At 43.9% G+C, this 55240-nt stretch carries 63 protein-coding genes and 2 tRNA genes (1 of these 65 cut by a window edge); 38 read left to right on the top strand and 27 right to left on the bottom strand.

The genetic code is table 11. The features are described 5' to 3' along the window. Together PHS53_04455 and lepB are read right to left on the bottom strand one after the other, a co-directional pair. On the bottom strand, positions 1–1161 hold the 5' portion of the coding sequence (locus tag PHS53_04455; protein MDD5357370.1) for a His/Gly/Thr/Pro-type tRNA ligase C-terminal domain-containing protein. It extends 99 nt beyond the left edge of the window; 1161 of the gene's 1260 nt are visible here — the first part of the coding sequence; the start codon lies at positions 1159–1161; the stop codon falls past the left edge of the window. Between the two features lie 36 nt (positions 1162–1197). Next, entirely contained in the window at positions 1198–1839 is a 642-nt protein-coding gene (lepB, locus tag PHS53_04450; GenBank protein ID MDD5357369.1) for a signal peptidase I, read from the bottom strand. Between the two features lie 146 nt (positions 1840–1985). Here lepB and pth point away from each other — a divergent pair, with 146 nt between their 5' ends. Further along, the gene (pth, locus tag PHS53_04445) at positions 1986–2582 is read left to right on the top strand and encodes an aminoacyl-tRNA hydrolase (GenBank protein MDD5357368.1); all 597 of its coding nucleotides are present in this window, start codon (positions 1986–1988) and stop codon (positions 2580–2582) included. Positions 2583–2595: 13 nt separating this feature from the next. On the opposite strand, the gene PHS53_04440 is transcribed toward pth, so the two are convergent. Beyond that, positions 2596–3018 (bottom strand): hypothetical protein, encoded by a 423-nt coding sequence (locus PHS53_04440; GenBank protein ID MDD5357367.1) that lies wholly within the window; start codon positions 3016–3018, stop codon positions 2596–2598. A 116-nt stretch (positions 3019–3134) separates the two neighbouring features. Further along, positions 3135–4325, bottom strand: a complete 1191-nt coding sequence (locus PHS53_04435) for a S1 RNA-binding domain-containing protein (GenBank protein MDD5357366.1) — start codon at positions 4323–4325, stop codon at positions 3135–3137. A gap of 688 nt (positions 4326–5013) precedes the next feature. Between PHS53_04435 and PHS53_04430 the strand changes: the two genes are divergently transcribed. From PHS53_04430 to gyrA, 3 genes are all read left to right on the top strand, one after another. Next, positions 5014–5664: an MBL fold metallo-hydrolase gene (locus tag PHS53_04430; GenBank protein ID MDD5357365.1), complete on the top strand. Its 651-nt coding sequence runs from the start codon at positions 5014–5016 to the stop codon at positions 5662–5664. Between the two features lie 63 nt (positions 5665–5727). Further along, positions 5728–5985 (top strand): hypothetical protein, encoded by a 258-nt coding sequence (locus tag PHS53_04425; GenBank protein ID MDD5357364.1) that lies wholly within the window; start codon positions 5728–5730, stop codon positions 5983–5985. A gap of 188 nt (positions 5986–6173) precedes the next feature. Next, positions 6174–8636: a DNA gyrase subunit A gene (gene gyrA, locus PHS53_04420; protein ID MDD5357363.1), complete on the top strand. Its 2463-nt coding sequence runs from the start codon at positions 6174–6176 to the stop codon at positions 8634–8636. 11 nt (positions 8637–8647) lie between these two features. On the opposite strand, the gene PHS53_04415 is transcribed toward gyrA, so the two are convergent. Beyond that, the gene (locus PHS53_04415; protein MDD5357362.1) at positions 8648–8878 is read right to left on the bottom strand and encodes a PGPGW domain-containing protein; all 231 of its coding nucleotides are present in this window, start codon (positions 8876–8878) and stop codon (positions 8648–8650) included. A gap of 233 nt (positions 8879–9111) precedes the next feature. Next, positions 9112–9183 (bottom strand) — tRNA-Asn (locus tag PHS53_04410). A 110-nt stretch (positions 9184–9293) separates the two neighbouring features. On the opposite strand from PHS53_04410, the gene PHS53_04405 reads away from it, so the two are divergent. Genes PHS53_04405 through PHS53_04395 form a run of 3 tightly spaced genes read left to right on the top strand, consistent with a single transcriptional unit; the run spans position 9294 to position 10274 of the window. Next, the gene (locus PHS53_04405; GenBank protein ID MDD5357361.1) at positions 9294–9620 is read left to right on the top strand and encodes a hypothetical protein; all 327 of its coding nucleotides are present in this window, start codon (positions 9294–9296) and stop codon (positions 9618–9620) included. A 3-nt stretch (positions 9621–9623) separates the two neighbouring features. Beyond that, positions 9624–9971: a hypothetical protein gene (locus tag PHS53_04400; protein ID MDD5357360.1), complete on the top strand. Its 348-nt coding sequence runs from the start codon at positions 9624–9626 to the stop codon at positions 9969–9971. A gap of 30 nt (positions 9972–10001) precedes the next feature. Further along, positions 10002–10274 carry a hypothetical protein gene (locus PHS53_04395; GenBank protein ID MDD5357359.1) on the top strand — a complete coding sequence of 91 codons (273 nt, stop codon included), beginning with the start codon at positions 10002–10004 and terminating at the stop codon, positions 10272–10274. Positions 10275–10356: 82 nt separating this feature from the next. Here the strand turns inward: PHS53_04395 and PHS53_04390 are convergent, their stop codons facing one another. Then, on the bottom strand, positions 10357–11328 hold the full coding sequence (locus PHS53_04390; protein MDD5357358.1) for a hypothetical protein: 972 nt from the start codon (positions 11326–11328) through the stop codon (positions 10357–10359). 211 nt (positions 11329–11539) lie between these two features. On the opposite strand from PHS53_04390, the gene PHS53_04385 reads away from it, so the two are divergent. From PHS53_04385 to PHS53_04365, 5 genes are all read left to right on the top strand, one after another. Continuing rightward, entirely contained in the window at positions 11540–12373 is an 834-nt protein-coding gene (locus PHS53_04385) for a neutral zinc metallopeptidase (protein ID MDD5357357.1), read from the top strand. Between the two features lie 303 nt (positions 12374–12676). Further along, entirely contained in the window at positions 12677–13228 is a 552-nt protein-coding gene (locus PHS53_04380) for a hypothetical protein (GenBank protein MDD5357356.1), read from the top strand. 81 nt (positions 13229–13309) lie between these two features. Next, positions 13310–13720, top strand: a complete 411-nt coding sequence (locus tag PHS53_04375) for a DUF1761 domain-containing protein (protein ID MDD5357355.1) — start codon at positions 13310–13312, stop codon at positions 13718–13720. Then, a complete protein-coding gene (locus PHS53_04370) occupies positions 13711–14451 on the top strand; it encodes an alpha/beta fold hydrolase (protein ID MDD5357354.1) in 741 nt (246 codons plus the stop codon). Before PHS53_04375 ends, PHS53_04370 begins: the two co-directional genes overlap by 10 nt. Before the next feature lie 69 nt (positions 14452–14520). Beyond that, entirely contained in the window at positions 14521–15033 is a 513-nt protein-coding gene (locus tag PHS53_04365) for a VOC family protein (protein MDD5357353.1), read from the top strand. 75 nt (positions 15034–15108) lie between these two features. On the opposite strand, the gene PHS53_04360 is transcribed toward PHS53_04365, so the two are convergent. Together PHS53_04360 and PHS53_04355 are read right to left on the bottom strand one after the other, a co-directional pair. Then, the gene (locus PHS53_04360; GenBank protein MDD5357352.1) at positions 15109–15996 is read right to left on the bottom strand and encodes a hypothetical protein; all 888 of its coding nucleotides are present in this window, start codon (positions 15994–15996) and stop codon (positions 15109–15111) included. A gap of 136 nt (positions 15997–16132) precedes the next feature. Then, positions 16133–17314: a hypothetical protein gene (locus tag PHS53_04355; GenBank protein ID MDD5357351.1), complete on the bottom strand. Its 1182-nt coding sequence runs from the start codon at positions 17312–17314 to the stop codon at positions 16133–16135. A 220-nt stretch (positions 17315–17534) separates the two neighbouring features. On the opposite strand from PHS53_04355, the gene PHS53_04350 reads away from it, so the two are divergent. Both PHS53_04350 and PHS53_04345 read left to right on the top strand, forming a co-directional pair. Next, positions 17535–17750 (top strand): hypothetical protein, encoded by a 216-nt coding sequence (locus tag PHS53_04350; protein ID MDD5357350.1) that lies wholly within the window; start codon positions 17535–17537, stop codon positions 17748–17750. Positions 17751–17778: 28 nt separating this feature from the next. Beyond that, positions 17779–17931: a hypothetical protein gene (locus PHS53_04345; GenBank protein ID MDD5357349.1), complete on the top strand. Its 153-nt coding sequence runs from the start codon at positions 17779–17781 to the stop codon at positions 17929–17931. Positions 17932–17986: 55 nt separating this feature from the next. Here the strand turns inward: PHS53_04345 and PHS53_04340 are convergent, their stop codons facing one another. The 12 genes from PHS53_04340 to PHS53_04285 all read right to left on the bottom strand — a co-directional run bounded on the left by PHS53_04340 (position 17987) and on the right by PHS53_04285 (position 27693). Then, positions 17987–19066 carry a hypothetical protein gene (locus tag PHS53_04340; protein ID MDD5357348.1) on the bottom strand — a complete coding sequence of 360 codons (1080 nt, stop codon included), beginning with the start codon at positions 19064–19066 and terminating at the stop codon, positions 17987–17989. A gap of 144 nt (positions 19067–19210) precedes the next feature. After that, positions 19211–20269 carry a fibronectin type III domain-containing protein gene (locus tag PHS53_04335; protein MDD5357347.1) on the bottom strand — a complete coding sequence of 353 codons (1059 nt, stop codon included), beginning with the start codon at positions 20267–20269 and terminating at the stop codon, positions 19211–19213. 132 nt (positions 20270–20401) lie between these two features. After that, on the bottom strand, positions 20402–21157 hold the full coding sequence (locus PHS53_04330) for a hypothetical protein (protein ID MDD5357346.1): 756 nt from the start codon (positions 21155–21157) through the stop codon (positions 20402–20404). Positions 21158–21167: 10 nt separating this feature from the next. Next, on the bottom strand, positions 21168–21659 hold the full coding sequence (locus PHS53_04325) for an RNA polymerase sigma factor (GenBank protein ID MDD5357345.1): 492 nt from the start codon (positions 21657–21659) through the stop codon (positions 21168–21170). A 142-nt stretch (positions 21660–21801) separates the two neighbouring features. Further along, positions 21802–22458, bottom strand: a complete 657-nt coding sequence (locus PHS53_04320) for a peptidoglycan-binding protein (protein ID MDD5357344.1) — start codon at positions 22456–22458, stop codon at positions 21802–21804. A 218-nt stretch (positions 22459–22676) separates the two neighbouring features. Further along, positions 22677–22922 (bottom strand): hypothetical protein, encoded by a 246-nt coding sequence (locus tag PHS53_04315; GenBank protein ID MDD5357343.1) that lies wholly within the window; start codon positions 22920–22922, stop codon positions 22677–22679. Between the two features lie 115 nt (positions 22923–23037). Then, positions 23038–23289, bottom strand: a complete 252-nt coding sequence (locus PHS53_04310; protein MDD5357342.1) for a GlsB/YeaQ/YmgE family stress response membrane protein — start codon at positions 23287–23289, stop codon at positions 23038–23040. Between the two features lie 48 nt (positions 23290–23337). Next, positions 23338–23697 (bottom strand): YggT family protein, encoded by a 360-nt coding sequence (locus tag PHS53_04305; GenBank protein ID MDD5357341.1) that lies wholly within the window; start codon positions 23695–23697, stop codon positions 23338–23340. A 39-nt stretch (positions 23698–23736) separates the two neighbouring features. Further along, positions 23737–24324 (bottom strand): hypothetical protein, encoded by a 588-nt coding sequence (locus PHS53_04300; GenBank protein ID MDD5357340.1) that lies wholly within the window; start codon positions 24322–24324, stop codon positions 23737–23739. Between the two features lie 86 nt (positions 24325–24410). Next, positions 24411–25826 (bottom strand): PAS domain S-box protein, encoded by a 1416-nt coding sequence (locus tag PHS53_04295; protein MDD5357339.1) that lies wholly within the window; start codon positions 25824–25826, stop codon positions 24411–24413. A 293-nt stretch (positions 25827–26119) separates the two neighbouring features. Continuing rightward, on the bottom strand, positions 26120–26941 hold the full coding sequence (locus tag PHS53_04290) for a hypothetical protein (protein ID MDD5357338.1): 822 nt from the start codon (positions 26939–26941) through the stop codon (positions 26120–26122). A gap of 83 nt (positions 26942–27024) precedes the next feature. Continuing rightward, positions 27025–27693, bottom strand: coding sequence for a response regulator transcription factor (locus PHS53_04285; protein MDD5357337.1), 669 nt, complete (start codon positions 27691–27693; stop codon positions 27025–27027). Between the two features lie 213 nt (positions 27694–27906). Between PHS53_04285 and PHS53_04280 the strand changes: the two genes are divergently transcribed. Beyond that, on the top strand, positions 27907–28401 hold the full coding sequence (locus PHS53_04280) for an RNA polymerase sigma factor (GenBank protein MDD5357336.1): 495 nt from the start codon (positions 27907–27909) through the stop codon (positions 28399–28401). 3 nt (positions 28402–28404) lie between these two features. Here the strand turns inward: PHS53_04280 and yihA are convergent, their stop codons facing one another. Then, on the bottom strand, positions 28405–29049 hold the full coding sequence (gene yihA, locus PHS53_04275) for a ribosome biogenesis GTP-binding protein YihA/YsxC (GenBank protein ID MDD5357335.1): 645 nt from the start codon (positions 29047–29049) through the stop codon (positions 28405–28407). A gap of 31 nt (positions 29050–29080) precedes the next feature. Between yihA and PHS53_04270 the strand changes: the two genes are divergently transcribed. Both PHS53_04270 and PHS53_04265 read left to right on the top strand, forming a co-directional pair. Continuing rightward, positions 29081–30358, top strand: coding sequence for a hypothetical protein (locus PHS53_04270; GenBank protein MDD5357334.1), 1278 nt, complete (start codon positions 29081–29083; stop codon positions 30356–30358). 98 nt (positions 30359–30456) lie between these two features. Continuing rightward, the gene (locus tag PHS53_04265; protein ID MDD5357333.1) at positions 30457–31419 is read left to right on the top strand and encodes a D-alanyl-D-alanine carboxypeptidase family protein; all 963 of its coding nucleotides are present in this window, start codon (positions 30457–30459) and stop codon (positions 31417–31419) included. A gap of 39 nt (positions 31420–31458) precedes the next feature. Here the strand turns inward: PHS53_04265 and metK are convergent, their stop codons facing one another. Next, positions 31459–32439, bottom strand: coding sequence for a methionine adenosyltransferase (gene metK / locus PHS53_04260; protein MDD5357332.1), 981 nt, complete (start codon positions 32437–32439; stop codon positions 31459–31461). A gap of 255 nt (positions 32440–32694) precedes the next feature. On the opposite strand from metK, the gene PHS53_04255 reads away from it, so the two are divergent. Together PHS53_04255 and PHS53_04250 are read left to right on the top strand one after the other, a co-directional pair. Next, positions 32695–33075, top strand: coding sequence for an HPF/RaiA family ribosome-associated protein (locus PHS53_04255; GenBank protein ID MDD5357331.1), 381 nt, complete (start codon positions 32695–32697; stop codon positions 33073–33075). 3 nt (positions 33076–33078) lie between these two features. Then, on the top strand, positions 33079–33816 hold the full coding sequence (locus PHS53_04250) for a peptidylprolyl isomerase (GenBank protein MDD5357330.1): 738 nt from the start codon (positions 33079–33081) through the stop codon (positions 33814–33816). A 188-nt stretch (positions 33817–34004) separates the two neighbouring features. Here the strand turns inward: PHS53_04250 and PHS53_04245 are convergent, their stop codons facing one another. The 4 genes from PHS53_04245 to PHS53_04230 form a co-directional block, all read right to left on the bottom strand. Further along, on the bottom strand, positions 34005–34862 hold the full coding sequence (locus tag PHS53_04245; GenBank protein ID MDD5357329.1) for a methionyl-tRNA formyltransferase: 858 nt from the start codon (positions 34860–34862) through the stop codon (positions 34005–34007). Continuing rightward, entirely contained in the window at positions 34855–35406 is a 552-nt protein-coding gene (def, locus tag PHS53_04240; protein ID MDD5357328.1) for a peptide deformylase, read from the bottom strand. The genes PHS53_04245 and def overlap by 8 nt, the downstream gene beginning before the upstream one ends. Positions 35407–35445: 39 nt before the next feature. Beyond that, positions 35446–37350 (bottom strand): hypothetical protein, encoded by a 1905-nt coding sequence (locus PHS53_04235; protein MDD5357327.1) that lies wholly within the window; start codon positions 37348–37350, stop codon positions 35446–35448. Between the two features lie 178 nt (positions 37351–37528). Next, positions 37529–39064 carry a UDP-N-acetylglucosamine 1-carboxyvinyltransferase gene (locus PHS53_04230; GenBank protein MDD5357326.1) on the bottom strand — a complete coding sequence of 512 codons (1536 nt, stop codon included), beginning with the start codon at positions 39062–39064 and terminating at the stop codon, positions 37529–37531. Between the two features lie 146 nt (positions 39065–39210). On the opposite strand from PHS53_04230, the gene PHS53_04225 reads away from it, so the two are divergent. The 19 genes from PHS53_04225 to PHS53_04135 form a co-directional block, all read left to right on the top strand. Next, positions 39211–40221, top strand: coding sequence for a rod shape-determining protein (locus PHS53_04225; protein MDD5357325.1), 1011 nt, complete (start codon positions 39211–39213; stop codon positions 40219–40221). A 4-nt stretch (positions 40222–40225) separates the two neighbouring features. After that, complete coding sequence (locus PHS53_04220) at positions 40226–40915, top strand: hypothetical protein (GenBank protein ID MDD5357324.1); 690 nt, start codon at positions 40226–40228, stop codon at positions 40913–40915. Positions 40916–40922: 7 nt separating this feature from the next. Next, a complete protein-coding gene (locus PHS53_04215) occupies positions 40923–42281 on the top strand; it encodes a phosphomannomutase/phosphoglucomutase (GenBank protein ID MDD5357323.1) in 1359 nt (452 codons plus the stop codon). 106 nt (positions 42282–42387) lie between these two features. Continuing rightward, positions 42388–42603, top strand: coding sequence for a DUF378 domain-containing protein (locus PHS53_04210; GenBank protein MDD5357322.1), 216 nt, complete (start codon positions 42388–42390; stop codon positions 42601–42603). Positions 42604–42706: 103 nt separating this feature from the next. After that, on the top strand, positions 42707–42880 hold the full coding sequence (locus PHS53_04205; protein ID MDD5357321.1) for a hypothetical protein: 174 nt from the start codon (positions 42707–42709) through the stop codon (positions 42878–42880). Positions 42881–42884: 4 nt separating this feature from the next. Beyond that, positions 42885–43901 carry a hypothetical protein gene (locus PHS53_04200; GenBank protein ID MDD5357320.1) on the top strand — a complete coding sequence of 339 codons (1017 nt, stop codon included), beginning with the start codon at positions 42885–42887 and terminating at the stop codon, positions 43899–43901. Between the two features lie 119 nt (positions 43902–44020). Continuing rightward, a complete protein-coding gene (gene frr, locus PHS53_04195; protein MDD5357319.1) occupies positions 44021–44572 on the top strand; it encodes a ribosome recycling factor in 552 nt (183 codons plus the stop codon). A gap of 12 nt (positions 44573–44584) precedes the next feature. Continuing rightward, complete coding sequence (gene rseP, locus PHS53_04190; protein MDD5357318.1) at positions 44585–45676, top strand: RIP metalloprotease RseP; 1092 nt, start codon at positions 44585–44587, stop codon at positions 45674–45676. A 51-nt stretch (positions 45677–45727) separates the two neighbouring features. Continuing rightward, complete coding sequence (locus tag PHS53_04185; GenBank protein MDD5357317.1) at positions 45728–46465, top strand: hypothetical protein; 738 nt, start codon at positions 45728–45730, stop codon at positions 46463–46465. A 75-nt stretch (positions 46466–46540) separates the two neighbouring features. Continuing rightward, positions 46541–47791 (top strand): His/Gly/Thr/Pro-type tRNA ligase C-terminal domain-containing protein, encoded by a 1251-nt coding sequence (locus PHS53_04180; protein MDD5357316.1) that lies wholly within the window; start codon positions 46541–46543, stop codon positions 47789–47791. 105 nt (positions 47792–47896) lie between these two features. Continuing rightward, the gene (locus PHS53_04175; protein MDD5357315.1) at positions 47897–48958 is read left to right on the top strand and encodes a rod shape-determining protein; all 1062 of its coding nucleotides are present in this window, start codon (positions 47897–47899) and stop codon (positions 48956–48958) included. Beyond that, positions 48958–49788: a rod shape-determining protein MreC gene (locus PHS53_04170; protein ID MDD5357314.1), complete on the top strand. Its 831-nt coding sequence runs from the start codon at positions 48958–48960 to the stop codon at positions 49786–49788. The genes PHS53_04175 and PHS53_04170 overlap by 1 nt, the downstream gene beginning before the upstream one ends. Before the next feature lie 296 nt (positions 49789–50084). Continuing rightward, positions 50085–51794, top strand: a complete 1710-nt coding sequence (locus PHS53_04165) for a penicillin-binding transpeptidase domain-containing protein (protein ID MDD5357313.1) — start codon at positions 50085–50087, stop codon at positions 51792–51794. Positions 51795–51866: 72 nt separating this feature from the next. Then, complete coding sequence (gene greA, locus PHS53_04160; protein ID MDD5357312.1) at positions 51867–52334, top strand: transcription elongation factor GreA; 468 nt, start codon at positions 51867–51869, stop codon at positions 52332–52334. A gap of 24 nt (positions 52335–52358) precedes the next feature. Then, positions 52359–53828, top strand: coding sequence for a lysine--tRNA ligase (gene lysS / locus PHS53_04155; protein ID MDD5357311.1), 1470 nt, complete (start codon positions 52359–52361; stop codon positions 53826–53828). A gap of 51 nt (positions 53829–53879) precedes the next feature. Further along, entirely contained in the window at positions 53880–54038 is a 159-nt protein-coding gene (gene rpmG, locus PHS53_04150; GenBank protein ID MDD5357310.1) for a 50S ribosomal protein L33, read from the top strand. Positions 54039–54096: 58 nt separating this feature from the next. After that, positions 54097–54167 (top strand) — tRNA-Trp (locus PHS53_04145). A 16-nt stretch (positions 54168–54183) separates the two neighbouring features. Next, positions 54184–54564, top strand: coding sequence for an AraC family ligand binding domain-containing protein (locus tag PHS53_04140; GenBank protein ID MDD5357309.1), 381 nt, complete (start codon positions 54184–54186; stop codon positions 54562–54564). Beyond that, positions 54561–55240 (top strand): methyltransferase (locus PHS53_04135; protein ID MDD5357308.1); only part of this gene is annotated, 680 nt, incomplete at its 3' end. The genes PHS53_04140 and PHS53_04135, both read left to right, overlap by 4 nt.

Below are 55240 nucleotides of genomic sequence, written 5' to 3'. Positions count from 1 at the left end.
TTCTTTTTGACCCATGATTATTGCGTAGGGGATTTTTAAATTTTCTGCAGACGTAATTTGACCCACGAGTTTATCTTTACTCAAGGATTGGTAAAGGGGAATTTTTGCCTGTCGCAGAATCTCAAGGACTTTCAAACTTTTCAGTTTTGCTTCAAAACCAAGCTGGACGAAATAAAATTTCGGCCGCTTCATGAGCTTGCCCTTCACTTTTTTGAGTCGTTCTGGCTGGAGGGCTTTGTAGGCGAGAGAAACGCCGACCGCGGGAATTTCTTTTTTCAGTCCGATTTTCTTGGTGATGCTGTCGTATCTCATGCCGATAGCGATCGGGTCTTTTGCATCTCCACTTCGTATTTCAAACACACTCTGTCCGTAGCCTTTTTTGCCGATGAGATGATTGTTGATGGTGTAGGGGATATCGAGCTTCTCAAGATATTCCAAAACTTCTTTGAAATGAACTCGGCTGTTTTCGGAGAGGAAACTTAAAGACTGCGGAGCATCCTCGGCAAGCTCTCTGCATTTCTCGTGATCGCAGGAAAGAAGCTGGAAAGCGTCTTTTTTGAAAATCTGCCGGCATTCTGCGGGCAAAAGCGAAAGATTTTTTCTGTAATAATTTGCAAGTTCTCGGATAAATCGAGCTGTCGAATCTTTGTCTCCCACGCTGTTTATTTCAAGAGTAAGATTTTGGTATCCTTCTTCAGAGAGAATAGTAAGGGCGGTTTTTATGATGATTGCCTCTGCCATGCTTTTTCCCGTACCCAAAATTTCCAAGCCATAATTTTTCAGCGTACTTTTCTTTGTGCGAGCTGGCACAGCAATCGGGCCTTTATAATAGAACATGACAGGCTGGGGCAATTCCGCCATATTCATTTCCATATAGGTTCGGAGTACTGAAATTTTCTCTTCAAGACAAAGAGATGCAGAGAGTTCGCACTCGGATTCTTTTGCGGAGGGTTCGATCTCGCGGAAAAGCTTTGCGACAAGAGTGTCGTGCTTGTTAATCCGCGGAGTGGCGATTGGTACGAAGCCGTAGTAAAGAGCGATCTCGTCTGCTTTCTCGAGAAAAGTATAGCGAGGTTCATTTCGCTTTCGCTCTTGCCGGCTCATTTCTCGCACTTCCGCTTCTTTTTTGTCTGCTGCTCTCTTTTTTTGAAGAGTGGGCATTGTGTACAAAAGTTAGCTAATAAAAGGCTTCCGAGTTTAATTTTTGTAGTCGTGAAATTCTCCGGGGAAGAGTGTTGCTTCACTGAAAGGAAAGAGGCGAAGGAGTGGTCGGCCCAAAATATCTTTTTCTTGCAGAGCTTCAGCGGTTCCGTCCTTGCTCCAGATGCGAGCGTCTTTGCTGTGGGGGCGATTGTCTCCCATGACGAAAAATTCTTTGTCGCCAAGGGTGAGAGAAAGCTTTTGGTCTGGAAAATTCTTCTCTACAATGTACGGCTCGTTCAAAGTGAAACCTTCGGGATGCGCTTTGTTCTTTATAATGACAGCATTTCCGTCTATTGTGACTGTCTCTCCGGGAAGGCCGATGATTCTTTTAATAAAATAGGGTTTTACCTTCTCGTATCCATATTCATATTTGAGAATCACCACATCTCCTCGTTTTGGCGCTTCAAATCGGTAGGTAAGTTCGTCTACAATGAGGTAATCTCGGTCTTTAAATGTTGGATCCATTGATTCGCCGTTCACGATGAAGGGTTGGGCGACGTACATTCGTACAGGAATGACAATAATAAGAGCGAGGAGGATGAATCTGATGAGTTCTGGGATCGAATTCCATGCCCGATGCAAAAAAGATTTTTGTTTCTCATCTTTTTTATCAACGACAGGGTTGTCAGTGTCCATAGATTTTTCTTACCTAAAATTGTATTACGAATGCCTCCTTGACACAAGGGGATTTCGTGTGTTTTAGTGCATTTTTGCGACATTTTTTACTTTGCCGAGCACTTCAGGTACAATGAAAACAACTTTTTATTATTTACTGCGCATTTATGCCTTACATTTTTGTCGGTTTAGGAAATCCTGGAGAAGAATACGAGAATACTCGGCACAATACGGGGCGGATTATGCTTGAATTTTTCCGAAAGTCGCAAAATTTGCCAGAGTGGGAGCAGAATAAAAAAATAAACGCGCTTGTGTCCGAAGGAAAAGTAGGAAAAGAGAAAGTAATGCTCGTCGAACCCGATACTTTTATGAATAAATCTGGGAATGCTCTGAAATCACTGGTAAAATCAAAGAAAGCGGCCGAAAAACTTCTCGTTATTCAAGATGATTTGGATTTGCCGGTGGGGAGAATCAAAATTTCGTTCAACCGGGGGAGCGGAGGGCACCGAGGAATCGAGTCTATTATACGAGCAGTAGGCACCGAAGGCTTTATTCGTCTGCGAGTGGGCATTTCCCCAGAGACAGCGGGCGGAAAAATTAAAAAACCAAGCGGAGAAAAGGCAGTGAATGATTTTATCCTAGGAAAATTCAAACCAGCTGACGAAGCAGAATTTAAAAAGCTTGGGAAAAAGGCAAGCGAAGCGCTGGAAATGCTTTTGAAAGAGGGAAGAGAGAAAGCAACTGGCTTTGCGAATAGTCTATAAATAAAACACCGAGTCATGACGACTCGGTTGTTTCTTTCCCTACAAATTCTTCTCCAGCAACGTGAATGCCGGCGTTCTTAGCTTTCGTGAGGAGAGCCGGCCACTCGCCCCTTACGGAGCTTCTTTCGATCACAAGGCCAAGGTCGAGGCTTATGTGACAGAAAGAAGACCTTGATTTCTCGAAGACCACCGACGGGTACGACCTCCAGACCGAGCCCTGCCTTATCTTCAGTATGGGGACTTTGTAGTCTCCCATGTTTACGATCGCTACGCAGCGAATGCTTACGATCCGGTCACGGCCGGACATGAAATCGGGGAATTTCCCTCCCCACTGTGGCTGGAGCAATGCTTCCCGAGCCGCCAATCGTATTCCTGCTATTGATGTCGGGTCCGGCCTTTCTCCCGTTTGAGAGGGAGGCGGTGAAGAGCTTTCCATGCGGGTTATCCTTTCTCGCTTGGGTGAACTGACGCTTTTCCTACTATAGTCTCCTTCGATATAGAAAGTCAAAGAAAAAACTGCCCTAGGGCAGTTTTTTCTTTTTCGATCGAATTTTACTTTTTATCTACAAACGACAACGCCATCTTCTGCTCTTTCGGATCAAACAGATTGATCTTGAATGAGTAGGTCTTGCCGAGCTCGAGTTTCTCTCGAAGCTTCGCTTCGCCTCCAAATTCGGAGACGTGCACAAGACCTGCAACCCCTTCTTCTATAGAAGCGAGCGCGCCGTGCTTGTTGAATTTGATGACAACGCCTTTCACAACATCATCTTTCTTGTATTTCTTCGAAGCTTCGATCCAAGGATTTGGTTTCAAAGCTTTAACAGAGAGGGAAATTTTGCCGTCTTTAATTTCAATGATCTTTGTTCGGACACGGTCGTTTATCTTGAAGTACTGCTTTGGATCCTCGACAAGCGCCCAGTCAATTTCTGAAATATGCACGAGTCCTTCAAGTCCTTCCTCAACTTTCACGAAGATTCCGAAATCAACGATGCCGGTAACAGTGCCTTCCACCTCATCTCCGACTTTGTATTTCTCGATAATCTTTCCTTTATCTTTTTCTTCATGATTCTTTTCAGAGAAGATGAGCTTGTTCTCTTTCGGAGTAGCGGCGATGATCGCAACAGCAATTTTCTGACCGACAAGCTTTCGAAGCTCTTCAAGGATCTTGTCCTTGTCTCCTTCAGATACGCGAGGGTAGTGCTCCGCTTTCAATTGTGAAGCAGGCAAAAATCCCTGAATGCCTTGCCATTCGAGAATAAGTCCTCCTTTGTTCGCTTCTTTGACAGGAAGCTCGAGAATTGTTTTGTCTCGGATCGCTTCCTCTGCCTGTGTCCAAATGAGCGCCGTTCGAGCCTCCTTGAGAGAGAGTTCGATGTAACCGAGAGGATTTTCGGTATCAACAACTTTTGCCGTGATCGAATCTCCGACATTTATCTTTTTGATAATGTCGCGAGCGGTCAAATATTCTCTTCCGAAAATAATTCCTGTGCCGTACGGAGGCAGGTCAATATAGACGCCTGTCTTATCAAGCGCCAAAACAGTACCTTCGACGAGATCTCCAGCGACCGGAGGATTTTTCGTCTCATTCAAAAACTTGGACATGATGCTGTCCTTTTTCTTTTCGACTGGATGAGCGTCGCCCGCCTTTGCATCCTTTACCTCAACTGCGTCATCTGCTTTTGGAGCAGATTTCTTCTTCGTGTCCATCCCGATGGCGGACATGAGAGTGTTCTTTAATGCCATGAATTATGAATTAAAAGGTCAGAATGCTCATTTCGTAACTGTCGAGCAAACCGGGTTAACTTTTAACGTAATTAGTAATGCCTTGAATCCATCTATAGATGATGAACAGGCAGGGGTTAGTATACGGAAAAGCATGAAAAAGTCAAAGTTTTAATACATAAAAACGAGAAAGGCCATTCTTTCTTTATCGCGATCTCTGATAAAAAAATCAGAGAGCGCTTAGGAATGAATGGCCTGTTTGTGTCCGGCAACAATTTGGCAGTCTGCTTAAAGGGGGAATAGACGAAGTTCGTTCCCTCTTATCTCACAGGCTATCGTTGTCGGATGGTGTGCTGGCGAGTGTTACCCCAATGGCCGTCATTGGCCGTTATGTCAGAGGCGACCGCAATCGCCCCATGGGAGAAACTCCCGGACTTTGTGGGCAACTATTGATCCCCACCAGCACTGGAAATATTAAAAAGAACTTAATGTGATGCGGCGACTCCCATCGACTGATTGAGAACCGCTGTTACGCTTCCTGTTGATGACAGAAGCCGCCGCACCCCTTCTCAGTGTCAACCCCAGTAGTTGACGCTGTGGTACTATCTTACCATATACAGTTTTTTTGTCAAGTTAAATTGAGTCTTATTTCATGGCCTGTTTCAAGAACTTTTTAGACATTCTTTAAGGCCGTGGTATACTCATTTTCATGATAATCACGTACCAAGGCCTCGAATTTTTCAAAATTCAGCAAGGAGATATTACGCTCGCAATCAACCCTATTTCCAAGGATTCCAAACACAAAGGAGCTCGCTTTGGCGCCGATGCTGTGCTTGTGACGACCAATCACCCAGACATGAACGGTGTTGAGCAGATGGAATTTGGCGACAAAAAACCGCTTGTGATCTCTGGTCCCGGAGAATACGAAACAAAAGGAGTTTTCATAAAAGGTTTCGCTTCACCTTCGCACTATTCGATTTCGGGAGGAAAAGAAATTATTAATACTGTCTATCTCGTTTCGTTTGATTCCATGAATATGCTTTTTCTCGGGGCACTCGACACAGTAGATATTCCGAAAGAAATCACGGAGGCGATCGAAGACATTGATATTCTCTTTATACCGATCGGCGGAGAAGGAGTTTTGGATTCTGCTGGCGCGCACAAGCTTGCTGTGAACCTTGAGCCGAAACTTATTATCCCGATGCATTACGGAATGGTGGGGAAAGCAAATGCGTTCAAAGCATTTTTGAAAGAAGAAGGAGAAGAAAACGCTAAGCCCGAAGAAAAATTAACGCTCAAGAAAAAAGATTTGGAAGGGAAGGAAGGGGAGATCGCGGTTTTAACAGCGCCGAGCGCGTAGCGGGTAGCGTTTAGTAAATTCAAACGCATTTTCCTCGACGCTTGACGCTATACGCTGTCAAACATGGATTGGATTGAAAAAATACGAAATAAACCTGAACGACAGAGAAGAATTATTCTCTGGGTGAGTTCTACTGTGTTGACGCTTATTTTTGTTTTGGCGTGGTGGATTTTGCCTCGGGGAGGAAATACTCCGGCGCCTGATAATCAAGCGGCATCTCTCGCAACTCCTCCGTTTGAACAGTTAAAAAGTGCGACTGGAAAAGCATTAGAAAACATTGGCAACCAATATTCTTCGCTGAAAAAAACGCTTGGTTTTTAGCTCGGGCCCCAGCCCCAAAAGGTCACACGGGCTCGCGCTTCGCCCCATGAGGGATGTGCCTATTCGGCACGCGCTCTCGCCCTGGGTTGGGGCGGGGTTAATGCTCGCAAGCCGCAATAAATTTTTGTGTTTTTAGACACAAAAATTTATTGCGGGCGAGCATTAAAAATGCTATAATTATCCCCATAATGCCTGAAGAAAAAGAGCCAAAAGACCCTGCAAAAGCGCATCAAAACGTTGTCTCGCGAGGCATCGTGACCGAGATGAAAGACTCGTATCTCGACTACGCGATGTCGGTGATCACTTCTCGTGCTCTTCCTGATGTGCGTGATGGACTCAAGCCTGTGCACCGCAGAATTCTTTTTGCGATGCATGAGAAAGGGCTAACTGCTTCCGCAAAATTTAAAAAATCCGCAACGGTAGTCGGAGAGGTGCTCGGTAGTTACCACCCACATGGAGATGCGTCCGTATATGAAGCGATGGTGAAAATGGCGCAGACTTTTTCCTTCCGTTATCCGCTCATTATCGGCCAGGGAAACTTCGGTTCGATCGACGGAGACGGTGCTGCAGCATACCGATATACCGAAGCAAAAATGTCCCGCATTTCAAGCGAGCTTCTTCGAGATATTGAAAAGGAAACTGTCGAGTGGCGGCCAAACTACGATGGTTCAAAGAAAGAGCCGGCCGTACTTCCAGCTGCAGTTCCAAATCTATTATTGAATGGAACACTTGGCATCGCCGTTGGTATGGCAACAAACATCGCTCCGCATAATCTTCGCGAGGTTGTTGATGCAACTGTGCACCTCATTGAGAATTCTGACGCGACGACTGAGGATTTGCTTCAATTTGTAAAAGGGCCGGACTTTCCAACGGGCGGACTTATCTTCGGCTGGAAAGATATTCAGCATGCCTATGCAAACGGAAAAGGTCCGATTGTCTGCCGAGGCGAAGCGGAAATTGTAGAGACCAAACAGGGCGCATTTCAAATCATCATTACTTCAATTCCATATCGGGTGAACAAGGCCGAACTGATTATCAAAATTGCGGATTTGGTTCGCGAGAAAAAGCTCGAGGGAGTGAAGGGCCTTCGCGATGAATCTGCAAAAGATATTCGCATTGTCGTTGATATCAAGCAGGGTGCTTATCCGGAAAAAGTTTTGAACTTTATTTACAAGCATACCCAGCTCGAAGATACTTTCCATTTCAATACCGTCGCGCTTGTCCACGGTGTTCCGCAGACACTTTCTCTCAAGGCAATTCTTGAGGAATTTATTACACACCGAAAACTCATCGTCCGCCGAAGAACGGAATTTGATTTACGACAAGCTGAAGCACGCGAGCATATTCTCCTCGGACTTTCAAAGGCGCTCGATCATATCGATGCGATCATCAAGCTCATCAAAAAGTCTGCCGATACTCCGACCGCGCACGCGAATTTGATGAAAGAGTATAAGTTTTCCGAAATTCAGGCCACCGCTATTTTGGACATGAAACTTCAGCGTCTTGCCGGACTTGAACGAAAGAAGATCGAAGACGAGCTCAAAGCTGTCCAGGAGACTATTAAAGATTTGAAAGATATTTTAAAGAGTGCAAGCCGAATTCTCACTATCATCAAAAATGAGCTCAAAGAAATTTCCGCAAAATATGGAGATGACCGCCGAACCAAGCTCATTAAACACGATCCAAAATCATTCTCTGCGGAAGATTTGATCCCAGATACGGAAAGCATGCTTGTGTTGACTGCTGGCGGATATGTAAAGCGAACTTCGCCCGATGAATATCGAAAACAGAAACGCGGAGGGGTTGGCGTTGTGGATCTTGATACCAAAGAAGAAGATTTTATTACGACATTTCTCACAACGTCTACTCATAATGACCTTCTTTTCTTTACCGATAAAGGAAAGGCCTACCAGATAAAGATGTACGAAATTCCTGAGGGCAAACGCGCGACAAAAGGAAAAGCGATCATCAATTTCCTTTCACTTGCTCCGGATGAAAAGGTGACTTCTGTTTTGCCGATGTCGAAGGATATTAAGAAACAGGAAAATCTTTCGATTCTTATGGTTACGAAAGAGGGAACTGGAAAGAAAGTAACCGCGGAAAATTTTGTTGAAGTTCGACGAAGCGGTCTTATCGCTATCAAACTTGATGAAAAGGATGAGCTCATTTCAGCTTCATTTGTTGATAAGAATCAAACCGCGATTATTACTACGTCAAAAGGCCAATCGATTCGATTTAAAGAATCTGATGTGCGCGTGATGGGAAGAAATGCGGCGGGAGTACGGGTAATGAAGCTTTCAAAAGGCGATGCTGTGATTGCTGCAGAAGTTATTACAGCCGAAGCGAAAGATACGATGCTTCTTGGTATTACTGCAAATGGCTACGGAAAAAGAACTCCGCTTAAGGAATATAAAATTCAAAAACGAGGAGGGTCGGGAATTAAGACTGCAAAAATTACGCCCAAAACTGGTGCGCTCATTGCCTCTCGCGTAACCACTCCAGAAGAAACAGAAATTGTAGCCATTTCGAAGAAAAGCCAAGTTATTCGAACCGATATTGAAGGAATCCCATCTCTTGGAAGACAGACGCAAGGAGTGCGCATTATGAAATTACGCGAAGGGGATGCTATAGCCTCACTAGTAACCCTCTAGTTCGGCTTTTGTTACGGGAGATTTTCTGTCTCTTCTGTCTTTCCAAATTTTTTCTTAAGCCATTCTTTTATCTTTTTATAAAAGAGAAGGTCAATTCCGATAAGCTCGAGACCAATAGGAATGAGCCAGGAGCCCGGAGTAAGGGGAGTGAAGAGCGCGAGAAGCCCGACGATGATGAGAATAATCCCAATCGTTTTTTTCACGCGCGGGTCTTTTAATTTTTCACGAAGGTAGAGTGGCATCGCTCTATTGTATCTTAATATCACGTTTATTCTCAATTAAAGCAAAATAACACCCAAGGGTGTTATTTGTGCTGAAGGCTCCGGGGACAGGAATATCGGTCGTTACACGACCAGTGGCCCGATTGGATTTTTTCTACAAAAAAATGCTCAATTGGGCTTCGATCCCTGCCGAAAGCAACTTTGGTTGCTTTCTTCCCCGGGCAAGCAAAAAACCGCTTGCGCGGTTTTTCTTGCTCCGGGGACAGGGATCGAACCTGTGACCAATCGCTTAACAGGCGACTGCTCTACCGCTGAGCTACCCCGGAATAAATTTCTCCGAAAGAACTTTTGTATGATAGCAGAAAACACTCTCGAGGCAAAGTTGTGGCCAGGATGATCCTTGCTACTAATAATTCTGTGATATAGTGAAAAAGTCATGAAAAAGATTACAACTCAAGAATATGCTTTGGCTTTTGCTCTCGTAATAATGATGTTTTCAATTTTTCTAGGATCATCCTTAAAATCGTCTAAACCTTCTCATTTCTCTTTGACAGATGTCTTAGCTACGCATTCTTCTTGGGAAAAAGTAGTGATTATTCTTTTAATTTTGTGCATTGTATTCGATTTCTATCTCACACGGAGGAATGTACAAAAAAGGGTGTATGATTTGAAGATTAAGCCGAGAGAAATTGCTTTGAAAAAAATTTTTGATATCATTTCTCCTATCGCCATTCTTCTTATTGTTTTGATTCTGCTTATATAACACATGACCATTTCCAGAAAAAAATTTGTTATCATCTTCCTAATCTGCGCATTCGCCTTTATGTTTATTTCAAACACGCTTTTTGGTGGAGATGCGCGGGTCTTCCCTCAACCGCCCCAGTCTTGGTTGGGGACGGCTTCACCGGTCGCGTGGAAGAGTGTTGGATACAAAATTCTTTTGCCTGTCAAAATGGTTTTGATAGGGCCCATGCTTTTTACCGGGAGCTTCTTGCGAGAGGATCCGCCGCCTCCATTCGTTGCCGCTGTATTTGCTTTCTACTGGTCTATCCTTGCTTTAATTCTTTATTACTTCATTGGTGTAATAAAGAGTAAGAAAAAAGTTTCAAATTGACTTTTCCTGCGAGCGTCATACTCTTAATATATGATGTTTGAAGATTCCAAAAAACAACTTCACATAATAGAGACTCATGAAGACGAAGTGAAAGCGGATGAGTTTTTTCAACTCCAAGGACTTTCTGACAAAGAAAGGGATATTGCTTTGCTCGCATTAAAATCAATAGGGAAAGGAGAGCAAGATTTAGCGGCGGGCAGTCTCGGCAGCCATGTTGGCCTGGAACATGTCGCAGGAGTAAGGCCTGAGAGACTGAAAGTTATTTCATTGGCTGTGCAAGCGTGGCTTCGCAAAGAGAATTAAATTGTTTTTAATTCTTGCTTTAAAATCAGTGCAGCAAAAATCCGCCCTATGGCGGATTTTTGCTGCTAGCTTTCGCTAGGTCCTAGTGATGGTTTGTGTAGCTTACACATTGACCCTGATTCTTGAAGCTTGGGTTTGTGAAAGTTTTCCATCCGCCATTCTTACATGCGTCCTTCTCTGCTGGAGTAGGCGTTGGGGTAGGGGTAGGTGTTGGAGGGAAGATGGTTGTTGGATCACCGGTGAGATTTGTATTCTCTGCGGTTACCACTTTACCATTCTCCAACGTGACTGTTGCTACTACTCTTGTAGCAGGGACACTTTGTCCATACTGCGTCTCTCTTACATTCGTCCAATACCCGTCTGTAGCGTAATCAAACGTTCCGGATACATCAAACGGAGAAGAGATCTGCGAACCGGTGAGTGTGTTGCCCACTTTCGCCGTAGCAGTGTTTGTCTGAAGAAGCGTGCTTCCAGCATACAATTTCACTACCACTGACTGAACATGCGCGAATGTCGCATCAGTCAATCCGAATCCTGCAGTGTAACCTTTGAGCTGGCCAAGACCGGTGTCATAATTTACGACGCCGAAATCTTCAGCGGCTAAAGATCCAGGCAAAGCTGTTGCCGTACCACTTGTTGTCATGAAGGTACCTGCTCGCGAACCTCCTTGGTAATTATCAGACCATGTGCCTGACATTGTTCCGTTTGAAGCAATGGTTCCTGATACATGCATTGTCGTCTGGGGCGTCACAGCATCCGCTGTCGCAGTATAGTTTGCGTAGAAGTTAATCGTGTCGCCGGAAACTGTTCCGGAAGTGATTACCCAAGTGTATACATTTGCTCCAACTGGACTTCCTCCGTTTCCAGTCAGATTTCCCGTATTGTCTTGGGTCAGCGTCATATCATGGGCGTAGTCAGTTCCTAGATAGTTGAAAGCTACTACATAATTTCCTGTCGCGTTCCAATTCGGTGCTGCCGCCCCTACAGGCAAGGCAAACGCTAGGGGAGCTAGAAGCGTACCGATTAGGGCGATTTTGGCAATAGTTTTTTTCATGATTATTTTTTTGTGATTAGTCTTGTAATGTTTTATTACTAATGAATAAGGATAATCGACCTCGCTATGGGCTTACACTATAGTCGTCGTATAAGATGCGGAAACATTACCGTTTATAGAACTGTGCGCTAGATTCATGGTTTAGCAAGTACTCACGCAGCCATTGCAATGGAACCCTTTCTGTTACGTCATTGCAATATACAAATACGCTATGGCATTCTGGAACAAAATAAACAGCCAAGGAAATATCGATGATCGGGATCGGCGCGGGGTGCGACCGGGTGTCATTGTGGGCGGAGGTTTGGGATTAACAGGTCTGGTTATTGTCTTACTTATGAATTTTCTCGGCGGAGGAAGCGTGGGCGATGTCCTTACGCAATTACAAGATGTTCAGACGGAGACTTCGCAATCCTATGATGCAAAAGATTTTGAAGGCGCGGATAGTTATGAAGTATTTGCATCGAAGGTTCTCGGTTCTGCCAATGATATGTGGTCAAAAGTATTTGCAGAAAGCGATATGGCCTATGACGAACCAAAACTGGTGCTCTTTCGCACCGCCACAGACTCCGGCTGTGGCGGTGCCGATGCCCGCGTAGGTCCTCACTATTGCCCGCTTGATCAAACCATTTATCTCGACGAGACATTCTTTGATGAACTGACGACACGGCTTGGCGCGGAAGGTGGCGATGTGGCCGAAGCTTATGTTATCGCTCATGAAGTCGGCCACCACGTACAGTATCAGCTCTATGATCTTCCGGATAATTTGTCTAATGAGGAATCAATACAGCTTGAGTTGCAAGCTGATTGTTTCGCCGGGCTTTGGGCCTATTCTCTGAAAGATTTGGGCGTTTTTGAACCCGGAGAAATACATGAGGCGATAGATGCGGCAGGAGCCGTCGGAGACGATCGCATCCAATCAGAAGTAACAGGAAGGGTAAATCCGGAATCGTGGACCCACGGCTCGTCAGCTCAGCGTATCGCTGCATTCAATAAAGGGTATGAATCCGGTTTAGTGAAAGAATGCGGGGTATATCCGCTTCTTTAAAGAGGAATGAACCATGCTATAATAAATGAAAGGTCCTTTATCAATTTTAATCACTTATTTTTCATGTCATTACTCACTATCGCAGAAGTTGTTTTTTTCCTTGTTTTCGGTGTCAGCCATTTTTATCCTTTTAAATATTCTCAGGTAATCTCTGCCATCGCAGCTATCGTGGTCGGGGTTCTCTTGCTTGTTCGATTTTAGTATTTGAGAAACAAAAAAACTCGCTTAAAAAAAGAGTTTTTTTGTTGCCAACTTTTCTGGGGTGATTAGTAAAAGCCCTTATTTTTTGATACGATTTTATGTATGGAAACGTATCCAAAGGTGTATTACGAAAGCAAAAAGAGAACCCTCTTTCTCGCTTCCTATTTTCTCATTCCGTATCTTTTATCAATTTTGTATTATGCGTATTTGAGTGCTTCCGATACGGTTTTCGCCCTCTTTTTACTGAAGGGAGTGTTTCTCACAATTGTCTTCTTTTCTATTTTTCTGTATTTCTATCCCGCATCTACACTCGAGCTTTACCAGACTCATTTTGTGCATAAAAAAGGCAAATTCTTTCTCACCGCGACGTGGCCGGAAGTAGAGACAATTGCTTTCCAGGGTTCTGCGGGGAGTTTAGCGACTGCTTTACCATCCGCATTTCGCATATACACAAAGAAAGGGAAGACGAAATTGATCGAGACAAAAACTTTGAAGATCTCGGGTCCGCAAGATGCAAAAATTGATCTCGTAGCATTTGTGAGAGAATTACAGACTCTCTCCGGCAAGAAAGTTTTATTGAAAGGAATGTACACGAACCAATTCAGCAAAGCGTCTTTTGAAGATTATGCGAAGGGTGCTGGGATGATAAAATGACCTCATTGAGGGGGCAAAGAAAGCGTGTTTTTGTTATAATTATTTTGTAAGTTTTTAGTAATGTAATTTTTTATAAAAAGTATGGTAATCAATTATTGGGCGGTGTTGGTTTCTGCAGTAGCAAGCATGGTCGTAGGATCAATTTGGTACGGACCACTGTTTGGCAAAAAGTATATGCAAGCAATGGGTATGGATTCATGGAGTCCGGAACAGCGGGAGAAAATGAAGAAATCCATGACGCTTTCGTATGTCGGCCAATTTGTTGCAAGTCTCGTAATGTTTTTTGTTTTGGCTTGGTATATCGGTACCAGTATTCATACTGGTTTGTACGGCGGTGTGGAGAATGCATTTGGAGTATGGATTGGTTTTGTTGTTCCGCTTAAATTGGGCGATGTGCTTTGGGGCGGAAAAAAATCTTTATTTTGGATCGGAATTGGCGGAATGCTCGTAACACTCTTGGTTGCTGGCGCGATTATCGGCGTATGGCAATAATAAAGACTAAAAGTTTTGAACTGGGAATTTATCTCAAAGGCAATCCTGCTTCAGAAAAACTTGCCATAATTATTCCAGGCAGGTTGGATAGCAAAGATTATATTCACAACACCATTCTTGTTGATTATTTGGCGGGCCGAGGATATCTTGCGCTCTCTTTTGACCCGCCTGGGGTGTGGGAAAGTCCCGGGGGAATTGAGCTTTATACCACGACGAATTATTTGAAGGCGGTTGACGAGCTTTTCGAACATTTTGGAAATAAACCGACGTTACTTGCCGGGCACAGTAGAGGTGGAACTGTCGCTATGTTAGCTGGGGCGAAAAATCCGCACGTGACCCATATTGTCGCAATCATGTCATACTACGGGGCACCGAGTGCTCCGAGCAAAGAGGATGAAGCTTTGGGAAAGAAAGTCAGTTTCCGAGATATCCCACCCGGCGAGTATGAGACGAAAGAAAAGAAAAAATTTGAATTGCCAATCAATTACTTTATTGACGGCCAGCAGTATGATGCGTTGCCAGCATTAAAAACATGCACCAAGCCGAAATTATTTTTCTACGGCATATGGGATGAAGACACTCTTCCCGAAGATGTGAAGAAGGCTTATGAAGAATCTGCGGAACCGAAAATGCTACACGCTTTGGATTCGAATCATGATTATCGGTATCGTCCGGAGGCTATACAAGAGGTGAATAAAGTAGTTGAAGAGTTTCTCGATAGGTATAAATAAAAAGAGTGAAAGCAAGTTCCCTGTATTACGTCTTACTGTATTATTCATTAACTATTTAATTTTAAAAACATGCAAAAAATAACCCCCTGTCTGTGGTTTGACAAAAATGCTGAAGAAGCGGTCAACTTTTACGTTTCTATTTTTAAAAATTCGCCTTTCGCAAAAGGGGAATCAAAAATCGGGAACATAGCTTGGTATGGGAAAGAGGGGTTTGAAGTTCATCACATGCCTGCAGGGACTGTTTTGACGATTGAATACACCCTCGCAGATAATAATTTTTTGGCTTTAAATGGCGGGCCGGTATTTCATTTCGATGCTGGGATTTCTTTTATCATAGATTGTGGGTCGCAAGAAGAAGTAGATTATTACTGGGAAAAACTTTCTCTGGGGGGAGACCCAAAGTCACAGCAATGCGGATGGCTTAAAGATAAATTCGGGTTGTCGTGGCAAGTGGTTCCGAAAATTTTAGGAGAACTTCTGGCGGATAAAGACAAAGCAAAAGCGGGGCGCGTTATGACAGCTATGCTTCAGATGCAAAAAATCGTTATTAAAGATTTAGAAACGGCATACGAGGGGAAGTAATGTTTTGGTAATAAAAAGCGCCGCAGGGGTTCCTACCCCGCGGCGTTTCAACTTCCATTTCATCGGTGTCGCTTGTTAACGTAGCGTCATCACCTGGCGCATCCGCAAAGTTCTGGCATCGAGGACCAGGCAATCTGAACCGGGCATTCTGGTCTGGCAGAGCGCGTCCAAACCAAAGGGCTTGACGACATTCTCAGGGTCAAATGGTTCAACCCCAATCGCTCGAAGTGCGGGGAAATGATGTGCCGCTTCAATCCATTCCCAGATAGGAACACCCTTTGGTTCTTCGAGCGGTTCCCTCATCCCGTTCACCAGCTCAAGGTACCAAACCAGATGGCCGGCCTTTGCTTCGAGGATATCCGCAGCGGTGAACCCGAGCTTGTTCCAGTGGCCAGTGTCCACCTGAAAGCCAAGCCAGTCCTCAAAACCACGAATGGCTTCACGAAGATTTCGGAACTTGTTCGGGACCGTTGGGTCTTCGAAATTGTTCAGGATCTCAATCGCGAGTCTCGTCTGGTTTTCCTGACCAAAATCCCGTAACCTTCCCATCCAACAACACAGGTTTTCCTGCCGGAACTCGCAACCCTTGACCACGTGGCGAACGTAGGCCGGCCCAAGAGCCAACGACGGGCCGAGGCCACAGGTCGAAAGGTCAACCGAATATGGCATCTGGAGACGCAGTTCATTAAGCACCTCGTCGCTTTCAAGCGGGTTCAGCGGATCCTTCCCACTGCCCTTATTGAACAGGCAAGCGATGCCTTTCATCCTTGTGTCCGCGAATACCTCGGAAATTGCGGCCGGCGGATATTCGGGCGGGATGAGGGCCGGTACGATGACCATGCCCCCATACCCCAAGCGCTTACTGTGCTCCAGATTCGCCCGAAGAGTATCCGGGCTAAACTTACCACCGTAGGCAAGCCAATGCGAAAAAATCTCATCTGATGGTAGCGTGATGCTAGTCATGTCGTCCTCCTCACTTTTTTCAACATCAGGAATCGGGCTTGGAAAACAGTTTTCCGAAGCTTTCCTGATTACTTTTGTGCCGAAGCGAATAGTACAACTTTTAAAGAAAAAGTAAACTCATGATTCGTGAGGCCGCCTATTTTGCAATCGTCCAAGTTGTTCCGTGAATAGGGAATTGTCCCGATACTGCTGTTGCATTTGTATCAATCGATGTAACATCGATTTTGAGTTGTGTTCCGATATAAGGAGTAACATTGCTCGTGAGGATTGCTTTAATAGTGAAGAGACGCATTTGGCCCGGTGCAAAAGTTGCATCTGTCGGAGCAAAAGCTGAGCCATCAGTTTTAAAAGGACTTAAACCTTCTGCGCCACCAGCGATACCCCGCGAGCCCCCTTTATCGTCCACAGTTGAAAGTCCGATGATTGATTGAGTCGGAGCAGTGCCATTTTGTTGTACCCAAAATCCTCTAAGAATTGCAAGCTCTTTTCCCACATTGGTAATTTGAAGATAAGAGATCGGTACAGTTTTGCCTGCGTGTACCACTCCACCAGAAAGAAGCGGGACAAGCGATACTACGAGCGTTGTGGATGCATGACTTGCCACAACTGGAGGTGGCGGTGTTGGAGTTGGTGTTGAACCAGGCGCTTCTACACCGCAAGAGATTCCGGTCGTTACGCTAAAGCCGTTCGTTGAAGAACATCCCGCGGGCAGAGGAGTAACAGGTTGGGGAGTACACTGAACGCCTGTTGTGACGCTGTAACCTGCCGACGACGTGCAACCCTCTGGCAATTTCACACTGCATGATTCGCCCGTTAGGATGCTAAAGAGTGCGCCGGGGAAACAGCCACTGATAGGAGAAATTGTTGAGGAACAAGGTGCTCCGGTCAGGGTGTTGAATAAAGCACCCTGTCCGCAAGGAATATTTGTATTTGAAGAAGTACCGCATCCGTACAACGCGTTTAGTTTTGTCCGCGTTGAAGGACCGACAAAGCCTGTGCCGCGCGAGAGGCGGTTCGGTGTGAGAATTTGTGACGCGTATTTCTCTTGAAATCTGGATACTGCCAGAGCGACTGCGCTATTGTATGTGGCGATAGGAGAACTGGTGTTCCAAAGGCCTTCGTTCGTAAGAATTTCTTTGAGTGCTCCCGCCTCTTGCAGACTCAATGGCTTGCTTATTCCGAGATCTCGCGTGAAAGTAAAACAGAAATTCGCTGGTGTTTGGGCGAGAGTCATGGACGGAATACAGGCCGTAAAGAGGAGAGATGCAGTGAGAATCACCTCTGCGAACGAACTAAATAATGAGGAACTTTTTTTCATAAATGAGGCGTGAATTATTTGCGGATAAAAAGCGTGGCAACCTTATACCCATTTTCTATTAAATACACCCGAAGTCAACAAGAATGGGACAAAAAACACCCCATATGCTATTGAAGACGCGTAAAACAATGAAAGATTACTCTTTTGTATGTAACAAATCATCCATCCGCTCGTCATAATAAGCGAGTCGAATTATCATTAGCTAATTCTTTGAAATAAAATGTCAACAATAATTAATACTCCAGGAAATTCTAGCGAAGACTCAGGACTTGGAATCATTCTCGGTGTTCTCATCGCGATCATAGTGATCGTGCTTTTCTTTGTCTACGGCCTTCCGGCTTTGCGAGGCAGTCAGACTGCACAACCCTCAAATGGTATAAACGTAAATGTCTCATTGCCTACAAATGCACCAGCTTCTACCGGTACAACATATTAGTACCAGTAGGAGATTCATACAAATACTTATGAAATCATCAGGACACAAGATATCAGTAAATAAGGATAGAAAATACAAGAAAGAGGGCAATGGGGCAAAAGATATGAGGGGAGAAAGTCATTATAAGATGTCAGACCGTATGAGAAAGATGATCGAAGATGTGAGGAAATTGAGGATGTGAAAATGAAAAAAATGCTCTCGACATCGAGAGCATTTTTTTCATTTCTGGTTTTTTCTTATTTCGTTTTGAATGTCATTCGATCTCCCCGAACAGTACCCTCGCTGTTTTGCGCTGCGATTCGGAAGTAATACGTAGTCGCTCCCGGGAGTCCGGAAATGTCGGCCGTTACCGGCACTGCATTTGTACCTGCAGTTATCGTCGCGCTATCTGTTGTTTGGATAAGTACAGAACCTAATAGAGAATCAGTGCTGTATTCAAACCAATACGTGGTATCTAAACCACTTGGATTCACTGTGCCTTGGAGCGTCGCTCTGCTGGATGTAACACCTGTAGCGGCTCGAGTTGTCGCTGTCGGTTCAGACGGGCTTGCCGGTCCAAGAGTCTTGAAGTTCACGATCGCGCCGTTTACTGTGCCGAATTGGTTCTGGGCATTGATGCGGAAGTAGTAAGTGGTAAGGGGGAGAAGATCGGTAAGTGATATTGAAGCGGAAACTTTTGCTGTGCCGTCTCCCGCATTCACGAAGGCGCTTGTGTTGCCGAGGTTTGCGGTCTTTCCATACTCAAACCAATACTGCGTCGAGGCTCTGTTTGGAGTAACTTCTCCATTAAGATTTGCGGTATTTCTTGATATTCCTGTTGCAACGAGTGTCTTAGTTCCAGGAGCGCTTCCAACTGGCGGAGGATTTCCGTGCGTAGTTTGGAACGAATAAGTTGTACCAGTGACGGTACCGAATTCATTTTGGGCTACGAGGCGGTAGTAATAAGTCGTATCTTTTGTTAGGCCGGTAATGTAATTGGGAGCTGTAATCGCAACGTATCCGGAGCCTAGCACTTGGTTTGTTGTTTTATTTCCCAGATTCGATGTGAGACCGTATTCAAACCAGAAACTGGTGAAGGAACCGTTGGGAACTACTGTACCTGTCACAATTGCTGTCGTATCTGTAGGGAACACTGTTGTGCTTGTGGTTACTGCCGGATTTCCCGGTTGATTTGAAACCGGAGATTCAGTGCTAGTCGTTAGGGGAGTTGGCGAGCCATTGAGTGGCGTTGTGCTGGTATTCTGGCTTCCCACATAAATCAAACCGCCGATCACGAGAACTGCAATAACTCCTATAATTATAGATGTAGCTTTCATAATATTTGCGTTAGCTTATATGCACTTGAAGACGTATTTACGGCTAAGAAATTACAGTTTTTCTTATCACTGAACAAAATAAATACCGCCTTCCGGCGGTATTTATTTTGTTCGTCTTAACTTGTGCCCACTAGTTTCAATTAGTTAGATTGAAGGCGTAGTGAAGCTAGATTCGCTTGATGACGTGACATTACCGGAAGCATCTCGTGATCGTACAAAGTAGTGATACGTTGTGGATGCGGTGAGGCCAGTTAATACCATGTCATGATTTTCTACCAGAAGCCCTGATGAGACCTTTGGGGTGGTCGATGCGTCAGTAACTGGTGTCGCTGTCGAATAAAAGACAACGCTTGTTGCCGATTCATTTGTTGTCCACGTAACCTCTGCTGTTGTCGAAGCAGTGGCGGTAGCCGATACACTTGAGACAACCGGAGCTGTTACATCGGGGGCTTCCCGTGTGGTGAAGGAATGTTCACCGGACGTAGCAGTATTTCCCGAAGCATCAGTTGCCGTTACTACATAGTAGTAAGTAGTTCCTGCTGTGAGACCTGCAACTTCCAGATGATGGAAGCGGGTCAAACCTGCAGAGCTTACTGACGGTGTTGTTGAAGTCGCTACAACCGGCGAAGTAGTGCTGTAGTACACCTTAGCGCTCGCTGCTTCATTGGTGAAGAAGAGCACTCTGCCCGTATTTGTAGCCATGCTGAATGCGAATGGTCCGACGATTGTTGGAGCAGTCGCATCAGGCGTTGGCGTCGGTGTTGGACTAGGTGTTGTTGTTGGGCTTGGTGAAGGTGTTGGACTAGGCGATGTTGTTGGCGAAGGCGTAGGGGTTGGTTCATGGTCGCCTGCAAGTTTCTTTAGGATGCCTGGGGCATGAAGAAGCCCGCGAGGAATCTTTCCTGATTTGCCCGCGCCATTTTCAAGAAGTTCTCTTATGCGATCAAGTCCATGATTACCCTCTTCTTTATCCTCGTCTTCACCATCTTCATCTTCATCATCTGCGTCTGCGTGTACTGAAGCGTGCGAGTCCGCTTTGATTGAAGCTTCATTATCTTCGCTTTTTATTTGTGAAGAAAGATGGAGTCCAAAGAAGCCATGACTATTAGCATTTTCCGCACCAACGAACGCTGGTGTAAAGGTGCTTAACGCCAGAAACAGGGTGGTGACAAATGCTAACGTTTTAAGGGTTATTTTTTTCATTTTTGTCGTTGAATAAGTTAATGCTTGTAATGTTCGGCCTTTACTCATATTGTGGCGAACCGGAAAGGGGATTGTTACCAGAAAATACAGCCAAAATGCCCCGATTGTATCGGGGCATTTTGGCTGTATTTTCTATTCTTTTTCGTTCTTCTCTCCGTGAGATTCTCCAGGGTTCAATCTCAATTCCTCAAGGATTTTCTGGTGCTTTTCAACGACTTTTTGAATAGTGTTATTTCGGTTTTCCTCTGCATTTTCTTGGGCTCCGTTGTTCCTTGGAGATGGAGATGATTTTAGCTTCTCATTATTTTCTTCCCCATTACTATTGCCAAAGTTTTTTGGCGTTGCTGTTGGAATTATGAGAGATACTTTATTATCATCTTTATTTTTCTTTTCCTTATCCAAAGCGCTCTCGGCTTTAAAAGCCCGATCTGTCTGTTCTGATACGTCTTTTCTCACTTCCTCCTTTATCGATCCTTCAAGTTTTTTTGAATCAGAAAGTTTCTCCGCTTCATTTAAACGCTCTTCCATGAGGTTAGTTTCAAAGAGGGCTTCCGAAGTAAGGGAAGTTTTATGGAAAAACCGCGCTACTTTTTCGTTCACCTTTGTTTTAACGGGGTAGAGGATGTCGCCTGGGATGGATTGATTTGCGGCGAATGCAACTCCGCCTCCAAAGAGCACAAGAATAAGAACAGAGGCGAGCACAAATTCAAAGTGTTTCTTTGAAAAATGAAACCAAGCAAAATAAGGCGACGAGACCGGCGCCGGCACGAAAAGCGCGCTTTTCGAATCAATTTCTTTGAAAAGCGATGCTTTCAAAGAAGCTTTTTCAGAGGGGGAGAGTTTCACTTCCCGCATTCTCTCTATTATTTTTTGCATTTTTTGGTCCATATTTCAAATATTATTTACTTATTTCGCGCAAACGGCCAAGCGCTCGGTGAACTCTTACAGAAATGGTATTTTCTCTTTCATTCAGAACTTCAGCGATTTCTTTTGGAGAGAGGTCTTCCACGAAACGTAGAATGAGAATTTCTTGATCCTCGTTCTCGAGCTTGCCGAGCATTTTCATAAGCTGTTCTTTTTCAGCAAATGCGCTCGTATCGGCTTTCTTATCTTCGGGTTCGAATCCCTGCTCTAGGAGATTGTCGAGCGATGAAGTTTTTTTCTTTCGATACCAGTCAATCACGGTATTTCGGGCTAATCGGTAGAGAAATGGCCTGCCCAAGACGATAGTGTGATCTTGCATATATACCCACGCTTTTAGGCATATATCCTGGAGCATATCCTTGGCGAGCTCGCGATCTCCTGTTTTAAAGAAACAGTAGCGAAATAGCGCGTCGGCATAAGCCTCATAGAGATCCCCGAATTCTTTTCTCAATTTTTCTTTCTCCATAGCTTCTGGCGGATAAGAGGTCAATTTCTTACTGTTCTGTCCTTTTTACAGTATCGCATCTTGCGGATTTAAACAACAAATTGTTGAGAAATAACAAGAGGAAAAGCCACGTTTCTGTGGCTTTTCTCTCCTGTAATTTCCCTTAGTTTGTAGTTCGGAAAGTTGCAGGTAATGTGATATTTTCGTTACCAAAGGCATCTCGTACGTAGACAACGAAGTAGTAGGTTGTATTTGAATCGAGTCCGCTCAAGTTTGCACTGTGGGATGCCCTCAAATCATTGTTTACCAAAAGACTTGAGCCTCCAACACTCACTCCTCTTGTCGCACTCGCTTCTACCATGGCGATAGGATGAGTGTCGTAGTAAAGTATCGCGGAAGTATTATTTCTCGTATTCCAACTTATGCTTGTTGTGGTTCGTCCCACGTCTACACTTAATGGTCCGATGACTGGAGCTTCGCTTCCCACATTGCCATTCATCTGTACATTAAGAACTGCTAATGTGAGAGGTCCGACACGGCCGACTCCTGGAATACCATTTCGAATCTGGAAATTAGTAACTGCAGCTTTTGTAAGCGGTCCGAAGTAGCCTGTAACGAGGCCTTGCGGATAGACGCCTGGAAGTCCTGCTAGGAAGGCTTGAAGCGCTGAAACATCCGCTCCCGACATTCCGAGCTGTAGTTGGCGATTCAGTGTTGCAGCACTCGCGCCTCCCGGCGAAACCAAAAGAAGTGCCGCTACTACAGCCGTTCCCATAAAGAGACCGGATGCAATTTTTGAGAAACGTTTATTGTTAGCCATACTATTATATTAATTAAGTTGATAAGAAAGGCTCGACCTTTCCATTACTATTCTCTATAAAGAAGTCGTTTCAAACGAGAGCCCATTACAAGCGTTTTTTCAGAAATGTGCTCTTTTCAAACGGCTGAAATTTTTGAAAAATCACGCCCGTAAAAAATAAAATCATCTCGTAGGAGATGATTTTATTTTTTCATTTTACTTCCGAATGTGTGAGAAAGTTAGGAGACAGTTACTCTGTCGCCAACAAGGCCGTCAGCTGGATTTACAAGAAGCATAACTCCGCTATGTTCATCGATGTTCGGTGCCATCTGTATTGCTGTCCAAGGATCTGCTGCAGTAACAGTGCTAACTTCGCCGGCCTGGTTCACATACGCATATGTTGCTGCGGACGCGAAAACTGGAAAGGCTACAGCAAGCACGGTCATCGCAGTCGCTCCAGCCTTGAGAAGATTTATTTTTTTCATGATATTTACTTGCGATTATTTGTTAATGGATCTAATAGGTCGACCTCCTACGTATTATCTCTGCCATAGATGACGTCCGGCAGAGGCCGATATTACAGTGTTTTCTCTGCTTGCCTTATGTCCGACGTACTGCTTTTACAATTGCAATAAGCACGACTGCGCCGATAATGGCGACTATAAAGCTATACAAATTGAAGCCGCTTACTCCGCCTTGGCCCAAGAAACTCATGATCCATCCGCCAAGTACCGCACCGATAATGCCTACAACGATGTTAAGTACCGCGCCTTGCTCTGCGTTTGTTTTCATAATCATTGAAGCGATCCAACCAACTAATGCACCGAAGATAATCCAAAGAATGATTCCCATATATTTTTTAATTAAAGATTAGTAAATACTCACGCGACCTTTTTCTTATTATGCTTTTTCCTCTCTCTCAAGTTTGTCAGCTGCTTCGGGAGTTGATACGGTTTTCCCGATGAGAAAGAGTTTGATGATGCCCCAAGCGATAACCCAATATACGAACATGGCGAGAAGCGTAGTCCACTCAAAAATACTTCCCTCGACGTACGTAATACGGAATACATTAAGAAATGGAGCTGCAAAAATGTACGTCAGGCCATAAATGAAACTACTGAATCCCGCGTTTGGGTTTGCTCCGAGGAGTTTTAAAACAAATCGGAATAATAATATTACTTCAATGAAACCCAGAATGTACCAGACTACTTGAGTGCCTCGGTATAATGGTTTAGTTGTCGGAGAATTATATGAATCCATGATTTTGAGAATTAGGTTAATAACACTTATCGACCGTCCTTACGCCTTCTTTTTCAATTCAACGATATCTCTTTCCAATCTTCCCATGTTGAGTTCCAATCTTGTTGCCTTTCCGGTAACCCCGGCTTCAAAATCATTTATATGATCCGAAAGTCTTTTGGCAACAAGCATCATTTCAGACACATCTTCCATTGCGAGAAGAATAATAGGAGGGAAGAGTTTTGATTGTGCTCCTTCTCGGTAAATACGTCGGGCGTTCAAAATCATCACTTTATGCCCGACAAGAGGAAAATCGTGGCTTACTTCAAAGCCTTTGAAAAAGCTGTTTCGGGGTAGGATTTCCTCAAGAAGTTTCCGCAAGGCAGGAATGTTCCACTGGCCATTTCCAAGCTCATACACAAGCTTTTTTTCGGTGTCCCGTGCTTCGACCTGGAACGTTCTGTAGAAAGATTCATTCGCAGCCATGACGCAGAGATTTTTATCGAGAATCAAAAACGGCTCGTGCATAATGTCCACAACCGTCTTTATATATGTCCAACTCTCTTCCCACATTTGATCCAGAGGATCAGCACTTACAACTCTTACGCTTCGCCCCCTCTTCCCCTTCTTTTTTTTAGTTTTTTTCATATTCTCTGAGCCGTTCGGGAAAGTGAACCATTACAACAAAAAAGCCCCTATGAAAAAGGGGAAAAGTGCCTATAGAAAGCCACAAATCAGGCTTTTTTGATCAAAGGGAGAGTAACGGTAAAAGTGCTGCCTTTACTCAGGGTGCTTGAGGCGTGGATAGTGCCTCTGTGAATTTCGGTGATCCATTTTGCAATGGCGAGACCAAGCCCTGTTCTTTTTCCTTCAGGATCACGCACTTTCCCCGCGCGGTAAAATCGCTCAAAGATACGGCCCAGATCTTCTTTCGATATGCCTATTCCGCTATCCCGAACCGTTATGACGACCTTATTTTGCTCTTTTCTCGCGTCGACTCTCACGAATCCTTTTTTCTTATTGTAAGTAATAGCATTTTTGATGAGATTTAAAAAAAGTTTTTGCAAGTATATCTTGTCGCCCCTCACGAAGAGCGGAGGTATCGGGGTGAATTGTAAAGAGACGTCTTCTTGGTGAGCAAGCACTTTGGCGCGCTTCACAGTATCTCTTAAGAGTTTTGAAAGATCCACCTCGTGAGCAAGAATCATTCTTTCGACCCCCACTTGAGGAGATGTCAGCATGGTGAGGTCTCCCAAAAGATGCGAGAGGTGTTCGACTTCGTGGTTGATGGCTTGAAGGGCACTCTTGGGAGATTTCAGTTTCCCGCTTTTTCCTGTGCGAAGCGCGAGATCAGCATTTCCCCGGATAATAGCGAGCGGAGTGCGGACCTCATGAATGGTGTCAGCAACAAATTCTGTTTTGAGCTTTTCTTCCTCAAGTTTTACCTTGATAGCCAGGGTTTCTTTCTGGCTACGCAAGAGTTCTTCCTTTTCCTTATGCTTCGTGATGTCAATAATGACACCTTGAGCTGCTGGCTTGCCTTGATAGGTAAAAGGTGTCGAAGCTATCTCAACACTTTTTACTTCACCGGTAAGAGTAACAATTTTATATTCAATGAAGGGGAGATTTCTTTTTTCTTCGAAGGTAGCTTTCATTCTCTGTCGAAGTTGCTCGTAATAGTCAGGATGAAAAAAATTAATAACCGGCTTGCCGATAAGATCCTCAGGTTTTTTACCTCCGTACAGAGCTATGGCCGCGCTATTAAGAAAGCGAAATACCCCGTCGCTATGAACGAAGAGCGCGTCAGGGGAAAGTTCAACAATTTTTTTATATTGCTCCTCATTTTCTTCGATGATTTTGTTTGCGTCAGTGAGAACTGAAATATTGACCCACGAACCGAGAATTTCTGCGGGTTTATTTTTTTTATCCCGAAGGAGAACAGCGTGATCCCTGAACCAATGATATTTTCCATCTTTATGAAGCCAGCGATATGCAACATCCATTGAAGAAATCTGTCCCGAGCGGAGCTCGTTCAGTTTTTTGATAACCCGTTCTTTATCTTCCGAATATAAACGTTTTGCCCAAAAAACAGGATCCTTCGTGAAATTTTCGTACTTAAAACCTGTACTTTTTACTATATCTGAACTCATCGAAACGATACTCCATTTATGGTTCTTAATGTCCGGGATGCACTTATAGAGAACCACAGGTATTTGCAGTTTAAATACGGGAGAATCATTTACCAACGTTTTTATTGTTTTTTTATTGTTTTTTTCGCGAGCCATATTCCCCGATTAGCATTAAAATTTTAGTCTCGATCTGTGAATTTTCAAATTGAACTTATCTATAAATGGTGCCAGAAAAAATGAAGAGGGCATAGCTTCATTATTCTTTCCCGTCTTGGTCTGACGGTTTTGAAAAACGAGACCTGCCCCCTTTTTAACTAGACATCCGCCGAAAGGACGATAAAACTATAGACATGTCCCAAAGGCGGACCCCCGTAATACTCGCACTTCTCCTTGGCAACCTCGGCTCTTATTTTGCCGTTACCCTTGCTAGCCCAGGCGACCATGTCGTCCGCACTATAGGGGGTCGAGTGCTTCCATGTGGTACCTACGTTATCCTCCGGGAGTGGGTGAACGAGGCACACTCGGCGATCACATTGCGGGACAAAACCTTTAGGAGTACATAGAAATGCTCCCAAAAGCCCCATGACCTTTTCTGCCTCTTCGATTGATAGGAGCTGAACCCATTGTCCGGCATAAAATAATCCGGAATTGAGGCACTCCAGTCCATCGGGAGACCAACGGTCTTGGAATTCGCCCTCCCTTACATCAAATGCGTTTGTGTGTGCGGGAACCCCGTGTTCCCTCATGGCACGTCTCGCATTCTCGCACGCAACGCTGCTGACGTCCCTGAAAATGATTTCAAAGCCCATTTTTATGGCTTTGAGAGCCAGCTCTACCTCACGAAACTTGCCGACAGCAGTCCACTGCATGTAACGACAATCCCGGAAGCTTCGCGTCCTATGGAATTTCTCTAAAAGAGGCAGCATGTTTCTGACACAGAAGTCACCGATTTTCCAGCTTTCTGCCTGGTGGACTTCTTTAGTCAAGAGACCCTGATCCACGATCGCCTGAGGGGCGAGCGCAAACTCCTCTTCTAGCCACTTGTCCCAGTTCTGCGCAAGTTCTTGCACTTGTCTTTGCTGGGCCGAAAGAACTTGTTCGAACTCCATTCGGTATGGGTCTGTTCTCTGGTCCATTTTTAGTCTCCTTTGGGTTTGTACAGCTGTCCTTAAGATACCACGAAATATCAAAAGTACAAGGGAGACGGGAATGTTACCCCTTATCCTTTCAATGTGAAGCCAACGCCTCGAATTGTTTGAATAAAAGGGATTTTTCGTTTTGAATCGATTTTTGCACGCAGATAGTTCATATGGACGTTCAATTCATTGTTCTTTTCTTGAAATTCAGGCCCCCAGGCGTCATCCAAAAGCTGCCGTCTCGTCAACGCCTCTCCTTGATGTGAAAGGAGCGCAAAAAGCAGGCGGTATTCTTTGAGGGTAAGAGGTATGACTTTGCCTGCGCGGGTAACTTCATGTTTCTTGCTGTCGAGAATGATGTCAGAAACTTTGAGTATTGTTGATTCGGTTGTTTTTCGTCGGCGGAGTATCGCTCGGATTCTCGCAAAAAGTTCGTTCATGCCGAATGGCTTCACGAGATAGTCGTCTGCGCCCAAGTCGAGTCCCGCAACCCGGTCTTCAACCATGCTTCGTGCAGTGAGCATCATGATGGGAGTATGTACCGAATGGAAGCGAAGCTCGTAGCAAATTTCCATGCCGTCCATCCGGGGGAGCATGATGTCGAGAATGATGAGTTCGTATTTTCCGTTGAGCGCTTTTTCGTAGCCGGTCTTTCCATCGAGTGCGGTGTCGACAGCGTAGCGCTCTCCTTTGAGTGCCTTTTTTAATAGATCCGATAATTTTTTATCATCTTCAACGATTAAAATGGTCATAAAGGCATAATAACACGCTTTACTTTTTTTGTTAAGTTTGGATTAAGAAATAAGGGGAGTAAAAATTTCCTGTCTTTTCAAGGGGAAAAGAGGGAAGCGGGGTTGACGCCTCTCCCGATGTAATTTCTATTGTTAAATTAAGGTTAAATATGCTTGACTTCATCTGCCATACCAACTAACATTAACTTTATGTTAAATAACACCCTAACCGTTATGACGATCGAGCAAAAAATTACTCAAGCGTACAATAACTATCAGAAGGGTCTGAGCAGGTACTCTTTTTCAAAGATTAGTAATCGTGCAACCGGAGAAGACTTGGTTCAGGATACATTTATGAAAACCTGGACGTATCTTGTGAAAGGAGGACGAGTTGATTCAATGAAAGCATTTCTTTATCACGTGCTCAATAACTTGATCGTCGATCAGTATCGAAAGAAAAAAACTTCTTCACTCGATGTCCTTCTCGAAAAAGGATATGAACCAAAGGCGCCGGATGGTGACCGTCTCATCAACACTCTTGATGGAAAATCAGCGTCGCTACTTATAGAAAAGCTTCCAGAGACGTATCAAAAGGTGATGCGAATGCGATATATTCAGGACCTATCGCTTGCGGAAATGGCATCAGAGACAGGCCAGTCAAAAAATGCTATAGCAGTACAGCTTCACCGAGGGCTTGAGAAGCTGAAACTCCTCTATAATCGAAGCTAGATTCTACTCGGAAAGCGCTTTTAAAATCTCCTCGCGCCCTTCTTTTGTTTTTGCAGAACAGGGAATTATCTCAATTCCAGGCATTAGGTTCGAAATAGCTTTTAGTTTCTTACTTCGCTCTTTTTGGTTTAAGAGATCAATTTTATTGGCGACTACGACAAGATCGCGATTGTGTTCACGTAGAAGCCGGAGCATTTCCATGTCCATATCGCTTGGACCGGCTTTGGCATCCAGGACAAGCACTATTTTTCTTTCGAATACTTCGACATCAAAAAGATACCACTGGATCATTCTTCCCAGTTGGTTTCGCATTTCGACGGACTTTTTTGCATAGCCGTAGCCGGGCAAGTCTACAAAGTAAAATTCTTTATTAACGAGGAAAAAATTGATCTCGAGCGTTTTACCGGGCGTTTTTCCGGATTTTACGAGATTTTTCCGATTCAGGACAAAATTCATAAGGCTCGACTTTCCCACGTTCGAACGGCCTATGAAGGGGATTTGAAGCCGGAGTTCCCCGAGGATCTTATCAGTCCCCCGAATGCCTTTTTTAAACTCTGCACTCGTAATTTTCATTTTTGTATAGTACACCCAGGCACTCACTTTGTAAAAAGTGAGTGCCTGGGTAACCGAAAGCGTGTTTTTTGTCATTTTCTGTCATTGTTGTTATTAAAATGAATATATGCATTTTCTTGTATTTTTCTCCTTCGGATGTAGTATTCATACTAGTAAAGAAGTGGGAATTCATCCCAAAGCTGATACAGCTCATGTATCTTTGAAAACTGAAAGCGAGGTTCCCATGCAGGGCGTCGAAGTTGCCCATCTCAATGCCGCGATCAAGGCAGGGCTCAAGGCCACATACGATTTTTGGAATTCCACTGTCGAAGAAGCACTTCGTCCCGTTTCGAAATACGGGAAGAAAGATACTCTCGGCATGGATGCTGGTCCGGAAATCACGATTTGCGAAGCTTTGGCTCAGTATGATTCTGGCGGAGTGGTGGTGACAGAAGAAATTGGTTCGCGCGAGGAAAAACATCGCGAAGACCTGTTTCGTGTCGGTAACCCGAACACATTTCGAACTGTTTGGGTGAGCGATCCGACCGATCGTTCGAATCAGCTCAAGCTATTCTTGAACGGAGGTCCCAAAGACAGAAGGATCGGAGATATTTTGAACGAGGCAGATAGTATAAAGCGCTGGGAAAATGACTTCGGTTCGCCCGCTGTCATTACTGGAGCATGTTCTGCCATCAGTTGCATCCGCCGTGGCGTCCCCATTTTCAGCGTCATTGTTAATTACATCACTCGCCATCTCGTGGTGTCTTGCGCCGCTGGGAACCGGATACTCGTACTTCCTCCGGAACGTCCGGAGCTTGTTGACCTGCAGTATGTACGGGAAAGAGGCGAGCTTCTCGATTTTCCTGGTATCGACGGCGATACCGAAAGCATGAGGAGATTCGTCACTTTCCTCGGAGATGTTGGCAAGGTCGGCTACAAGGAGAATTTCGATGACAGCGGACTTATGGGCGCGGAGGAGATGAAGAAGCATTTGCACTACGCCTTACCGGGCGGACCTGCTCGTGTTCTCTATCTTTCTTCGCTCCAGCCCAAAGACAAGCGCATCGGCTTTATACTCGCGAACGGAGAGAAAATCGGTGAATGGGCTCACTGGCTCTCATTTCTCCAGTTCGCGAAAAGCCAGACCGATGAAAGCCAGCCGGCACTTCGGCTTTACGAAGTTTATCAGGATCGGCCGTGGACGAAGGAGGGGATTCTGATGTCCACTCCCCCGAACTACAGCATCTTCAGGGAACACGATTCTGAAATGCATATGGACATCGGCCAGCTTCTTACTATGTCGAACCCGAGCCAGTTCCGCTCGACGCTCATTATGTCGCCCTACGATAATCGCTGGGCGGTTCGGTCCGGAAGCCAGTCAGGATACCGAGGCATCAGGTTCTAGCTTCGTTCTCAAAAAGAGACAGATTGCCAAGTCGAAAGATTTGGCAATTTTTATTGCAACCTTTTAACTATATTTTTCGGATATGCTAGAATGGCGAAGTGAACAAATTTCTTTCTAAATTAGGGCAAAAAATAAAGCGAAATTGGGTTTTGCTCGCTATTCTTTTGATTTTACTTGGCGGAATCGGTTATGGCGGATTTCGTTTTTCCAAACTCAATGATCAGAAAATCGCCCTTGAGGAGAAAGTAAAAGGACTTGAAGTTGAACTCAAAGATACGCAGGAAACTCTCTCGCAAATTAAAGGTGAAAAAGAGGATTTGTCGACCACGCTAAGCGGAGTAAAAAAAGAAAATAAAGCCTATTCGGAAAAGGTGGAAGATCTCTCCGGCACGGTAGATAAATTGAGTGGGACAGTTGAAGTACTTCATAAAGTTATCGAGACTGACCCCCAGCTCCTTATTAAATATTCAAAAGTATATTTTCTGAATGATAACTATATACCAACTGGGCTCGCGACTATTACGTCGAAATATATTTTTAATAAAGAGTATCCGCTTCAGATTCACGATAAAGTTCAGCCTTTTTTGGAGGATATGCTGAAAGACGCGAATGCGGATAAAATGCCGCTTTTAGTTGCGTCCGGGTATCGTTCATTTCAAGTGCAATCACAGATAAAATCGAGATATGCGGTTATCTATGGAGCGGGGACTGCGAATTCATTTTCTGCTGATCAGGGATATTCAGAACATCAGCTCGGCACTACGGTGGACCTCACCATTCCGAGCATAGGAGGCGGACTTACTGGATTCGAAACGACGCAATCGTATCAGTGGCTTCTCAAAAATGCTTATAAATACGGCTTTATCCTCTCCTATCCGCCAAATAATAAATATTACATATACGAACCATGGCATTGGAGATTTGTCGGATTAGATCTAGCACTTCGTCTTCATGACGAAGGAAAACATTTCTATGATCTAGACCAGCGAGATATCAACCACTATCTCCTCTATATTTTCAATACGAAGTTGACTCCTGATGCAGGCACAACTGTGCAGTAGGAAATACATTTCACGTTAAAGTGAAAGGGGGAACAGTAACTAACGGTCCCACCTGAACCCATTTCCAAAATGCCCGTACTCGGCGGTTTTGCGGAATTGAGGTTTACGAAGCTGTAAATATTTTATAATTGCTGATGGGCGCAGATCATATCCTTTCACTTCTTCTTGTCTGCCGTCAATATCCACTACGGCCATAAGCGGTTCTGCAACGCCGATAGCGTAGGCAATATGGACGAAGACTTCTTTCGCATGGTGCTTCTTTAAATAATCAACAGCAATTTTACGAGCCATATAAGCGGCGCTTCGGTCTACTTTCGTTGAATCTTTTCCTGAAAATGCTCCGCCTCCAACAGGAATATTCGGGCCGTAATTATCTACTGCCAATTTTCTTCCAGTGAGTCCCGTGTCGGCGTGGAATCCTCCGATAGTCCACTTGCCATTTGGATTTTGAAGCCAAATGCTTTTGATATTCTTTACGTGCTTTGGCAAATATTTCTTGAAGCTCATTACTGTCTGCTCGAGCTTTACGTCCTTCATATTTCCACTCGTACAAAGCGAGGTGAGAATCTTTTCAATTTTCCCGTCTTTGACTGTAACCTGTGCTTTGCCGTCATGCGCTCCCATAGCTTTGCAGAGTTTTCGTGAAAGTACTACTTCTAGCGGAAGCATTTCAGGAGTTTCACTTGTTGCATAGCCAACCATGATTCCCTGGTCTCCCGCACCGTCATTATCCACGCCGTGGCTTATTTCTGGGCTTTGCTCAACGACATTCACCACTACGCCGATGTCTTCGTTATAACCGCAATCTTTGTAGACATTTTTAGCAATTTCGCGGATATTTACATATGCTTTGGTCGTTAATTCTCCGCACACGGTAATAACGCCGTGTCCTCCAAGCGTTTCAATCGCGACACGAGATTTTGGGTCTTGTGTAAGGCAAGCGTCGAGAATTGCATCTGATATCTGATCGCACACTTTGTCTGGGTGAGCCTTTGTCACTGATTCGGCAGTTTTCAACATGGTAATTTAAAAATTAATTTTTAATAAAAAATCTCCCACTAAGGAGAGTAAATTAGCCAGCTGGCGTATCTTCCCCCCGAAGGGTCGGAGGGAGCACTAACTCGATTACTCGAAAGTTGCTGGATGGATCATAAAGCCGATTCTTTCCCCATCACTCTTGATAATTTCTTATGTAATTGTATTTCTAGTGTAGCGTCTTTTTTAAAAGTAGGCAAGTTATTTTGTGTTGCGGTCCGAGTGTGATAAAATCATGTCATGAGAACAAATATCAAGTATACGCGTGTCGCAAATACGCCCGATATCGAAAGACATATCGCGAGCTGTATGCAGACCATTGAAAAATTGATTGATGAAAAAGATGACAGTGCTCTTGCTCAAGTCGAGTTAGCCAAGACTTCCGCCCAAAAAACAGGTGATATCTATAGAGCGGAGATAAATATGCACATTGCGGGAGCCGATTTCTTCGCTTTTTCGGAAAAGTCAGATTTCATGAGCGCTCTTGATACTGTCCGGGACGAAATCCTCCGAAAAATGAAGACTCGCAAAGACAAGCGGGTGAGTTTTATGAGGAGAGGAGGCAGAAAAATCAAAGATTATTTGAAGGGGATTACAAGCATAATTAGAAAAAGACAATAAAAAATGAGCGAAAAATTTAGTCCAATTGGGATAGCGGTTTTTCTTGTGTTATTTGTTGGAATAGGTTTTCTTTTGTATCGAGGAATTAGTAAGAATACTAATCGGACACCAAGTGTAACAGCGACGGGAACTCCGTCGGTAAGCGAATCCGCCTCTCCTATCACTTCTAAAAAAACATCAAACACTATGGTAACTCTTAAAACAAGCATGGGTGATATTGTTCTTGAACTTTTCGCGGACAAGGCGCCAAAAACAGTAGATAATTTTATTTCTCTCGCGAGGAAAGGATTTTATGATGGGACAAAATTTCATCGAGTCATCAGAGATTTTATGATCCAAGGAGGTGATCCTCTTTCAAAGGGTGATGATACATCTCGTTACGGCACTGGCGGTCCGGGGTATACATTTCCTGATGAGATAAATGCAGAATCTCTCGGTCTTTCCGCTGACGCGATCGCACAACTTGTGGCCGTGGGGTATAAATTCCAAACTGGCATCACTTCAGCGCATCTCACGCAAGGTATTATTGCCATGGCTAATTCTGGCCCGAGTACCAATGGGAGTCAGTTCTTTATCGTAACCGCGAAAGCAACACCCTGGCTTGATGGACACCATACTCCGTTTGGAAAAGTTGTTTCCGGATTGGATATTGTGCTAGCAATAAGCAAAGTAAAAACCGGCCCGAATGATTTGCCGGTAACTCCTGTGGTCGTGAATCAGGTTGTGGTGGGGGCGAAGTAAGATAAGATTTATTCTTTTCTCAAAACAGCCCCACTGGTTCTTTGATTGCGGAATAGTCGGTTTTCTTCACGGAAAATGTGAAAACTCGCCCGCCTGTGGGGCGAGGCTCAGACAGTTCAATTTTCCTAAAAACCTCCTTTCCGCTGCACAAAGCCCAGTGAGTTTTGAAAAAGAACAAATCTTATCTTTTACTTGTTTTGAAATCCTGCTAGAAAATCTTTGTAGCTCATTTCTTTTTTTCCTTCTGGAATGACTCGCGTAATTTCTAATACGTCATTTTTTAGTGAAGCTTCTTTTATAACGACACGTATTCTTTTAGCGTTTTTTTCAGTGAAAAAATAGGTTCCCGGCCAGCCGTAATATGCTCTGAATTTTCGATAATTTTGTATGGGATCGCTCGCAAGGTCTAGAAGCCCATCTTCTTTTTTTATCTTTTTGCAGAGCATTGCTTTTGCATCATTTTGCTTTTCATAGGAAACGGTACCGTCGGCGATCTTTCCCACCGCCTTCACCAAAAGTTTTTTTGCAATCTCGTTTAAACGATTTCGAAGTTCTGGTGCCGTTTCTTTCTCACCAATCTGCACCTCTTCTTTTTCAATTACGTCTCCCGCATCCAGCGCAAAAACCATCTTCTGTATCACGACTCCTGTCACATCGTCACCATTTAGAATTGCCGATTCTACTGGGGTTGCTCCGCGATATTTTGGGAGAAGCGAATAGTGGACATTCACCATTCCCAAACGAGGCAGTTCCAAAAGTGTCTTAGGTAAGATTTTTCCATATGCAACTACAATACCGAGGTCAATGTCATATTTTTTAAATTCCTCGAGAAATTGCGTATCAATTTTTTCTGGCTGAAGAGTGGGGATATTTTTTTGTTCCGCCCAAATTTTAGGGGCAGGTTTTTGAACAAGCATTTTTCTTCCTTGCGGTTCATCTTTTCCCGTGACAATAACTTTTGGGAGAAGGCCTGCACTTTCAAGCTCTTCGAGAATGGGAATAACAAGCTCCGGCGTGCCGAAAAATGCAATATTGAGTTTAGGCATTGGAAGTCTCTTTTTTAAGCCGAGAGGGAATTTTTTCGGGAGGAAGTTCGTGGAGATCCTCCGCATTGTCTATAAAAAGGACTCCGTCTAGATGGTCCGTTTCATGCTGGAAGATTTGAGCAATCAAGCCACTTCCTCCTCGTTCAAATTTTTCACCTTTCTCGTCGTATGCTGAAACAGTTGCCTTTGTCGAGCGAACTTTTTTGCCGTACAGCCATCGGACAGAAAGACAGCCTTCCTCTAATAATTTTTGTTCTTTTGAAAGTTTGGTGACCTTTGGATTGATATACACCAGATTTATTTTTCCTTTTTTACCTTTCTCTTCCGGGTACAGAATGTCATATATTTTTTCCGTGATGATGAAAATACGAAGGGATACTCCGATCTGGGGTGCTGCAAGAGCCACGCCGTCATCCTGGGACGCGAGCGCTTCTTTCATATCTTTGATGACCTTTTTTATTTTGAGGCTCTTAATGTCCTTGAGAGGCACTTCTTTCGCCTTTTCTCGTAGTACCGGAGCATCCCGCTGAACTATCTCTTTCATTGCTTCATTTAAACACGAAATAAGGCATTTTTCCAGTTTCTAGAGAATGCTTTCCGGATTGATTTTCACAGAAAAATAGGCGGGAAGCAGGGACAATTTCTTCGCTAAATCTTCTTTGGACCATTCGCTTTCGGGAATTTTAAGGATTCCTTTCAAGGTGTAGGTGCCTCTCGCTTCCGGAATGAAAGCAGGGAATATCTCAAGTTCGTGTCCTTTTAAATATATTTCTTTTATCTTTTTCATTTCCGCCTCCACTTCTCCTCTTCCTCCAGAAAGCGAAATTTCGATGAGCACCGAAAAAGGCGGATAATTGAATTGTTCTCGTCCTGTGATTTCCGACTGGTAAAAATCAAGGATGTTTCCTTCCTGTGCGAGGGAGAGGATCTTTTCATCCGGATTTCTTGTTTGTATGATGCATTGTCCATCGGTAAGCGAGCGCATTTTTGAGACGAGATGCATGATTTTTTCATTGATACGGAAATTTGGCAGAGCGAAGAGGGAATCGAGCGAAAGAATTGCCACTCCGTCGAGCTTGTCTTCCAGGGCGGAAAAAACGGCTTCTGTTCCAAGAAGCACTCCCCATTCTGAATGAAGAAAGCGAGAAAGTATTTTTTTTACTTGCACTGATGTTTTTGCTTTCTCTTTGTCTATCACAAAGATGGATTCTCTAGGAATTTTTTCGGCGAGCTCTTCCTCTATCCGGTCAATGCCAATTCCTGACGGGTCAAGCCTCCAGCTTCCGCAGGTGAGGCAAAGTTCATCTGCTGGGCGGGTTTTCTTGCATCTGTGGCACAGAAAGAAGTTTGTTTTTTCATCTTTGCCTTTATAAAAAGCGATTGGAGCATGGCACGTAAGGCACAAAGCGAAATTTCTGCAATCCCGGCAGATGATCGAGGACGCGTATCCCTTTTTTGTCGCATAAAGAAAAATATGTTTTTTGTAGGTCTTGGCATTTTCTATCATCGCAAAGACGGCATCTCCCACAGTGTGAAATTTTTTATCTCCTTTCGATTCTTCCAATTTCATATTCACGAGGAGGGTCCGCTCGTCTTTTCCAGATTTCCATTGGATTGGCTGGATCGCCGTGTATTCGCCTTTTTCCTTTTTCCACAATGTTTCGATTCGAAGAAGAGTGTCTCCGAGTACGAGCCGGGCTCCGAGTATTTTCGCGTACATTTCTGCGAAAACGCGGATATCGAGATAAGGCCTACGCTGTGTTTTGAAAGTTCCCGAAGATTCCTCATCTATGATGATGGTGCCGATGTCGAAGCGCCGAAGTGAAAGACAGGCTCCTGTTCCGACGACGAGTATGGGGTGCGGCGTTTCAGCTGCTTCCTTCCAAACTCTTAAAAATTCTTTTTTTGAGAGGCTTCCGGAGACGAAAAAAGAATGCATCTCTATTCCCCTTGAAAGATTTTTGAAATAGGTTTTCGCTTCCTCGATGGTGGGAAGACAGCAATACACCGAGCGGGATTTCGCGAATTCTTCTCGTATAATGCTTCGATACTGAAGAAGTCTTTCTTCTCTTCCTGTTTGAATAACGGAAGGCCGGATGTCTCCCGCGGTTTTATCTCCAGCATGTTTTTCTTCAATTTTCTCGATTTCTCCTATGCTGTCGAGGAGTACTTTAGGAATAAGTGCCGACAGCACGCTCCCCGTCGTAGTTGCGTAATACTGTGCGCACATTTTCGCGCTTTGAAGATATTTTTCGCTGAAAAAAGAAGGAGAGAGTACGCGCTCCACTTTTCGCATTCCAAAAGGCAGAGATTTTATCTCCGATTTCATGATTCCGATATTTTGAGCTTCTACCACCAGTCCGGGTATTTTTCTCGCGCGGACAGAAATTTCCACAAGAGCGCCCTCTTTCACCGGAAGGGCGGTAAAGTACGACAGGACTTCTTTTGAAATGCCTCTGCCGATAGGAATGACTTGAATGATTTTCATCCCGTAGTGAAAAATGGCATCGCTCCTCCGGAGCGTGGTACCGCCATTTTAATATTATCTTTGATAATTATAAATATCATATATGATATTTATCACACTTTACTCCTATGCCATTTTCTACTACGGGATTCATCGCCTTGGATGTATCATCCCAGAGAAAGCTTTCCTTTTCAACCCGTTAAAAGCTCTGAAGAATGCTGATGTTAGCGCCAATCTTATTGAGCCGGTTTGCGAGATCTTCATAACCGCGATTGATGCTATATACATTTCGGAGTATTGATATGCCTTCGGCCGCGAGCATTCCAATGAGAAGAATTGCCGCTGGACGAAGGGCTGGAGGGCAGATAACCTCTGCTGCTTTTAGTTTTGTAGGGCCGTTGATATAACAGCGATGAGGATCGGCGAGAATGGTGTCAGCTCCAAGCTTGTCGAGGTCTTTGTAATAAATTGCGCGTTTTTCATAGCTCCAATCGTGTATAAATGTCTGGCCTTCCGCTTGGGTCGCGATAACCGCGAAGAAGGGGAGATTGTCCATATTAATTCCCGGATACGGCTGGGCGTGAATTTTATCTTCGAGCGCTCGCAACTTGGATGGATATGTCTCAATGTCGGCAAGGTTTGTTCTCTCGTTCTCGGCCTTGTATCGGCGGAGAATTTTATAACGAAAGCCCATTTTTTCCAGTTTCAAAAGTTCAAGCTCAAGAAAATCGATCGGACATCGCATGACTTGGATCTTTGATTTCGTGACAATTGCAGCGGAGAGAAGAAACATTGATTCGATCGGATCTTCGCTCACTGCATAGATGATCGGCTTGTCTATAGATGCAACGCCGTGAACAACAAGTGTAGATGAGCCGATTCCGTCGATCTTTACTCCGAGCGCTTCGAGGAAGAAGCAAACGTCCTGGACTTGATAGTTGGCAGAAGCAAATTTTATTGTTGTCTTGCCGGGAATTAAGCTCGCTGCCATGATGGCATTTTCTGTCACGGTATCTCCGGCTTCGTATAAAACGATATTTCCCGGTTTTACTTTCTCAGTTTTGATCTCGTAATAGGTCGAGTGTGTGTCTATCTCCACTCCCATCTTTTCGAGAGCATAAAAATGAGGTTTGACGGTGCGAGAGCCAAGACGGCATCCGCCTGGTTGGGGGAGACGGAATTTCTTGAAGAAGTGAACAAGGGGGCCGATGAGCATGATAACGCTTCGGGTTTTCATCCCGGCTTCGGTGTCGAGTTTTTTGATATCAAATCTTGCGGGCGGTTTTATTTCAAGATCGTTGCCATCCCATTTAATTCCCACGCCGATTGATTGAAGCACTTCGATCATTCTGTACGCCTCTTCGATCTTTGGCATGTTGCGGAGAATTGTTTTATTTTTGTTGAGAAGGGATGCAGAAAGAAGTCCCATCGCTGAATTTTTTGACGATTTGGTTACTATGGAGCCTGAAAGCTTTCTTCCTCCTTCAATACGGAGATTCAAGGAGCCTGTAGAAAGATTAAGGATTTCTTTCTTGAGTGCTCGGCTTATTTTTGAAAGAGTTTCTGTAGAAAGATTTTGTTCGCCATTTTCAATGCGAGCAACAGCACTTTGTGTCGTACCAAGCATTTTCCCAAGCTCTGACTGGGTGATTCCCCGGTCATCACGGAGCCTCGCGATGAGATTTCCTATCTGAACGAGCTTTTGGTCGCCCTCTGGTTCTTTGGTTATGGCCATGATTATTCAACATACCATATACGCTATAATTTTACAATGTGTAAAACTTTGCCCAGGCACTCACTTTTAAAAAGAAGCCGCGAAAAGTAAAGGCGAGTGCGCGGGTAAATTTGTAAAATTTACTTGAAAAGCTTACTATAAGCCCCATGGGATTTTTCGCTCCAAAACTTGGGATTGATTTGGGTACTGCAAATACGCTTGTTTTCGTGCCTGGAAAAGGCGTTGTGTTGAACGAGCCCTCTGTTGTCGCCGTTTCAGAAGACAATCGCATTCTTGCTGTCGGTCTTGAAGCAAAGCATATGGTTGGAAGAACTCCTGACAGCATTACCGCATATCGTCCTATGAAAGACGGAGTTATCGCAGACTATAGAGTAACGGAGGCAATGCTCCGCTATTATATGAAGAAAGCGCTTGGCAAATGGAATGTTTTTAAGCCCGAGGTTATGGTCTCTGTTCCCGCTGGAGTTACTTCTACTGAACGCCGAGCTGTCATTGAAGCCGCAATAAAAGCCGGAGCGAAAAATGTCTACGTAGTGAAGGAGCCAATTCTCGCTGCGATCGGCGCCGGTATTCCCATTCACGAAGCTCGCGGGCATATGGTGGTTGATATTGGAGGAGGAACGACTGACGTTGCTGTTATCTCTTTGGGAGGAATTGTTTCTTCGATATCTGTGAAATGTGCTGGCAATAGAATTGATTCTGCAATTGCTGATTATATTAAAAAAACGTTCAATCTTTCGATTGGGGACAAGACTGCGGAGGATATTAAAATTCAGATTGGCTCGGCGGTACCTCTCGATGAAGAGCTTACCATGATGATAAAAGGGCGAGATTTTGTGACCGGCCTTCCGCGTTCCGCAGAAATGAAGACTAATGAGATCGTGAAAGCGATTTCTCGCGAGCTTCGCGACATGGTGAAAGCCATGAAGGATGTACTTCAAGAGACTCCACCGGAGCTCGCCGCGGATATTATAGACACTGGAATCATTCTCACGGGAGGCTCTTCGCTTCTTCGTAACATTGCCGAGCTTGTGTATCGTCGCACGGGTGTTAAAGCGCATGTGGCAGAAGACGCGCTCTATTGTGTGGCGAAGGGAACGGGGATTGCACTGGAGCATTTGGAAACTTACAAAAAGAGCATCTTAGCGAAAAAATAAGTAGATGTTAGAAATTAATCCTAAGAATCTTCACCACGCCTATTGCATTGTAGGTGAGCGGGAGGAAGTAACTTCCGAGCTTTTGGAATTTTTTGAGAGGCAATTGAAGGTAAAGACGATTGGAAATCCCGATTTCTGGCGCGGGGAGTTTGATTCGCTTTCAATCGACGATGCACGGCAGATTGCGGAAATTCAAAGCAAAAAAGCGTATGGTATCGGAAATAAGAAGATTTTTCTCATCCTTGCGAATAAAATTACCCGCGAGGCCCAAAACGCACTCCTGAAAGTTCTCGAAGAACCAACCCTTGACACACACTTTTTTCTCGTGATTTCGAGCACTGAAGGGCTTTTGTCAACTCTCAAATCTCGGCTTTTTATCATAAATACCAATGGTGAGAACAAGTGGGAGGCAGATGCGAAAGAATTCCTCTCTAGCGCAAAGCCAAAACGGCTTACTTCAGTGAAAAAGATGACGGATGAAATTTCAGATGAGAAAAAAACAAAAGCCGACGCGATTTCATTTTTGAACGCTGTTGAAGCAGTTTTAAAAGAAAAAGTTGGAACGCTAAAATCAAAAGAGGATGCGAAGGCGTTTGAAGAATTAATCAAATTTCGCTCATACCTCGGCGATCAAGCCCCATCGGTCAAAATGATTCTTGAACACTTGGCACTAATTCTGCCAGTGGTAAAATAAAACGCTAATGGAAATAAAAGATTCAATTTTCAAAGCGTACGATATTCGAGGCATCTATCCGACAGAGCTCAATGAGGAAATTGTATATGCGATTGGACAGGCTTTTGCGGAAATCGAAAAACCGAAAACAGTTGTTGTTGGAAGAGATGTCCGGATAAGCGGGCCATCTATGCAAAAAGCTCTCATCCAAGGGCTTCTAGATTCTGGAGTAGATGTTGTGGATATCGGACTTATTTCAACTGAAGAAATTTATTTTGCGACCGCATATTACAAATACGATGCGGGAATTTCTGTTACTGCTTCCCATAATCCTCGCGAGTACACGGGAATGAAAATGGTGCGGAAGGGAGCAGAACCTATTGCCGGAGAAGAAATTACCGTACAGCTAAAAGATAAGACAAAAGAACTTCTTGGGAAGAAAGCCTCGGCAAAAAAGAAAGGGAAGATAAGCACGAAAGATGTCCACGAAGATTTTAGGAAATTCGTTCTCGGGTTTATTGATGTAAAGAAAATAAAGCCGTTTAAAGTCGTCGCAAATCCGAACTTCGGTTTTCAAGGAGAGCTCGTGAAGCTTGTTTGTCGGGATTTGCCGATTACTTGGAGTTTTTTGAACGGCGAACCCGATGGCAATTTCCCGAAAGGCAGGCCTGACCCATTTCTCCTGGAGAACCGTACGGAATTCATTGAAAAAATAAAAAAAGAAAAACCGGATTTTGGAGTTACGTGGGACGCTGATGCTGATAGGGTATTTTTTGCTACAGGAAACGGAATCTTTCTCGAGGCTCATTATACAAATGTGTTTCTTATAGAGGAGATGTTGCGTAAAAACCCAAAAGCGACGATTGTGTATGAACCGCGCTGTATCTGGGCGCTTCTCGATATAATAAAAGAGTGTGGTGGTATTCCCGTAAGATGCCGGGTTGGTCACAGCTTTATAAAAAAAGCGATGCGAGCGTCAAACGCTGTTTTTTGTGGAGAATTGACCGGGCATACTTATTTTAAGGATTTCTTTTTTGCTGATTCAGGAATTATCCCTTTTCTTCTTATGATTGAATTTCTTTCCCAAGACGGAAAAAGTTTGGAAGAATGTATTATCCCGATCATTTCAAAATATCCGATCTCTGGAGAGATCAATCTGACCCTTAAAGATGCAAAAAATGCTCTTTCTTTCATACAAAAAAACTATGCGAACAAGGGAGAGGTGGAAGAATTCGATAATTTGATCGTTGAGAAAAAAGGAGAATGGCGGTTCAATATTCGAATGTCTAATACCGAACCACTGCTTAGAATCAATATCGAGGCTAAAAATAAGGTTATTGTGGAAGAAAGACGCTCTGAACTTCTCGCACTTCTCAAAGATCTTTAGTTTGTGATTGTGGATATCTTGCTGTTTCTCTTGAGTTTTCGTTTTCTTATGGTGGTATAATAAAGCCATAAAAGTCGAACTATTAAAAACCTAATTTTTACAAAAAATGAAAGGTTTACACAAAATTTCATTTATCTTGCTCATCATCGGAGGTTTGAATTGGCTTATTATCGGTCTCCTTGGGACTGATTATGTCATGCAAATTCTCGGTGGTTCGATTGCTAGAATTGTCTACATTCTCGTAGGTATTTCTGCAGTTCTAGAGATCGTGAATCACAAGAGTCTCTGCAAGAACTGTGATAAAGGAATGAGCCAGATGTAATCTGGTTTTTTCGTTCGAATAAGGAAAATCCCCCGGATTCAGCCGGGGTTTTCCTTAGTTGTGCATTTCGAAAATATCTCTTTTATGATAGAATGATTGACCTATGGCAGAGATCATTACAGATTTTCATATAAAACCGAGCGAAATACTCCTTCTTTTGGCTGGGGTATCGCTTCTTATAAGTCTTCCGTATCTTGCCGGGGGAAGCGAAACATTTTGGACATTGGCTAGAATTCTTTATGGAATGGGAGTAGTCCTTTTCTTTGTAGATCGATAAACATATGCTTCCAAGCGAACTTACAGCACTTGTCGTTTTCTTCGAGCAACTCGGTCTTGCTCTCTGCGGGGCTGCGTGTCTTTGGGGCATTTTCTTTTCTGTGAATGCCGAAACTACGAAAGAAGAAGGGAAGAAAAAGATTTTCAACGACATTAGTAATAAGCTTTTTATTCCGTTTGTTCTTGGATTTGTGATTTCGACTTTAGTCTGGCTTCTGCGAATTTTCAGCAGAAGCGGTTTTGCATCTCGGCACACCTTTAATCTTTTCTCAGACCTTTCGCATATGAGCCAATATGTAGAGCGGAGCGTGCCGGTCTTGTGGCTTATCTTTATTTTCTTCTCTCTTTCATTCATTATTTTCTCCTCTTTCTGGAAGAAAAAATTTCCGCATCTTGTGAGAACTTTTTATCTCATAAGCTTTATCCTCGTTTTTATTCTCATTAGTTTTCCAACGGGCGTTGCCAATTTCACGAACGACCATTTGTTTTTCATAAAACACGGTTTTCCCCTTATTTTCACAATCGGTACCGTTATGATCGTGGATTTTCTTTTCTTTTTCACAAGAAGTTCGCTTCGGGCAAAGCGCGCCGTTTTTCCTTATTTTACGACGCTGAATAAATTCATCTGGATTGGTCTCGGTATTCATTTTTTTACCGATTGGGTAAGTGGCGCGCAAATTGCACTCTCGCCGGTCTTCTATTTTGTACAGATTGTAACGGCCGTCATTATTATAAATGGAATGCTTTTCACGGGGCCACTTACGGAAGTTATCATCTCCGGCGTGTCAGAGCGAAGAGTGAAGCCTCTCGAAAAAAAGTGGGGAATTATTTCTGGAATTTCCGGCGTAATCTCCTTTTCTTCTTGGACCTCGCTCACTCTTGCCACTTTGCTTCCCAATATTCCTTTAAGTCTTTCCTATCTCCTCGCCATTTATGTTATTAAACTTGTTGTTATTTATGTTGCCTTTCTCTTTATCGAGTGGATGACGGATATTCCGCTTTCTTTTGTAAATACAAACTAAACTAGGGTAGAGGGTGAAGGGTATAGGGTTGAGTAAAAGAATTTTGTTTTTTTCATTTTGATTGCTATTATAAATATGTATTTCTTTACCCTTAACCCTGTACCCTAAACCCTAATTCTATGCCTTACGATTTCAAATCTTTTAAAAACAAGACCAATGACGTCTCCGCTTGGCTTCAAAAAGAATGCGCACAGATTCGGACTGGCCGGGCTACGCCTAACCTTCTCGACGGTATTTCCGTAGAAAGTTTCGGTTCGAGGGTTCCCCTGTCTCAAGTTGGTTCAATTGGGACAGAGGATCCAAAAACGCTTCGTGTCACTCCGTGGGATATGACGCAGGCAAAACACATTGAGAAAGCGATAACAGTAGCGAATCTCGGACTTTCTGTGGTGCTTGATGATAAAGGGGTGCGGGTGATCTTTCCAGAACTTTCTTCTGAACGAAGAGCATCTCTTGTGAAGTTAGCGAAAGAAAAGCTCGAAGAAGCAAAAAAGACAATACGAATGGAGCGCGATAAGGAGTGGAACCTCATCCAAAAGAAAGAAAAAGAAGGGGGAATGGGAGAAGATGAAAAATTCCGCCTCAAAAAAGAAATGGAAAAGATTGTCGATGAAGTTCACAAAAAGCTTGATGAAATAATCTCGAAGAAAGAAAAAGAAATTTTGTCCTAACACCTAATTGTCTTGAGCGTACTTATTTTTTTTATAATCCTCATTGTACTCGTCGTCGTGCATGAGCTCGGGCATTTTCTTGTCGCCAAGTGGTCGGGGATCGAAGTGAAGGAATTCGGGCTTGGTTTTCCTCCGCGTATTATTGGTAAAATGTGGCGGGGAACTTTGTATTCCTTAAATTGGATACCTTTCGGTGGTTTTGTAAAAATTTTCGGTGAAAATCCGGAAGAAGTGGCTGTTACGGAAGAAGAAAAAAAGAAAAATTTTTCCTACAAACCTCGGCCAATCCAAGCCCTTGTCCTTATCGCTGGTATTTCTTTCAACATTCTTTTTGCGTGGTTCCTTATCTCAATTGGTTTTATGACAGGATTTCCTTCGTCTGTTGGAGATACGGCGAACGGGGCCATTTCGAATCCGCAAATAGTGATAACCGAAGTTGTGAAAGATTTTCCCGCCGAGAAAGCGGGACTCCAGGTGGGAGATAAAATCGTGGCTCTTGAAGCGTCTTCGCAAAGAATTGATAACCTTACTCCTGAAGACGTACAGAATTTTATTGGAAGCCACGGGGGCGATTCCATAAAAGTGCAGTACGAGCGTGGCAATGAAACTGGTTTGCTTTCCGTAACTCCGAGAACCGATTCCGCTTTAAATAAAGGCGTCATAGGTATTTCTATGGATATGATTGGAACGCTCAAACTTCCTTTTTTCTCTGCTTTGTATGAAGGAGCAAAGCTTACGGGGTATGTCATAAAAGCCGTTGCAATTGGGCTTGCCAGATTTGTTTGGAGCGCGGTTACACTCAATGCGCACTTTTCGGAAGTGACGGGGCCTGTGGGAATCATTTCTCTTGTGGGGAGCGCCGAGAAATTGGGTTTTGTATATCTCCTCTCCTTTGCGGCTTTCATTTCGCTTAATCTTGCTGTCATAAATCTCATTCCATTTCCCGCGCTTGATGGCGGAAGACTTCTTTTTGTCCTTATTGAATCAATTAAACGCTCTCCGATAAAGCCAAAAGTTGCAAATATGATAAATAGTATCGGATTCGCAATTCTCATTGTGCTTATGGTCGTCGTTACGCTTCACGACATTGTGAAGATTCTCTAACGCTGATTGACTTTTATTCAAAAATAATGTAAAAAAATAAGCGGTGGCTCGATGTTTTCATCGCGCTTTTTGTTTTCGGCATACTTGGGAAAGAAGGGAGAAAAGGGCATGGCGACTGTTAAGGTGCCTCTGGCGGGGCCGAGGGAGCGCTTCCTTGAGGAGTGCAAGGTGGCGTGGAGGAAGAACGTCGAGGATATAGTTAATCTTCGGTTTGAGCATTTGAGGCGAAGGATCAAGATCATTGAGGCGTCGAGTGCTCTCTTACTTCAAACCTCTGAAGCACGCTCTCTCAATAGAGAGGCGAGGAGGATGCTTCTGGAGATCGCTCAAGACGCGTGTGATGAGCGCGCTGACGTTTTCGCTGAAGTCGCCCCACTCTTTGGTCGGCTTCATCGGGCTGTGTCGGATTTGGAAACCTATTCAGGACCATCTTCTTTTGAGGTCATGATGCAAGGTTTGCAGAGTATCGAACACATCTCCAGTCAAGCTGGCTTTAGAGCGGAGGTTCTGCTTCCTGCTCGTGTTTTTGTGGCACAGAAGAGAGAGCGGGACGGGACATTTGCCGCTGCGGACAAGTTGCGTACGGTAGTACTCCACACGTTCATTAATGACCTTGCCCGCAAGCTTAGTACAGCCGAGAAAACATACCGGCAAAATTTCGATTCTCGTGAGGTGCAAGATGCCGCCCTGCACGAGGTTGTTAGTGGCGAGCTTGCTACTTTCGTCAATATGATTTACCCCAAGATCATCGGCTCTTCATCCGTCGAAGATTTGATGAAGTCAGAATAGTTCATCTTGGGTATGCCAGCCTTTCCGTGGGGCCGGCATTTTCTTTTTGTTTCTATTTCGTATAGAATTATCTTCATGTTGCAGTCACAACTATTTACTAAAACTAGGAAGGAAGCTCCCAAAGATGAAGTAGCAAAAAATGCCACTCTTTTAATTCGTGCTGGCTATATTCATAAAGAAATGGCGGGAGTGTATTCTTATTTGCCGCTTGGACTTCGAGTACTCAATAAAATCGCGGGAATCATACGAAAAGAAATGAATGCTATCGGCGGACAAGAAATTTTTATGACGACCCTGCAGAACAAAGAACTCTGGGAGAAGACGGGACGTTGGAGTGATGAAAAGATAGATAATTGGTTTAAGACGAAACTGAAAAATGGCACAGAGGTGGGAATTGCCCTTACTCACGAAGAAATGCTGACCGCAATTATGGCGGAAGAAGTGCGCTCATATAACGATTTGCCGAAATATGTCTACCAGATTCAGACAAAATTCCGAAACGAAGCTCGGGCAAAAAGCGGGATTATGCGTTGTCGCGAGTTTATGATGAAAGATCTCTACTCTTTTTCACGAGACGAAAAAGAACACGAAGCATTTTATGAGGGATCGAAAGAAGCTTACAAAAAAGTTTTTGCCGGTGTCGGTTTGGGTGATGTGACTTATCTCACAATGGCTTCAGGCGGAATTTTTAGTAAATATTCTCACGAATTCCAAACGCTTACTTCTGCGGGAGAAGATTTAATTTATATCTGCGACAATTGTAAAGAGGCGGTGAATAAGGAAGTTATCGCGGATTTCAAAAATGCTTGCCCGAAATGCGGTAACACAAAACTTCGGGAAGAGAAGGCTGTTGAGGTTGGAAATATTTTCCCGCTCGGCACACGATTTTCTGATGCGCTCGGACTCCAGTTTTTGGACGAAAAAGGAGAAAAGAAAAGCGTGGTTATGGGAAGCTATGGAATCGGTCTCGGACGGCTCATGGGGGTAATCGTGGAAGTTTTTGCAGACGAAAAAGGAATTGTCTGGCCGAAAGAGGTTGCGCCATTCGATGCACATCTTATTTCGCTCGCTGGAGAGGACGCAAAAGTCAAAAAATCTGCTGATGAACTTTACAAAAAATTGACCGCGAAAGGTGTTGAAGTTTTGTATGATGACCGCGAGCTTCGTCCCGGCGAAAAATTTGCTGATTCTGATCTTATTGGAATTCCAGTGCGGATAGTTGTAAGCGCAAAAACTTTGGAAGCAGACGGGTATGAAATTAAAGATCGTGCAACTGGGCAAACCGAACTTGTGAAAGAAGATGTCCTCCTAAAAATCTTCAAATAAAAGGGCCTGTTTTAAGGCTTAAAACTATGGACTTTTCCCTATGGGACGAGTAGTATTGAGTTCACTATTCCCTTGATTTTAGGGAAGTGTTTTCAGAACTAATCAATGAAAGACCTCATCAAAAAAATTAAACGATATTTCTCAAACGACATTGGTATTGATTTGGGTACTGCAAACACGCTCGTATATGTTCGCGGTCGCGGAATTGTCATCAATGAACCTTCTGTTGTCGCGGTAAACCAAAAGACGGGAAGAGTGGTGGCTGTGGGGACTCAAGCAAAACAAATGCTTGGAAGAACTCCAGCGCACATTATCGCAGTCAAGCCAATTGTCGATGGAGTAATTTCTGATTTCGAAGTGACCGAAGAAATGATCAGTCATCTCGTTCGACTTGCGGAAAAAGATAATAAAAAAATGCTAGGTCCCCGGGTGGTGGTTGGAATTCCGTATGGAATTACAAATGTCGAAACACGCGCAGTACGAGACGCTACAAGAAATGCCGGAGCGCGCGAAGTACATATTATAGAACAGCCGATGGCGGGAGCGATAGGTATTCGATTGCCGGTCAATGATCCGATCGGAAGCATGGTGGTGGACATTGGTGGAGGTACGTCTGATATCGCAGTTATCTCTTTGGGCGGAATTGTTCGCGGGAAAAATCTAAAAATTGCGGGAGATAAATTCAACGCTGACATCATTTCCTATATAAGGAGCCAATTTAAAATTCTCATTGGAGAAAAAACTGCTGAAAATATAAAGATCACGATCGGTTCAGCCCTGCCAAACGGCACTCCGATGGAGGCCGCTGTACGAGGAAGAGACCTTGTAACCGGACTTCCGCGGGAAGTTATTATTACCGATGAAGATTTACGCGCTGCACTTGCTCCTTCGATCGAACATCTTATGGAATCTGTGAAAGAAGTTTTGGAGACTACACCGCCGGAAATTCTTTCTGATGTGATGCACCGGGGAGTCTATCTTGTCGGGGGTGGAGCGCTTCTCAAAGGTCTTTCATCTCTTTTGTCAGAACAGCTCAAGATTCCAATTCACGTGGACGAAGACCCTCTGACTGCGGTGGCCCGGGGAACTGGCGTTATTCTGGAAGACTTGGAAAAATATCGCGAACTTCTCATTCAAAATGAAGACGAATTGCCCCCAAAGAGATAATGGTCAAAGATTTCATATTTCAGAAGCAAGATAAAAATCGGGGCCGAAAGAAAAGCCTCTGGATAATTCTTCCCGTTTTTCTTTTTTTTCTTGTCCTTTTTCAATTCCTTGCACCTTCCTTTCTCCCGCGCATCTTTGCGTCAGTCACTCGTCCCGTTCTTGTGTTTAAAAATGGAGTGCTCAAAACTTCGAGCGATTTTTTCTCCGTCTTTTATTTTAAAAGTTATCTTATTGAAGAAAATAACTCGCTTCGCAGTGAGCTTGCGCGTCTAGATGGAGTTGAGGCGCAATTAAAACTGAAGGAAGATGAAAACCAAAGTTTACAAGATGCTCTTCAAATGGTGCCTGAAGGGAAAGCTCTTGCGCTTGCATCCATCATCTTGAAACCCCCAAGATTTCCATACGACACTCTTCTTGTTGGTGGAGGAGCGAATCAAAAATTTGAAGTTGGAAACCTTGTGTATGCTGGCGAAAATATTTTGGTCGGTCGGGTAGGAGAGGTATACAGCAGAACTTCCAAAATAAAGCTTTTCTCATCCTCGGGAGAAAAGACGGAAGCTTTTGTTGGTCCGAAAGCTATTCCTGTGGAGCTCCTTGGGCTTGGGGGCGGGAATTTTGAAGCAAAAATTCCAAGGGGCGCCGATGTTTTAGAAGATGATTCCGTATATATCTCGGGCAAAAATCATGACCTTATCGGCGTCTTGGGTGCTATAACTCCTGCCGCAACCGATTCTTTTATAAAAGGCATGGTCAGAGTTCCTGTGAACTTGTTTGAACTTCAGTATGTTTCTGTAGAGAAAAATTCTTCCCTTATTAAATCTCCTCTATGATTGTAAAAAGAATAGTTTCAGATATTGCCCTCCTTTTTGCTCTCATCGTCTTTCCATGGTGGGTGAGCCTGCCTTTTGCTTTGATTCTCGCTTTTTATTTCGAGCATTTTTATGAAATGATTTTCGCGGGTCTTTTCCTTGATTTTCTGGAGTCTTCCCACTCTTTGCGATTTTTTGGATTTAGCTATATTTTTACGCTTGTTTGCCTCGTCCTTTTCTTTCTTTTTCGCTTCGCAAAAACAAAACTATCATTTCCAAAATTTTGAAAAGGTTTCTTTTATCGTATACTAACGGCTATGGTATTCGATTGGAAGAAACTCATGGGTTTGCGCGGAAGAATTCGGGAGGTGCGGGATATCGATCCTGACGAAATTTTTCTCGATTCCTCGAATCTCCCCGCTTTTAATACTAATCAATTTGAAGGCCGGATTGAAAAACCCATCTCCACAAAAACACTTTCTGTTGTCGGACTTTTCTTTTTCCTTGTTTTTATGGTTTTTATCTATAAAGCATGGAATCTACAGATTAAAAATGGTTTGGCGTACTACGATCAAAGCCAGAACAATCGCTTAAGCAATACCGTCATTTTTGCGAAGCGCGGACTTATCCTCGATAGAAATGGGAAAGAACTTGCGTGGAACACCTCTCTTTCCGACACAGATGAATTTTTGGGTAGGAAATATATCGAAATGCCGGGGTTTGCTCATGTGCTCGGGTATGTAAAATTTCCTACAAAAGACGATTCCGGATTTTATTACAAAGATGTCTACGAGGGCCACGACGGTGTTGAGAAATACTACAACGACGCACTGGCTGGCGAAAATGGTCTGAGGATCGTAGAAGTGAATGCAAAGGGTGCAATCCAATCTCAAAGCGTCGTTCGTCCTCCGAAAGACGGAGAGGATGTCACTTTAAGCATTGATGCCGGTCTCCAAGCAGAGCTTCATAGTGGTATCTCTTCGCTTGCGCACAAAGTAAATTTTCAGGGCGGAGCAGGGGTTATTATGAATGTCGAAAACGGCGAAATTCTCGCCCTCACGAGTTTCCCTGAATACAGCCCGCAGATTCTTTCCGAGGGAAAAGACACGAAGGCGATTCAAAAATATCTGACTGATCCAAGCAATGCTTTTTTGGATCGAGTCGTTTCGGGGCTTTATACTCCTGGTTCGATTATGAAACCTTTTGTCGCCATCGGTGCTCTCACAGAAAAAATCATCTCTCCCAATAAACAGATCTTGAGCACCGGTTCGATCTCTTTGCCGAACGCGTACAATCCAAAAGAAGTGTCAATATTCAAGGATTGGAAAGCACACGGCTTAGTTGATATGAAAAGAGCTCTCGCCGTCTCTTCCGACGTTTATTTTTATGAAGTGGGAGGCGGATATCAAGATCAGAAAGGTTTAGGAATCGCCAATATTGATAAATATGTCCGGCTGTTTGGTTTCGGGAGCGTGGCTGGTCAAGGATTTTTTGCCGGGAAAAAAGGAACTATTCCTACTCCTGAGTGGAAAGCGGAGAATTTTGCGGGAGATCCTTGGAGAATAGGAGACACCTATCACACTGCGATCGGCCAGTATGGATTTCAGGTGACTCCGCTTCAAGCTGTCCGTGCTGTTTCAGGAATTGCCAATGGTGGGCATCTTCTTTTTCCGACGCTTATAAAGGGAGATACAAGCAATGTTTCTTTTACAGAAAACGTAGCGATCGCTGAGGAGAATTTCAATATTGTACGCGAAGGGATGAGAGACGGCGTGGTGACAGGCATTGCTGGCGGTCTGAATATTCCTGCTGTGAAGGTGGCGGCAAAGACCGGTACGGCAGAGCTTGGCACCAAAAAGCAATTCGTGAATTCGTGGGTCACTGGTTTCTTTCCGTATGAGCATCCTAAGTATGCTTTCGCTATTCTTATGGAAAGGGGACCAAGTGCAAATACCACAGGAGCTTTATATGTAATGAGGCAAGTCTTGGATTGGATGACACTTAATACGCCCGAGTATTTTAAATAATGCGTGTTTCGTTGACCAAAAGCCATTTTTCGGGTATGATTGAAGCCACTTTTAGAAATTAAAACTAGACCTATGGCTGACAAAAAGCAGTATTTGACGCAAGAGAAATTTGACGAGTTGACGAAAGAACTTGATCACCTGAAAACAGTAAAGCGAAAAGAGGTCGCGGAGGCATTAGAGTACGCAAAATCTCTCGGAGATCTTTCCGAAAATGCGGAATATCAGGAGGCTCGAGGAGATCAGGCGGAAGTAGAAGATCGCATCAAGCAAATCGAAGCAATTCTCATTTCAGCAGAAATTGTTGAGCTTCACCACACCGAAAAGGCTGATATCGGCTCAACTGTGTCTGTCCAGAAAAAAGGGGATTCAAAGACGAAAACATACAAAATTGTCGGTTCAGAAGAAGTAGATATTGCTAATAACAAAATTTCTCTCCAATCTCCTCTCGGTGAGGCTATTCATGGCAAACGAAAGGGGGATGAGTTTAACTACAAAGCTCCGGGCGGAGTTATACACTACAAAATCGTCGGAATCGAGTAGAATAAGAGAGGGTTATTTTTTCCTATGGCTTCTCTCGATGAACTAAAAAACACGCGGCTCGCAAAACTCAAAGCTCTGAAAGATGCTGGCGTCGAGGCGTACCCAGCAGATGCAAAACGCGATGAATCTCTCGGTGACGTTGTAACTCATTTTGACAAGCTTTCTGCATCTGGCAAAGAATTTTCTTTGGTTGGACGGGTGATGTCGCTTCGAGGCCAGGGAGCGCTTATTTTTTCTGATATTTTTGATGGGACAGGTAAGCTCCAAATCCTTCTCAAATCCGACGAAATGTCTGGGAATTTTTTCAAACTTTTTCAAGACACTGTAGATATCGGAGACTTTTTGGAAGTTCATGGGACGCTTTTCGTGACCAAACGCGGAGAGAAAACACTTCAGGTCAAGAGTTGGAAGATGCTCACAAAATCTCTCCTTCCGCTTCCGGAAAAGTGGCACGGACTTACTGACGTGGAAGAGCGATTCCGCAAGCGCTATCTCGATATTCTTATGGATCCGGAAATTCGCGAGCTTTTCGTAAAAAAAACCAAATTCTGGGACGTTACCCGTTCTTTCATGAAAAAAGAAGGCTTTATGGAAGTTGAAACGCCAACTCTTGAAGTGACGACTGGCGGGGCGGAAGCAACTCCTTTTAAAACCCATCACGAAGATTTTGATTTGGATGTGTTTATGCGTATCTCAATTGGCGAGCTTTGGCAGAAGCGTCTCATGGCGGCTGGCTACCCGAAAACGTTTGAAATCGGGCGTGCATATCGTAATGAAGGTACTGATGTGAATCATGTCCAGGAATTTACGAATCTTGAATTTTATCTCGCTTACGCAAACTATGAAGATGGAATGAAGCTTGTTGAAAAGCTTTACCAGACGATTGCAAAAGAAGTCTTCGGTACGACCAAATTTACTTCTCGTGGAGTCGAATTTGATTTCTCCGGCGAGTGGAAAAGGATGGATTATCGGGATACTGTGAAAAAAGAGACGGGAATTGATGTTTTGGATTCGAGTGATAAAGAAATCGAGAAGAAGTTGAAGGAGCTCAAAATCACCTACGACGGCACGACTCGGGAGCGAATGATTGATACCCTTTGGAAATATTGCCGAAAGAAAATTGCCGGCCCCGTCTTTCTCGTAAATCATCCAAAGATCGTCTCTCCGCTTGCGAAATCAAAACCGGAAAATCCTGAATTAACTGAGCGTTTCCAGATTATTCTCGCAGGAACGGAAGTGGGCAACGGCTTTTCAGAATTGAATGATCCAGTTGAACAACGAAAGCGATTTGAGACCCAGCAAGAACTTCTGAAATCAGGAGATAAAGAAGCAATGATGGCTGACTGGGAATTCGTAGAAATGCTCGAACATGGTATGCCCCCGACCTGCGGTTTCGGCTTTGGCGAGTCGCTTTTTGCGATTTTGGCAGATAAACCAATCCGAGAAGTCCAGATTTTTCCATTAATGAGGCCAAAGGATGGAGCTAAGGAATAATTGCTTTTTTTCTCGATTTCATCTATAGTGGTTTCCTAAACAAATATTTATATGTCACAGGATAAACTCATAAAACTCATCTGCCAGAACTGCAAGCGCGTAAACTACTGGTCCACAAAAAACAAGAAATCTGTTGAGCGAAAAATCGAGCTCAAGAAGTTCTGCAAGTGGTGCAAGAAAAAGACCATCCATAAGGAAGGCAAGAAGTAAAAAAGAGCCCACGAGGGCTCTTTTTTATAAGAAAAATCATGCTATTATGCTAGCCACTGGGCCCATAGTTCAGTGGTAGAATTTTCCTCTCCAAAAGGAAAGACCGAAGTTCGAATCTTCGTGGGCCCGCAAATTTTAAACATATATGGGAAAGCCAATTAACCACTTTCGCGTAAAACCAAGAGTCAACTTAACACCTGAAATTAAGGCGACAGAGCTCATTACTCCTGGTATAGAAGGAAGACTTAGTTCTCATAAAATTTGGGTTCCTGCCAATATTGAATACCCCGTTCATTCACACCCTTCTCCTCATATCATTATTGTTTTGGAGGGAGGTGGGTATATGAAATGTGGTGAAGGCAAAACAGAAGTACATTCGCTTATAAACCCGGGTGATGTTTTTCATGTTCCCGAAAACATGACGCATCAAGTTGGCGCCGATTCTAGAGGTTGTGTGATGATAGCAATAAGCGTTGATTCAAAATCATTGAAAGATCCAGAGCGGCTGAAAATTATAAAGAAATGATCTGGAAAGGACTAAAGATTGTATCTAACAAGGAAGTATATCCACCAAAACCTGCAAGTCTCTTTTTTGCACAGGCGGTAATAAAGATAATAAAACCAAGGCAGGAAGTCTTGGAGGTTGGCACTGGCTCGGGTGTTGTAGCTATTGCGGTGGGTAAATTTGTGAAAGGTTCCAAAGTTATTGCTTCTGACATAAATCCGGAAGCGATTTCGGTTGCGAAGCAAAATGCGGAAATAAATAAAGTGAAAGTAGATTTTATTCGAGGAGATTTTTTAAAACCCTTCAAAGGTAAAAAATTTGATGCAATGCTCATTCATCCTCCCGCTATTGCGTATCCTAAGGGAGAGACATGGGGAATGAGCAAGGGAATGACTATCGCAACCAATGGTGGGCCGGATGGCTCTAAGCTTGTCATTAAGTCGATAGTTGAATCAAAGAAATATCTAAAGCCCAAGGGGAAGTTATTCTTACTCCTTCCTCATTGGTCAAATACAAAACTGGCCTACAAAGCACTTCGCTCAAATTATTCATCTATTAAAACGCTCGCAAAAAAACGAGTGGAGTTTTTTCCACTTTCCGAGGGTAAGCCAAATAAAAAGGTTTTGGAGCACGCTCGAAATTTGGCGAAACGAGGGATTATTGAACTTCATTTTGTAAAAGGAAGAGCATTTTCTTT

This window comes from Candidatus Paceibacterota bacterium (genome assembly GCA_028714635.1).
Taxonomy (GTDB): Bacteria; Patescibacteriota; Minisyncoccia; order Phycocordibacterales; family JAQTLZ01; genus JAQTLZ01.
This window is presented reverse-complemented; position numbering and strand designations above follow the sequence as displayed.

Bases quoted from the DNA above. Each gene is read 5' to 3' on its own strand.
- lepB (MDD5357369.1), bottom strand. From the start codon at position 1,839: ATGGACACTGACAACCCTGTCGTTGATAAAAAAGATGAGAAACAAAAA.
- pth (MDD5357368.1), top strand. From the start codon at position 1,986: ATGCCTTACATTTTTGTCGGTTTAGGAAATCCTGGAGAAGAATACGAG.
- PHS53_04440 (MDD5357367.1), bottom strand. From the start codon at position 3,018: ATGGAAAGCTCTTCACCGCCTCCCTCTCAAACGGGAGAAAGGCCGGAC.
- PHS53_04435 (MDD5357366.1), bottom strand. From the start codon at position 4,325: ATGGCATTAAAGAACACTCTCATGTCCGCCATCGGGATGGACACGAAG.
- PHS53_04430 (MDD5357365.1), top strand. From the start codon at position 5,014: ATGATAATCACGTACCAAGGCCTCGAATTTTTCAAAATTCAGCAAGGA.
- PHS53_04425 (MDD5357364.1), top strand. From the start codon at position 5,728: ATGGATTGGATTGAAAAAATACGAAATAAACCTGAACGACAGAGAAGA.
- gyrA (MDD5357363.1), top strand. From the start codon at position 6,174: ATGCCTGAAGAAAAAGAGCCAAAAGACCCTGCAAAAGCGCATCAAAAC.
- PHS53_04415 (MDD5357362.1), bottom strand. From the start codon at position 8,878: ATGCCACTCTACCTTCGTGAAAAATTAAAAGACCCGCGCGTGAAAAAA.
- PHS53_04405 (MDD5357361.1), top strand. From the start codon at position 9,294: ATGAAAAAGATTACAACTCAAGAATATGCTTTGGCTTTTGCTCTCGTA.
- PHS53_04400 (MDD5357360.1), top strand. From the start codon at position 9,624: ATGACCATTTCCAGAAAAAAATTTGTTATCATCTTCCTAATCTGCGCA.
- PHS53_04395 (MDD5357359.1), top strand. From the start codon at position 10,002: ATGATGTTTGAAGATTCCAAAAAACAACTTCACATAATAGAGACTCAT.
- PHS53_04390 (MDD5357358.1), bottom strand. From the start codon at position 11,328: ATGAAAAAAACTATTGCCAAAATCGCCCTAATCGGTACGCTTCTAGCT.
- PHS53_04385 (MDD5357357.1), top strand. From the start codon at position 11,540: ATGGCATTCTGGAACAAAATAAACAGCCAAGGAAATATCGATGATCGG.
- PHS53_04380 (MDD5357356.1), top strand. From the start codon at position 12,677: ATGGAAACGTATCCAAAGGTGTATTACGAAAGCAAAAAGAGAACCCTC.
- PHS53_04375 (MDD5357355.1), top strand. From the start codon at position 13,310: ATGGTAATCAATTATTGGGCGGTGTTGGTTTCTGCAGTAGCAAGCATG.
- PHS53_04370 (MDD5357354.1), top strand. From the start codon at position 13,711: ATGGCAATAATAAAGACTAAAAGTTTTGAACTGGGAATTTATCTCAAA.
- PHS53_04365 (MDD5357353.1), top strand. From the start codon at position 14,521: ATGCAAAAAATAACCCCCTGTCTGTGGTTTGACAAAAATGCTGAAGAA.
- PHS53_04360 (MDD5357352.1), bottom strand. From the start codon at position 15,996: ATGACTAGCATCACGCTACCATCAGATGAGATTTTTTCGCATTGGCTT.
- PHS53_04355 (MDD5357351.1), bottom strand. From the start codon at position 17,314: ATGAAAAAAAGTTCCTCATTATTTAGTTCGTTCGCAGAGGTGATTCTC.
- PHS53_04350 (MDD5357350.1), top strand. From the start codon at position 17,535: ATGTCAACAATAATTAATACTCCAGGAAATTCTAGCGAAGACTCAGGA.
- PHS53_04345 (MDD5357349.1), top strand. From the start codon at position 17,779: ATGAAATCATCAGGACACAAGATATCAGTAAATAAGGATAGAAAATAC.
- PHS53_04340 (MDD5357348.1), bottom strand. From the start codon at position 19,066: ATGAAAGCTACATCTATAATTATAGGAGTTATTGCAGTTCTCGTGATC.
- PHS53_04335 (MDD5357347.1), bottom strand. From the start codon at position 20,269: ATGAAAAAAATAACCCTTAAAACGTTAGCATTTGTCACCACCCTGTTT.
- PHS53_04330 (MDD5357346.1), bottom strand. From the start codon at position 21,157: ATGGACCAAAAAATGCAAAAAATAATAGAGAGAATGCGGGAAGTGAAA.
- PHS53_04325 (MDD5357345.1), bottom strand. From the start codon at position 21,659: ATGGAGAAAGAAAAATTGAGAAAAGAATTCGGGGATCTCTATGAGGCT.
- PHS53_04320 (MDD5357344.1), bottom strand. From the start codon at position 22,458: ATGGCTAACAATAAACGTTTCTCAAAAATTGCATCCGGTCTCTTTATG.
- PHS53_04315 (MDD5357343.1), bottom strand. From the start codon at position 22,922: ATGAAAAAAATAAATCTTCTCAAGGCTGGAGCGACTGCGATGACCGTG.
- PHS53_04310 (MDD5357342.1), bottom strand. From the start codon at position 23,289: ATGGGAATCATTCTTTGGATTATCTTCGGTGCATTAGTTGGTTGGATC.
- PHS53_04305 (MDD5357341.1), bottom strand. From the start codon at position 23,697: ATGGATTCATATAATTCTCCGACAACTAAACCATTATACCGAGGCACT.
- PHS53_04300 (MDD5357340.1), bottom strand. From the start codon at position 24,324: ATGAAAAAAACTAAAAAAAAGAAGGGGAAGAGGGGGCGAAGCGTAAGA.
- PHS53_04295 (MDD5357339.1), bottom strand. From the start codon at position 25,826: ATGAGTTCAGATATAGTAAAAAGTACAGGTTTTAAGTACGAAAATTTC.
- PHS53_04290 (MDD5357338.1), bottom strand. From the start codon at position 26,941: ATGGACCAGAGAACAGACCCATACCGAATGGAGTTCGAACAAGTTCTT.
- PHS53_04285 (MDD5357337.1), bottom strand. From the start codon at position 27,693: ATGACCATTTTAATCGTTGAAGATGATAAAAAATTATCGGATCTATTA.
- PHS53_04280 (MDD5357336.1), top strand. From the start codon at position 27,907: ATGACGATCGAGCAAAAAATTACTCAAGCGTACAATAACTATCAGAAG.
- yihA (MDD5357335.1), bottom strand. From the start codon at position 29,049: ATGACAAAAAACACGCTTTCGGTTACCCAGGCACTCACTTTTTACAAA.
- PHS53_04270 (MDD5357334.1), top strand. From the start codon at position 29,081: ATGCATTTTCTTGTATTTTTCTCCTTCGGATGTAGTATTCATACTAGT.
- metK (MDD5357332.1), bottom strand. From the start codon at position 32,439: ATGTTGAAAACTGCCGAATCAGTGACAAAGGCTCACCCAGACAAAGTG.
- PHS53_04255 (MDD5357331.1), top strand. From the start codon at position 32,695: ATGAGAACAAATATCAAGTATACGCGTGTCGCAAATACGCCCGATATC.
- PHS53_04250 (MDD5357330.1), top strand. From the start codon at position 33,079: ATGAGCGAAAAATTTAGTCCAATTGGGATAGCGGTTTTTCTTGTGTTA.
- PHS53_04245 (MDD5357329.1), bottom strand. From the start codon at position 34,862: ATGCCTAAACTCAATATTGCATTTTTCGGCACGCCGGAGCTTGTTATT.
- def (MDD5357328.1), bottom strand. From the start codon at position 35,406: ATGAAAGAGATAGTTCAGCGGGATGCTCCGGTACTACGAGAAAAGGCG.
- PHS53_04235 (MDD5357327.1), bottom strand. From the start codon at position 37,350: ATGAAAATCATTCAAGTCATTCCTATCGGCAGAGGCATTTCAAAAGAA.
- PHS53_04230 (MDD5357326.1), bottom strand. From the start codon at position 39,064: ATGGCCATAACCAAAGAACCAGAGGGCGACCAAAAGCTCGTTCAGATA.
- PHS53_04225 (MDD5357325.1), top strand. From the start codon at position 39,211: ATGGGATTTTTCGCTCCAAAACTTGGGATTGATTTGGGTACTGCAAAT.
- PHS53_04220 (MDD5357324.1), top strand. From the start codon at position 40,226: ATGTTAGAAATTAATCCTAAGAATCTTCACCACGCCTATTGCATTGTA.
- PHS53_04215 (MDD5357323.1), top strand. From the start codon at position 40,923: ATGGAAATAAAAGATTCAATTTTCAAAGCGTACGATATTCGAGGCATC.
- PHS53_04210 (MDD5357322.1), top strand. From the start codon at position 42,388: ATGAAAGGTTTACACAAAATTTCATTTATCTTGCTCATCATCGGAGGT.
- PHS53_04205 (MDD5357321.1), top strand. From the start codon at position 42,707: ATGGCAGAGATCATTACAGATTTTCATATAAAACCGAGCGAAATACTC.
- PHS53_04200 (MDD5357320.1), top strand. From the start codon at position 42,885: ATGCTTCCAAGCGAACTTACAGCACTTGTCGTTTTCTTCGAGCAACTC.
- frr (MDD5357319.1), top strand. From the start codon at position 44,021: ATGCCTTACGATTTCAAATCTTTTAAAAACAAGACCAATGACGTCTCC.
- PHS53_04185 (MDD5357317.1), top strand. From the start codon at position 45,728: ATGTTTTCATCGCGCTTTTTGTTTTCGGCATACTTGGGAAAGAAGGGA.
- PHS53_04180 (MDD5357316.1), top strand. From the start codon at position 46,541: ATGTTGCAGTCACAACTATTTACTAAAACTAGGAAGGAAGCTCCCAAA.
- PHS53_04175 (MDD5357315.1), top strand. From the start codon at position 47,897: ATGAAAGACCTCATCAAAAAAATTAAACGATATTTCTCAAACGACATT.
- PHS53_04170 (MDD5357314.1), top strand. From the start codon at position 48,958: ATGGTCAAAGATTTCATATTTCAGAAGCAAGATAAAAATCGGGGCCGA.
- PHS53_04165 (MDD5357313.1), top strand. From the start codon at position 50,085: ATGGTATTCGATTGGAAGAAACTCATGGGTTTGCGCGGAAGAATTCGG.
- greA (MDD5357312.1), top strand. From the start codon at position 51,867: ATGGCTGACAAAAAGCAGTATTTGACGCAAGAGAAATTTGACGAGTTG.
- lysS (MDD5357311.1), top strand. From the start codon at position 52,359: ATGGCTTCTCTCGATGAACTAAAAAACACGCGGCTCGCAAAACTCAAA.
- rpmG (MDD5357310.1), top strand. From the start codon at position 53,880: ATGTCACAGGATAAACTCATAAAACTCATCTGCCAGAACTGCAAGCGC.
- PHS53_04140 (MDD5357309.1), top strand. From the start codon at position 54,184: ATGGGAAAGCCAATTAACCACTTTCGCGTAAAACCAAGAGTCAACTTA.